Below are 56,803 nucleotides of genomic sequence, written 5' to 3' on the forward strand. Positions count from 1 at the left end.
CGAGTTGGCGCGCCGGTTCGCGCACGCACGGGTGCTCGATCGCCGACACCGCGATCACGCCCGGCTTCATGCGGGCCGCAGCGCCCTTGATAAACAGGTTGTTCGCTTCCGAACCACCGCTGGTGAATACCACCTCGGTCGGGTGCGCCTTCACGGCGGCCGCCACCTGCGCACGTGCATCGTCAATCGCTCGGCGGGCTGCGCGGCCGTACTCGTGGCGGCTCGACGCATTGCCGAAACGCACGCCGAGCCAGGGCAGCATCGCCTCGCGCACCGCATCGAGCAGCGGCGTGCTGGCGTTATGGTCGAGGTAGACCGGCGCAAACATGATCAGGCCTGCACGCTCGCCGGCTCGGTCGAACAGGTACGCGGCGCGTGGTCGTGCAGCACCACCTTGTGACTGTTGCGCTCGCGCTGCTGCACCATCAGATCGTGCAGATTGATCGAGTCGAGGTAATCGAACATGTGACGACTGAGGTTGGACCACAGGTCGTGCGTCATGCAGCGGTGTTCGTCCAGACAGTTTTCCTTGCCGCCGCACTGGGTCGCGTCGAGCGGCTCGTCCACCGCGATGATGATTTGCGCCACCGAGATCGTGCGCGCGTCGCGCGCCAGACAGTAGCCACCGCCCGGGCCACGCACGCTGGCCACCAGTTCCTGGCGGCGCAGCTTGCCGAAAAGCTGTTCGAGGTAGGACAGGCTGATGCGCTGGCGCTCGGCCACGCCGGACAGCGTGACCGGACCGTTTTCCTGCCGCAGGGCGAGGTCGAGCATCGCAGTGACTGCGAAGCGTCCTTTGGTGGTCAGTCTCATCGCGTGGGCTCCTGAAATCAGCCGGGACATCGGCGAACCGGAAAAGGCCGGTTCAATTCCCGATCATTTCAGTCGACTTTATAATTCCCGACAAGTTCAGTCAACAATTCGTACGGATCTTGTCCAGATCGACGTGCGAGTGGTCGGCCATTTCCTCCTTGGCCTCGTCGTCGAGCTGTATGCCGGCGCGTTCGAGTTTCTGCAGCAGGCACTCGATGCGGCGGTCGCTTTCCAGCGCGTGATCGACCAGCGCGGTGAGCGCCTTGGCCATAGGATCTTCCATGTCGCGGGTGACGCCGTAGGCGGTGAAACCGGCCTGTTCGGCACGCCGCTTCTTCTCGTCCTCGACACCGGGTGCGGTCGCCTCGATGATCCGCGCCGGGTTGCCGACGGCCGTCGCGCCGGCTGGCACCGGTTTCACGACCACCGCACAGGAGCCGATCTTGGCGCCGTCACCGACATCGAAACCACCCAGCACCTGCGCACCGGCCCCGATGACGACACCACGACCCAAGGTCGGATGGCGCTTCGCACCGCGGTACAGCGAAGTTCCGCCCAGCGTAACCCCTTGATAGATCGTGCATTCGTCGCCCACCACGGCCGTCTCGCCGATCACCACACCCATGCCGTGATCGATGAACACGCGTCGCCCCATGGTCGCCCCCGGGTGGATTTCGATGCCGGTCAGCACACGGCCGATGTGCGACAGGAAGCGGCCGAGCCACAGGAAACCACGGCGCCAGCAGGCGTTGGCCATGCGATGGATGAACAGCGCGTGAATGCCCGGATAGCAGGTCAGCACTTCGAAGGCGGAGCGGGCGGCCGGGTCACGGTCGAGCACGCTGGCAACGTCTTCGCGCAGGCGTTGGAACATCGTCTTTCCTTGTGGGAAGCGCCGGCAGCGCTGCCGGACGGTTGAAACCCGAGAATTTTAGTCGGTTTTTGTGCACCTGCGAAGTTCGCTACCGCTCCGGGGCGCGTGGCTTCTTGCCTCCGATGGCCTTGAGCGCGCCCATCAGCAGGTGCAACTCCTCCGCCTCGACCTGGGCCCGGCCGAACAGACGACGCAGACGCGGCAGTGCGCGGCCCGGATTCACCCGGTCGAGGAAACCGGATTCCAGCATCAGCTGCTCGAACAGCGCGTACAGGCTTTCCAGGCCCTCGTGCGGCGCAAGCTCGGGGGGCGCTTCGGCCGGCAGCACGGCGCCACCGACCGCCATGCGCAGCTCGTGGCACATGATCTGGGCGGCGGCCGCGACATTCAGCGAGCGGTAGGTTTCACTGGTCGAAATGGTGACCGGCAGCGAACACATTGCCACCTCCTCGTTGGTGAGGCCCGAGCTTTCGGTACCGAACACCAGCGCCACCTCCGCATCGCTGCCCGCCAGCAGCGTGGCCAGTTCGGTGGCAGCCGAGCGCACGTCGCGCACCGGCAGCGCCATTTCGCGCCGTCGCGCGGTCAGCGCCGCCTGTGCAACGGTGCCGGCGAGCGCGGCCTCGATGCTGTCCACAACCACCGCGTTGTCGAGCACGTCGGTCGCGCCGGAACTCATCGCCACCGCGTCCTCGTGCGGGAAGTGCTTAGGATTGACCAGATAGAGGCGCGACAGCCCCATCACCTTCATCGCTCGCGCACAGGCGCCGATATTGCCCGGATGGGTGGTGTGCGACATGACCACGCGCACGCGGTCGAGAGAAGCGAACGGGTTCATATTAGAATGCAGGGTTTTCCTGCCGAGATGCGGGCCACAAGGTCCGCGTACAGAGACATTCATGCATCCGACGCTCACCACCGCCGTCAAGGCCGCCCGCCGTGCGGGTCAGATCATTACCCGGGCCAGCCAGGATGTGGACCTGTTGAAGGTCAGCAGCAAACGCCAGAACGATTTCGTGACCGAGGTCGACCGTGCCGCTGAAGACGCCATCGTTGGCATCCTGCGCGAGGCCTATCCGGACCACGCCATTCTAGCCGAGGAGAGCGGCGAGTCCGGCCCCGAGTCGGAGTACCGCTGGATCATCGATCCGCTGGATGGCACCACCAACTTCATCCACGGCATGCCGCAGTACGCCGTATCGATCGCGCTCGAACACCGCGGCCAGATGCAGTCGGCCGTCGTGTTCGATCCGGTTCGCAACGAGATGTTCACCGCCAGCCGTGGCCGCGGTGCCTTCCTGAACGACCGCCGCATCCGCGTGTCGCGTCGCGCCAAGCTGGGTGAGGCACTGCTTGGCACCGGCTTCCCATACCGCGTGTGGGACCACGTCGATGCCTATCTGGGCATGTTCAAGTCGCTGATGGAAAAGACTTCCGGCCTGCGCCGCCCCGGGGCTGCGGCGCTCGATCTGGCCTACGTCGCCTGCGGCCGCTTCGACGGCTTCTTCGAGATCGGCCTGTCGCCGTGGGACATCGCCGGCGGCAGCTTGCTGGTGAGCGAAGCCGGCGGGCTGGTCGGCAATCTGCAGGGTGAAACCGGCTATATGGAAAGCGGCAATCTGGTCGCCGCCACGCCGCGCATCTACCCGGCCATCCTGCAGGCCATCGAACCGCACCTGACCGACGCCCTGCGCGGCTGAACGACGGCCGGCCCGGCGGGCCGGCCGGACAGGTCCGTCAGCAGCGGAAGCGGGACACGACGCTAGTGAGGTCGCCCGCCACCCGGGTCAGCTCTTCCGTCGCCGTGGCGGTGGCGTGCATGCCCTGGCTGGTCGCCTCGACCATCTGCGCCACCTGCTCTATCTGACCCGCCAGGCTGTTGCTGGCGATGCCCTGTTCGCGTGTCGAGTTGGCCACCTCTGCCACCAGTTCGCGGGCGCGGGTCGCGCCCTCGGCGATCCGGCGCAGCATGTCGGCCGACTGTTCGGCGGAGTTCACGCTGTTGCGCGCCCGCTCGGAAGCCGCATCCATCGCACTGACCGCTGCTTCGCTTTCCCCGCGTATCGCACTGACCGTCTGACCGATCTGCAGCGTCGCCTGCGTCGTGCGTTCGGCCAGCTTGCGCACTTCGTCGGCCACCACCGCGAAGCCCCTGCCCTGCTCGCCGGCACGCGCCGCCTCGATAGCGGCATTCAGTGCCAGCAGATTAGTCTGCGCGGCAATGTCGTTGATCGCCGTCGCGATGCCGCCCACCTCGTTGGCGCGAGCGCTCAGCGAGGCGATACGCTCGCTCGCCTGCACCACCGCGTCGGCCAGCGAACGCATTTCCTCCGCCGCTTCGTGCACCTGCCGTTCACCCGCCACGGCCATTTCCGACGACTCGATCGACTGCCTTTCGGTCTCGCCGGCATTTTCGGAGATGTGGGTGATGCTCACAGTCAGCTCTTCCATCGCGGCCGCCATGGTCTGGGTGGAGTCGGTCTGCTGCTGCGCCGATCCTGCAACCTGGCGCGAGGTAGCACTGATGTCGGCGGTGGCAGCGCCCACCTTCTGCGCGCCGGCGCTGATCTCGGACACCGTATTGCGCAGCCGGGAGATCAGCGTGTCCAGCTCCGCCAGCATGCTGCCGGCCGGCGCATTACCAATCCCCGCGCGCAGATCGCCCTCGACCACCTTCTTCATCGCCTGGACAGCCACCGCCGGCTCGCCGCCGACCTGTCTCATGACCGAGCGGCCGATCGCGATCACCAGCGCCAGCACGACGCCGGCAAGCACGATGACGATGCCCAAATTGATCGCCAGATCCTCGCGGAAGGCCGCTTCCACGTCATCGACGTAGAGCCCGGTGCCGACCACCCATTGCCAGTCCGGCACCGGGGCGACGTAGGCTACCTTGCGCACGGCCTCGGTCTCGTTGGGGCGCGGGAAGTGGTAATCGACGAATCCCCCGCCGGCCTGTCCCGCCTTCACGATGTCGGCCACGAAAAGCTTGCCGACCTTGTCCTGCTCGTTGATGAAAGGCTTGCCCTCGCGGTGCGGCTGCGTCGGATGCAGCACGTTCACGCCGTCCATGGTGTAGATGTAAAAGTATTCGCGCTGCTGGAAGCGCACGTTGCGCAGGGCCTCCCGCGCCTGGGCCTGCGCCTGTTCGCGCGTCAGCTTGCCGTCCTTCTGCAACTGCTCGTAGTAACCGATCTGCGCCCGGGTGGACTCGACCAGCGCCTGCAGCAGCTGCATGCGCTGCTCGTGCGCGGCGCTGCGCATCTCGAAGGCGCCGATGACGCCGATCATGAGCATACCGGCCAATGCGGCCGCGCCCACCGCCAGCATCTTGCTTCGCAAAGTCCAGTTGGCGAACATGACGACTCCGTAAGTAATTGAAATCAGTCATCTATATCGGCGGGAAATATTCCCAACTTTAATACCGCGCCGCAACATTCCTATCGTCATCGCGCCGGATCGCAGTGAGCCGATACAATCGCCGGTCCGTTCCGCCTGCCACTCGACACGCGGACCCCGCCCGCACCTTCGTTTCACATGGACAACAAAGACCTTTCGGGCCACACGCCGATGATGCAGCAGTATCTCGGCTTCAAAAGGCAGCACCCCGATCTGCTGGTGTTCTACCGCATGGGGGATTTTTACGAGCTGTTCTTCGAGGACGCGATCCGCGTCGCGCGGCTGCTCGACATCACGCAGACCCACCGCGGCCAGTCGGCCGGGCAACCGATTCCGATGGCGGGCGTGCCCTTCCACGCCGTCGAGCAATACCTCGCGCGGCTGGTGAAGATGGGCGAGTCGGTGGTCATCGTCGAACAGATCGGCGATCCGGCCACCTCGAAGGGCCCGGTCGAGCGCGCCATTTCGCGCATCGTCACGCCGGGCACGCTGACCGACGCCAGCCTGCTCGACGAGCGTGCCGACTCGCTGCTGATGGCGCTGCACGTCGAGCGGGCCCGTGCCGGAGTCGCCTGGCTCAACCTTGCAAGCGGCGAACTGAAGCTGACCGAAGTGGCGGCCAACGTGCTGCCGTCGCTGCTCGACCGCCTGCGCCCGGCCGAACTGCTGGTCGCCGACGTGGCGAATGCGCCCGAGGGCGGCTGGGCGGTCACACCGCGCAGTGCCTGGCAGTTCGACGTGACCGAGGCGACCCGTCTGCTGTGCGAGCACTTCGGCAGCCGCGACCTCGCCGCCTTCGACGTTGCCGAGGTGCCGATCGCGTTGGCCGCCTGCGGCGCGCTTTTCAGCTACGCGCAGGCGACGCAGCAGCGGGCGCTGGCGCACGTCACGACGCTTGCGGTCGAGCACGATTCGAACTGGCTGCGCATGGACGCGGCCACCCGACGCAACCTGGAACTGACCGAAACCCTGCGCGGCGAGGCGTCACCGACGCTGCTGTCGCTGCTCGATACCTGCGCCACCTCTATGGGTTCGCGCTGGCTGCGCCGCGCGCTGCACCACCCGCTGCGCGAACGCGCACGCGCCGACGCGCGGCAGGAGGCCGTCGCCGCGCTGCGCGACACCGACCGCGCCGACCGCGTGCACGACGCGCTGCGCGGCATCGCCGACATCGAGCGCATCGCCGCGCGGGTCGCACTGCGCACTGCGCGGCCGCGCGACCTGTCCAGCCTGCGCGATTCGCTGGCGAAGCTGCCTTCCATTGCCGAAGCGGTTCCGCTCGATCGCGGTCTGCTCGACCAGGCGCGCGCCACACTGGCGCAGCCGCTGGCCGCCAGCGACCTGCTCGCCCGCGCCATCATGGACGAGCCAGCGGCGCAGCTGCGCGACGGTCGCGTCATGCGCGCCGGTTTCGACGCCGAGCTGGACGAACTGCGCGGCCTGCAGGACAACTGCGGCGAGTTCCTGCTGGCGCTGGAAGCGCGCGAGCGCAGCCGCACCGGCATCGCCAACCTGAAGGTCGAATACAACCGCGTGCATGGCTTCTACATCGAGGTCACGCACGCCCACGTCGAGCGCATCCCGGACGATTACCGCCGCCGGCAGACGCTGAAGAATGCCGAGCGCTACATCACGCCCGAACTGAAGGCCTTCGAGGACCGCGCACTGTCGGCCGCCGATCGCGCCACCTCGCGCGAGAAATTCCTGTACGAACAGCTGCTCGACGCGCTGGCGCACGAATTGCAGCTGCTCGGCGACATCGCCCGTGCGCTGGCTGAACTGGATGGCCTGATCGCTTTCGCCCGCGCCGCCCAGCGCCACGACTACTGCCGCCCGCAGTTCGTCGACGAGCCCGAGATCACGATAGAGCGCGGCCGTCACCCGGTGGTCGAACAGCAGGTCGAAAACTTCATCGCCAACGACACGGCGATGCATGACGCGCGCCGCATGCTGCTGATCACCGGCCCGAACATGGGCGGCAAGTCGACGTATATGCGACAGGTGGCGCTGATCGCGCTGCTGGCGCACTGCGGCTGCCCGGTGCCGGCGCGCGCGGTACGGCTGGGGCCGCTCGACGCCATACACACCCGCATCGGCGCCTCCGACGACCTCGCCTCCGGCCGCTCGACCTTCATGGTCGAAATGACGGAAGCGGCCGGCATCCTGCACGGCGCAACCGAGCGCAGCCTGGTGCTGATGGACGAGATCGGCCGCGGCACCTCGACCTTCGACGGCGTGGCGCTCGCGCAGTCGATCGCCCGCCACCTGCTGACGCGCAACCGCAGCTGGACCCTGTTCGCCACCCACTACTTCGAACTGACCCAGCTCGCGCAGACCCACCCGAGCTGCGCCAACATGCACCTCGACGCGGTCGAGCACGGAAGCCGCATCGTGTTTCTGCACGCAATTGAGGAAGGCCCGGCCTCGCAGTCCTACGGTATCGAGGTGGCCGCGCTGGCCGGCGTTCCGGGTACGGTGATCCGCGACGCCCGACGTGCGCTGCAACAGCTCGAAGCCAGCCGCATCAACGCCGGTCCGCAGGCCGACCTGTTCGCGCCCGCGCCACCACCGCCCGAACCGCCGTCGCACGCGGCGGTCGATGCACTGGCCGCACTCGACCCGGACAGCCTCAGCCCGCGCGAGGCACTGGACGCGCTGTACGCACTGAAAAAACTGCTCTGAGGACACCACAATGGCTCACGCCGTGATCTGGATCTTCGTCGCGCTGGTCGTCGGCATCTGGACGCTGATGGCCTGGACCGCCGACTCCGTGCTGAACTGGCCCGGCTGGAGCGCCAACGCGCTGGCCGAATGGCCGCTGTGGCTGGACAGCCTGCGACCGCCGGTCTGGCTCGCTCCCTGGCTGCCGCAGGACTGGCTGGACGAAAGCCGCGCCTGGCTGCTCGATGCCGGCCCGGAAATCCAGGCCTGGCTGCAGCAGACGCCGGACCTGCGCGGCCTGCTTGGCTTCATCGTATGGACGGTGTGGCTGATCGGCGCCGGCATGATGCTGCTGATGGGCATCGCTGGCAGCGCGCTGGTGAAGCTGTTCCAGCCGAAAAAGATCGCTGACGCGCCGCCGCCTCGACCCTGAGCCCCCGTCCGGGGAGCGGCTCCACCAGCGTGCCGCGCCCCGAGCATCTGTCACGCCGGCATCAGCTTCCGGTTTGCCGCGCCCGGCAGCACCTTCAGCGCCGGCCCCTGCTGCAGCACGTAGCTGTGGCTCTTCACCGTGCTGACGTAACGCCACTCACAGCGGCAGGCGTCCTGCGTCGCGGTGACAATCATGAAGCCGCGGCGCGCGGTGTCGGCATACTGCAGCGGACCGATGATCTGCGTCAGGCCGGCAGCGACGGCCAGCGGGTTCTCGCTCGGAAAGTACTCCTCGAAACCGGGCGAGGTCACGCCGGGTGTCGCGAACTCGACGCCAACCGCGCGGCCGGCGTAGTCCGCCAGGTCGCTGGCCCAGGCGTTGTGCGTGTCGCCTGACAGCACGACCAGATTCTTGTCCAGCGCCCGCGCGGTGCCGAGCACCGTTTCGCGTGCGACCGCATAACCGTCCCAGGCGTCGAGGTTGTACGGAATCGCCGGCTGCGCGAGCACCGCCTGCTCCTGCGGCGTCAGCGTGGCCGGTGCCGTCTGCGCCCTCACCACCAGTGCGCTGTAGGCCGAAAAACTGATCTGGCCGAGCACCAGCGGTGCCGGAATGTTCATGCGGCCCATCAGCACCTGCTGGCCGAGCAGGTCCCAGGTGGTGTCGGACTGCGCCAGTTGCAGGCCCAGCCAGTCGTTCTGTTCGGCGCCCAGCAGCGTGCGGTTCGGGTCGGCCAGATCGGCAGCGAAGCGCGCGCCGTCGAAACCGGTGGCGCCGAAGTAGTCGGCATAGTCCATCTGCCGGTCGCGGCCGATGACGCGGGTATCCAGCATGTGCAGCGACAGCAGGTTGCCGAAGCGGAAGCTGCGGTAGATGCGCTCGGGCTGCGCCGGATCGGCGACGCGCGTCGGCATCCACTCGTGATAGGCCTTGATCGCGGCCGCGCGCCGCTCGGTGAACAGGCCTTCGAGGCCTTCGCTGTGATTCTCTGCACCGTCGCGCCAGGTGTCGTTGGCGATTTCGTGGTCGTCCCACACGGCAATCACCGGCAGCGCGGCGTGCAGCGCCTGCAGGTCGGGGTCGGTGCGGTACTGCGCGTGACGGATGCGGTAGTCGTCCAGCGTCAGTATTTCGCCGGCCGGCTCGGACACGCGGCCCAGCGCCGCTGCGTCACCCGAGGCGTAGCCGCCGCGCGGGTACTCGTAGATGTAGTCGCCCAGATGGATCGCCGCGTGCAGGTCGTCCAGCCTGGCCGCCTCGGCATAGACGTGGAAATAGCCGGCCGGGTAGTTGGAACAGGAAAACACCGCCAGCTTGACCTGCTCGACGGCTCCGGCCGGCAGCGTGCGCGTGCGGCCGACCGGCGACAGCTGGCCGTCGGCGCGGAAGCGGTAGTAGAGCCGCGCAGCAGCCGGCAGGCCAAGCACGTCGGCCTTCACCGTGTAGTCGATGTCCTCGCCGGTGAGCACGCGGCCGCGCCGGATGATGCGGCTGAAGCGCGCGTCCAGCGCCACCTCCCACAGCACGGCAACGGTACCCGGCCGGGTCGGCGACACGCGGGTCCAGATGATGACGCGGTCGGACAGCGAATCGCCGCTGGCGACGCCGTGCTGGAACAGGCTGTCGGTCGCCGCCAGCGCAGTGGCCGAGCGCACGACGGCGGAACCGGCCAGCGCACCGGCGCCGATGCCACGCATGAAGTCGCGGCGGGAGAAGACGTTGCGGGACATCGCGGAAGCTCCAGGCGGAAGAAGTTGCCGCGGAGTGTGGTGAGCGCCGGTGACAGGTCGATGACGGATTGTTGAACGCGTGATCAACGCGGCGACATGCCTCTGTCACATGCACTGCCTATCTTGCGTTGCAACAACAGCACTTCCGGAGTACGCAATGAAGAACACCCTGCTCGCCCTGGCCGTTGCTACCGGCCTGTCGCTGCCCGCCCACGCCATCACACTGGACAGCGCCACGCTGAACGGCAACCTGCTCGACACCAGCTTCAGCACGCCGTCGCTGATCGCGCTCGACGTATCGCTGCTGAACAACGCCGCACTGAGCTTCAGCTTCGTGCTCGATGCCGCCGACATCGCAGCCGGCGGTGCCGACTTCAACGCCGTCCTGCGCGACGCCAGCGGCTTCGGCATCGGTTCGCTGAACGTGACGTTGAGCGGTGCACTCGTGTCATGGACTGCAGGTTCGGTGCGCGCGGCAACGATAAATGGCGATCTGCTCGACACCGGTTTCTTCGCCGGCGCGCCGGTGACCGAGTTCTACTTCGGCAACCCCTTCTACGAAGAAGGCCTCACCGACTGGCGCGTCGGTTTCGCCGGCCTGAGTGCGGGCGATCGCTTCACGCTGGACATCACGACCACGCCGGCCGTACCGGAGCCGCGCGAGTGGATGATGATGCTGGGCGGTCTGGGCATGATCGTGCTGAGCGCGGCGCGCAAGCTGGGGCGCTGACGCCTCACGATGGCCGACTGAGAAGTCTGCGGTCGATCACCGGCTGCATCGCGAGCAAGCTGGCTCCCACAGGAACCCTGGCCGCGGGTCAGGCGCAACCCCTGTGCGAGCGGCCTCGGCCGCGACAGGGCCACTGCACTCCGCGGGCTTCGATCCAAGCTGCCGTCGGGGTCAGAAGACCCCTCCCACAAGACCTTGGCACACGCCCAAGTCGCGGGTCTGGCGCATTTGCGCTGTGGGCGAGGCCTCAGCCCCGACCCAGCCACTGCTTCAGTAACTCCTTCGCCGCCGCACTGGCGCGCACGGCGGGGCCGATCTTCGCCTGATCCACCGGCGGCGCGTCCAGCCGCACGCGGAATTTCATCAGTTCGTCGCGCCGGAAGGCGTGGATCTTCACCTCGTCGCCGGCATTGCGACGCTTGAGCAGCGTGTCGAGCGAGCTGGCCGTGATGCGCAGATTGTCCAGCGCGACCAGCACGTCGCCGGCCGACAGCCCGGCGCGCTGGGCGGCGCCGTGGTCCAGCACCTGCGTGAGCTTCACGTTGTCGCCGTCGTTCGCGGTCTTCACGCCGAGCACCGGCGTGCTGCCGACGGCTTCGAACGCGAGGTCGAGACCGACCGCGTGCAGCAGCCTGTCCAGCGGCAGATCATCCGTGCCCTCGGTCGCCTCGTCGAAGAAGCGCTTGAGCTTCATGCCGCTGACCACTTCGGCCGCGCGGCGTATGCCATCTTCCGGCACGCCCTGCCCACTCAGTCCGTGATCGGCCCAGAGCCTGCGCATCACGTCGTCCAGCGACACCGCGCCGCGGCTCTTGCTGCGCAGCGTGAGATCCAGCGCAAGCGCCACCAGCGCGCCCTTGGCGTAGTAGCTGACGATGGCGTTCGGCGCGTTCTCGTCCTGGCGGTAGTACTTGATCCAGGCGTCGAAGGACGAGTCGGCCACGCTCTGCTTGAGCCGACCGCTGCCGCGCATCACCTGGGTCACGGTCTTGCCGAGCAGCTTCAGGTAGTCGTCCTGCGTGATGACGCCCGAGCGCACCAGCGCCAGGTCGTCGTAATAGGAGGTGAAGCCCTCGAAGGCCCATAGCAGCCGCGTGTAGTTCTCGACCCTGAGGTCGTAGGGCACGAAGGCGGCCGGCTTGATGCGCTTGACGTTCCACGAATGGAAGTACTCGTGGCTGCACAGACCGAGGAAGCCGCGGTAGGCATCGCTCATCGCGGCGGCGCCGGGCGCCGGCAGGTCGTTGCGCGAGCACAGCAGCGCGGTGCTGGAGCGATGTTCGAGTCCGCCATAGCCGTCGCCGACCGCCATCACGAGGAAGACGTAGCGCTCGAACGGCGCCGGTTCGCCGAACAACCGGATCTGCCATTCGCAGACACGCTTCAGGTCGGCGCACAGCCGTGCGGCGTCGATGTCATGACGGCCGGTCACCACCACCTCGTGCGGCACGCCGCATGCCTTGAATTCGTACAGCGCGAACTCACCCATCTCGACCGGGTGGTCGATCAGTTCGTCGTAGCTGGCCGCCCGGTACACACCGAAGCCGTGACGCTTGGCGCCGCTGCGGCCGCCTGCCTCGGGCAGCGTCGTCGCGACGCGCCATTCCTTGTAGGCGCGACCGGCCGGCGGACGGATGTCGATCTCGCAGGGCTGCTGTTCGCAGCCATGCACCATCAGGAAAACACTGCTGCCGTTGAAGAAGCCGTGCGTGGTGTCGAGGTGAGCGGCGCGCACCGACAGGTCCCAGGCATACACCTCGTAGCGCACGCGCAGCGCGCCGTCGCACGGTGCGGCGCGCCAGGTGTGCTTGTCCAGCTTGGTCAGCGGGACGGCGCGCACGCCGTCGCGCGCGTCGATGCGCACGATGTGGCGGGCGAACTCGCGGATCATGTAGCTGCCGGGTATCCAGGCCGGCAGGGACAGCAGCTGACCGTCGGCCGCCGGCTTGTCGATGTCGAGTTCGACCTCGAACAGATGGGCTTCGGGATGGATGGGCGTGATGCGGTAGCGGACGGCGCTCATGTCGGCGTTCTGGCGTTGGGACAGCCGCGATTTGACCACAGCGCCGGCTGCCTGAGTCAGCGGGCGCGGTCCGCATCGTCCTACAGCACCCGACCACCTCACTGACAGGCCGGCGCGCGGCGAGCAACTAGAGTTTCGTCATGGCTGAACGCCATCCTCTTCATCGCAACAGGAGAACTGCCATGCAGAATACCGCCACCCGTTCCACGCTGCTGAAGCCTGCCGTCCGCCTGGCCACCGCCACCGCGCTGGCGCTGACGCTGGCCGCCTGCGGCGAATCCACCGACAACGCGACCGTCGGCCAGAAGCTCGATTCCGCCATTTCGCAGACCGAGAAGAAGGCCGACGAAATGGGCGCCAAGGCCGAAAGTTCGCTCGACAGCGCGCAGGCCCGCGCCGAAGTTGCAGCAGCCGATGCCAAGGCCTCCGTCGAGTCGGCCGCCGAGCGCATGGGGGAAAAGATCGACGACGCGACAATCACCGCCAACGTTGCCGCGCGCATCGCCGGCGACCCCGATCTGAGCGCGCTGAAGATCGACGTCGATACCACTGACGGCAAGGTGACGCTGAGCGGCCCGGCGCCGACCGAAGCGGCACGCGCCCGCGCCGCCGAACTGGCGGCTTCGGTCAAGGGCGTAACCGGCATCGACAACCGGCTGGTTGTCACCGCCGGCTGATCCCGCCGCGCAGCACAGTGATCCACCGTGATTCGTCGCGGCGGCTGATGGCGCCTCGCGAGGGCGGGAAAGATATAATCCCGCCTGATGCGAGGACACCATGACACTGAAGAAAACTGATCAACTATTCGAAGCAAACCGCCGCTGGGCCGAACGCATGCGTGCCGACGACCCGCAGTTCTTCGAGCGGCTGGCCACGCTGCAGGCGCCTGAATATCTGTGGATAGGCTGTTCCGACAGCCGGGTGCCGGCCAACCAGATCGTCGGGCTGATTCCGGGTGAGGTGTTCGTACACCGCAATGTCGCCAACGTCGTGGTGCAGACCGACCTGAACTGCCTGTCGGTCATGCAGTACGCGGTCGATGTGCTCAAGGTTAAGCACATCCTGGTGGTCGGTCACTACGGCTGCGGCGGCGTGCGCGCCGCACTGCACGACATGCGCTTCGGTCTGATCGACAACTGGCTGCGCAACGTGCAGGACGTGCGCAACAAGCACCGCGGTCTGCTCGAAGCGGTCGGCGCCGGCGAACTTCAGGAAGACCGCCTGTGCGAACTGAACGTGATCGAGCAGGCGATGAACGTCTGCGAAACCACGGTCGTCCGCGAGGCCTGGGCGCGCGGCCAGGACGTGCGCGTCCACGGCTGGATCTACGGCCTGAAGGACGGACTGGTCCGCAACCTGCGCATGGAAGCCGGCAGCGAAGCAGAACTGCAGGGCGCCTACGATCTTGCGCTGAGTTCCCTCACCTGATTTTTTCGCGCCCGGCGACCGTCGGGCGCCCCGGCTGGCGATAGTCCGATCGGACTATCGCCAGACCGACGTCATTCTTTTCCCTGTCAAACACGCATCCCAGACTTCGCGCGTCCGACCGGCGCGTGCTGCGCCGTCGTGGACTTCCCCCACGAACACGTCAGCGAGGAGTCTCCATGTCTTCCCAGTTCCACCCCGACAACACCGAGTCGATCAACCCGTCGTCGAATGAAACCATTCGCGACGTGATCGCCGAATTCAACGGCCGCCGCAACTTCATGAAGGGCTCGATCGGCACCGCCGTGCTGGCCTCGATGGGCGGCTTCAGCCTTGAAGCGCTGGCTGCCGGCTATGTGCCCAGCCCGTCCCCGACCAATGGCGGCATCGGTTTCACCGGCGTGCCGGCCAACGTGGCACCGATGACCGACGGCATCACCGTGCCGGCCGGATACACCGCAAAGGTATTCATCGCCTGGGGCGACGCGATCGGCAAGACCGGCCCGCACGCCAACACGCACTGGGATCCGAGCACCGCGATGACCGCCGAGCGTCAGCTGACGACCTGGGGCGCACACAACGACGGCATGCACTTCTTCCCCTTCCCGGCGGCCGGCGCCGGCGGCATCGCCAATGACCGCGGCCTGCTGGTATCGAACCACGAGTACGTCGATCCGGGCCTGGTCTGCAACACGCTGACCTACGCCACCGACGTCATCACCAAGCCCATGGTCGACGCGCAACTCGCCGCCCACGGCGTCAGCGTGATCGAAGCACGCAAGATCGGCGGCGAGTTCAAGGTGCAGCGCCCGAGCGCCTTCGCCCGCCGCGTCACCGGTGCCACGCCCTGTAAGCTCAGCGGTCCGGCCGCCGGCCACGCGATGGTCAAGACCGCCGCCGACCCGACCGGCACCAACGTGCTCGGCACGCTGAACAACTGCGCCCACGGCTACACGCCCTGGGGCACCTACCTGACCTGCGAAGAGAACTTCAACGGCTATTTCGGCACCACCGCTGCCAAGCTGGCCGCGCAGCCGCTGACCGCGCACGAGCGTCGCTACGGCATGAGCCAGGCCGGCTTCGGCTACCGCTGGCACGAAGCCGACGCGCGCTTCGACTTCCGCGACAACCCGAACGAAGCGAACCGTCACGGGTGGATCGTCGAGATCGACCCGTGGAACCCGAACTCGGTGCCGGTCAAGCGCACCGCACTGGGCCGCTTCAAGCACGAGTCGGCCATCGCCGCGGTTGGCAGCGACAACAGCGTCGCCTTCTACATGGGCGACGACGAAGCGAACGACTACGTCTACAAGTTCGTCTGCGCCAACAAGCTGAACACGAAGAACCGTGCCGCCAACCGCGACATGCTTGACCACGGCACGCTGTACGTGGCGAAGTTCAACGCCGACGGTACGGGTCAGTGGCTGCCGCTGGTGTTCGGCCAGAACGGCCTGACGCCGGCCAACGGCTTCAACAACCAGGGCGACGTGGTCATCATGTGCCGTCAGGCCGGCGACGTTGTCGGTGCGACCAAGATGGACCGTCCGGAATGGGTCGCCGTACATCCGACCACGCGCGAGGTCTATTTCACGCTGACCAACAACAGCGGCCGCAGCACCACCGACGCCGCCAACCCGCGCCCGCAGAACGTGTACGGCCACATCATCCGCTTCAACGAGAACGGCGGCGACGTGCGCGCCACCGGCTTCCAGTGGGAAATCTTCGTCGAGTGCGGCGACAAGCTGAGCGCCAATCCGCAGCGTCAGGGCAACATCATCGGTGACGACCTGGGCTCGCCGGACGGCCTGTGGTTCGACTCCGACGGTCGCCTGTGGATCCAGACCGACCAGGCCGGCGACGCCACCGGCAACTACGCCAACATCGGCGGCAACGCGATGTTCTGCGCCGACCCGGCCACCCGCCAGATCACCCGTTTCCTGACCAGCCCGATCCGCTGCGAAGTGACCGGTGTGGTCACCACGCCGGACAACAAGACGATGTTCGTCAACATCCAGCACCCGGGCGAAGGCTGGAGCGGCAGCTTCACCTCGCGCAGCACCTGGCCGGACAGCGGCTTCAACGGCCCGACCACGCAGAGCGCCAACGGCGTCGCCAAGCCGCGCTCGGCCACGGTCGTCATCACCAAGGACGACGGCGGCGTGATCGGTACCTGATCCGCCCGTCTTCACATCGGCGTCATGGAGGCGGCGTAGCGTCGCCTCCATCAACGAAACCTCCGCAAAGGATTCAACATGAAACTGAAACTCGCCGCTCTGGCGCTGGCCTCCGCCGCCGCACTGCCGGCCCATGCCGCGCTGACCAACAACGCTGCCGACATCGGCAATGCCATCGTTGTCGACTTCAACGACTACGACGGCTTCCTGACCACCGGTCCCGAAACGGTCGCTCCCGGCGTCATCTTTACCGGCGACGAAGGCTCGGAACTGGGTGCCTTCATCCGTGACCTCGGCAGCAACGGTACCTGGGGCGCCGACACGCCCTTCGTCGCAGGCGGTGCCATCGGCGAACTGCGCTTCACTTTCGCTGAACTGACCGCCGGGGCCGGGGCGCTGCTGAATCATTTCGCAGCCGACTTCTTCTCGTTCTCGGTCGTGGTGTCCGCCTACGGCGACAACAATCAGATCATCGAAACCTACACGCTGGCGATCGACACCGACGCGCTCGGCTACAACGAAGGTCAGTTCGTCGGCATCACCCGCGACGTGGCCGACATCCGCTCGATCTCGTTCAAGGGCAATGGCGTGGTGCTCGACAACCTGGCCGTCGCCATGCCGGTGCCGGAACCCGAAACCTACGCGATGCTGCTGGCCGGCCTCGGCCTGATCGGCATGGCCGCACGCCGTCGCGCCTGATTACTGCACGACCCTGTCACACGCATGTCCTTGATGCCCGACCGCTGGTCGGGCATTTTTTTCGTCCGGCGGATGCCCGCGGTCATGCCGCCACAAGCGCGCGTGCAAGCCAACGGGCAGCGAGCAGAGGCAGCAGCGTCGCCAGTCCGAGCGTGCAGGCGCCCAGCCACACAGACGGCGCGACCACGGCAAAGGAGAACTGTGCGGCCAGCCAGGGCACCGTGGTGACCAGCAGCAGCGCGAACAGCGTGCCGCCGATCACCCAGCGCGCGACCGCAGTGCCCTGCCCGAGCCCGCTCGGGTCGGCGGCCGACGCGCGGGCGGTGAAGATGAGCGCAATGCCGCTCGCCACCAGCGCGACGAACACCAGCGTACGGACCTCATCGGCAGCGAAGCCGGCATCGAGCGCCCATACATCGAACGCCACCAGTGCAGCCGACACGATGGCGCCGTAGAGCAGGCTGGTCGCGATGCGCGAGGGCGGCAGCAGCACTGCACCGCGCGGTCGCGGCGGCTCGCGCATCAGTTCCTCGCCGGCCTCGTCCGCCTCGAACACGATGGAACAGGTCGGGTCGATCACCAGTTCGAGGAAGGCGATGTGCACCGGCGCCAGCAGCACCGGCCAGCCGAACAGCACCGGCGCGGCCACCAGCGCGATGATGGGCACGTGCACCGCCAGCGTGTAGGTCATCGCGTGGCGCAGGTTGCGGAAGATGCGGCGGCCCAGCCGTATCGCATCGACGATGGCGGCGAAGTCGTCCTCGACCAGCACCAGGTCGGCCGCCTCGCGCGCGACGTCGGTGCCGCGCCGGCCCATGGCGATGCCGATGTGCGCGGATTTCAGCGCCGGTGCGTCATTCACGCCGTCGCCGGTCATCGCCACGATGTCGCCGCGCGTCTTCAGCGCATCGACGATGGCCAGCTTCTGCTGCGGGCTGACGCGCGCGAACACGCAGCAGCCGGCGACCGCGTCGGCGAAGGTCGCGGCGTCCATCGCTGCCAGATCCGGGCCGGTCAGCACTCGGGCGCCGTCGATGCCGGCCTGCGCCGCGATCGCGCGCGCGGTGCGCGGGTGGTCGCCGGTGATCATGAGCACACGCACGCCGGCCGCGCGGCATTCGGCGACCGCCGCCGGCACCTCGGCGCGCAGCGGGTCGGCCAGCCCGATCAGGCCGATGAAGCGGAATTCGAAATCGTGCTGGATGTCCGGCATGCCCGCATCCGGCGGGTGTGCCGCATGCGCCACCGCGAGCACGCGCAGACCGCGGTCCGCCAGTTCGCCGGCGCGCGCCATCACGTGTGCCGCCGCGTCCGGCGCCATATGGCAGAGGTCGATGATGGCCTCGGGCGCGCCCTTGGCCGCCACCTCGCTGTCGCGCCGATCCGGCGCCTGCCACAGGTGCGACATCGCCAGCAGGTCGGGCGACAGTTCGTACTCGCGCGCCAGTTGCCAGTCCGGATGCAGGTGTTCGGTATTGGCCAGATAGTCGCCGGCCAGTCGCAGAAAGGCCTGTTCCATCGGGTCGTGCGGATCGGTTTCGCTCGCCAGCACCGCGTATTCGAGCAGGCGGTGATAGGTTTCCGGCAACGCCTCCAGCCGCACGCCGCCGTCGAGCGCCAGCAGTTCGCCATCGACCGCGAGCGCAGCGACTTCCATCCGGTTGCGGGTGAGCGTGCCGGTCTTGTCGGTGCACAGCACGGTGGTCTGGCCCAGCGTTTCGATCGCCGACAGCCGGCGCGTGAGCACGCGGCGGGCGGCGATGCGGCGCGCGCCGAAGGCGAGGAACACGATCAGGATGACCGGAAATTCCTGCGGCAGGATGCTCATCGCCAGCGTGATGCCATACAGCACACCGTCGAGCCAGCCGCCACGCAGCGTCGCGTACGACACCGCGAGCAGCACGCACAGCGCGATGCCTATCCCCGCCAGCCGGCGCGCCAGCAGCCCAAGTTCGCGCTGCAGCGGCGAGGCACCGCTGGCCGTCTCGGCCAGCGACTTGCCGATGCGCCCCAGCTCGGTGCCTTCGCCGATCGCCGTCACCTCGACCGTACCGCGACCGCGCACGACCAGCGTGCCGGAAAACACGCGCAGCGTCTCGCCACCGTCGACCGGCAGCTTGGCGACCGGCACCGACTCGCCGGTCAGCATCGATTCATCGACCGCCAGATCGTTGGCGCTCAGCAGCACGCCATCGGCCGGCACGCGGTCGCCCTCGGTCAGCAGCAGCAGATCGCCGCGCACCACCTCGCGTCCGGCGATGCGCTGCACCGCGCCGTTGCGCATTACCAGCGCGCGCGGGCTGGACAGATCGCGCAGCGCAGCCAGCGCGTGTTCGGTGCGCCGCTCCTGGAAGACGGTGACGGCGATGATGAGTACGACAAAGCCGAGCAGCACCAGCGCTTCGTGCGCGTCGCCCATCAGCAGATAGATGGCGCCAGCGCCCAGCAGCAGCAGGAACATCGGCTCCCGCACTACCTCCAAGACCGTGGCAAGCAGCGTGTGCGGCTTCTCGGCGGCGATCTCGTTCCAGCCGTCCTGCGCGCGACGCGCAGCCACCTCCGCTTCGTTCAGCCCGGCCTGCTCCTGCGACCCGTTCATGCGCTGCATCCGTCGTTCAGTTCTCGCCAAAGTCTGGCACGAAAGCTGCCATGAACCTCGCGCGATCGCCGCAAGGCGGTGCAAGCGGCAATAACCGGATGTTCAAGGCAGAAGTTGCCGGCAGCGCGCGGCAAACATTAACCGACCACACGAGAGGAAGAACCATGTCACGGATGGAACCCGAAGCCCACCTCGGCACCCCGGCCGCGCCCGGCGCCAGCCTGCCGATGAGCGACGCCGACGACGAGCCCAGCCATCTTGGACAGTTCATTCCCCTGCACTACCACCACAACATGCTGCTCGACACCAACCGCATGAGCAATTTCAAGGCGGCCATCGATGCAGTCGTGTTCAAGGGCGCCCGCGTGCTCGAACTGGGCGGTGGCACCGGCGTACTGTCCTGCTTCGCCGCAGCGCACGCGAGCAAGGTGTACTGCGTCGAGTTCAACCCGGACATGGTGGCCGAATCGCGCCGGCTGCTGGCGATGAACGCGCACGGTCACAAGGTCGAGGTGGTGCACGCCGATGCTTTCGAATATCTGCCGCCGGAACCGGTGGACGTGGTCATCTGCGAAATGATCCACGTCGGCATGCTGCGCGAGAAGCAGGTCGACGTGATCGAAGCCTTCAAGGCACGTTACCGCGCCCGCTTCGGCGACCGCTTGCCGATCTTCCTGCCGACTGCCGCGCTGATGGCAGTGCAGCCGCTGCACCAGGTATTCGACTTCTACGGCTTCAACGCCCCCATCATCCAGTTCCAGCGCGTCGGCGCCGAACACCCAGGAGCGACCGAACTGGCTGCACCGGTGGTCTATGGCGTGATGGATTTCGATCAGACCTGCAGCCGCGACATCGCCTGGAAGGGCGACATCGCCATCACTGCCGACGGCACGGTCAATGCGCTGCGCTTCATCACGAAGAACATCCTGGCGCTGCTCGGTACGCAGGGGCGGACGCAGGATTGGCTGAACGATTACATGGTGCTGCCGCTGACGACGCCGGTGGACACACGGGCTGGCGACACGCTGCACGTGAGTTTCAATTACCGCGCCGGTGGATCGCTGCAGTCGCTGGCGCGCACGATGCGGGCGACGGTGCGGGAGCGGGTCTGCGCGTCAGGTGCCTGATCAGCCGCCGAGCATCCACTTGATCACACCCTTTGCGACGAAACCCATCATGCCGAGGCCGAGGCCGATCAGGATGACGAAGGTGCCAAAACGACCGGCCTTCGACTCGCGCGCGAGCTGAAGCAGGATGAACAGCATGTAGAGCATGAAGGCGGCGACGCCGAAGGTGAGCCCGAACTCGGCAAATTGCTCTTCAGTGATGCCGCCCATGTGTGAAAACTGCTCCAGCGATATTCAATAAGTTGATCGGTGCGCGCTCAGGCGGCGCGCACCAGATCGCGATAGGCGTGCCAGCTGGCGTGACCCAGCAGCGGCACCACTACCAGCATGCCGACCAGCCCGGTCGCCATGCCGAACAGCGTGAATCCGGCGATCGCCACACCCCACAGCGCCAGCGGCGCCGGGTTCTCCATCACCACGCGCCAGCTGGTGAGCACGGCGCCGAGCACGCCGATGTCGCGATCGAGCAGCAGCGGAATCGCCACCACACTGGACGCGAACACCGGTGCGGCAAGCAGGCCGCCCAGCGCCAGCCAGGCCTCGAACAGCCAGCCCTGCTCCGCCAGCACGACCAGGCGCAGGAAATCTTCCGGCGTCGCCACCGGCGCCGGCGCACAGGCCCAGATCAGCGCGGCCGACGTCATCACCCAGCCGGTACCGGCCAGTGCGAGCAGCAGTCCGAACACCACCATGCGGCTGTCGCGCGGCTTCCACGCATGCACGGCCGTCATCAGCCCGGCCGGCTGTCCATGCTCCAGCGCGCGGCTGATCGCGTACAGACCGGTCGCCACCACCGGCGCGACCAGCATGAAACCGGTGAACGCCCCGTTGAGCAGCCAGAACTGGTCGGGAATCTGCCAGCACAGCAGCGCGCCGAACAGCGCGACGGCCGCGCCATGCAGCAGACCGGGCCCCGGGCAGCGCAGGAAGTCGCGACAGCCGGCGACCAGCCAGTCCAGCGGTCGGCTCAGCGGTACGGCACGGGTGGTGTAGCGGCGGGATTCGATGATGGCGTGGCTGTCGTTCATGTCGGTCTGTCCGGATCGATCACCGACGCGCGCGGCAAGGCCACTGCAGCCCTGCCCGATGCGTCATGGAGTATGCCGGCCGCCGCACTGCTGGACCTTGACGCAGCTCATGCGCCGCCGGCCGACGCACAAGTATCGGGCAAAGCGTGTCGCAACGGCAGCAAAGCGTCGCATCCGCACCGCCGCGGGGCGTATTCCGCCCTCCGCTTGTGCAGCGCAAAAGACTCTGGCGCCGAAGACGGGCGCGGGCGGTGCGACGGATGGCGACTCGGCTAATCCGGACTCAGACCCGGCGGCCGCTGGTGCAGCGGCATGACGTGAACGAGCGCGGGGTCCAGGCGCAGTGCCAGCCGGTCGCCGTTGCCGATGCGCCGGCGCTGCGGCCCGGCCAGCGTGATGCGCAGGCTGATCTGCGGATTGCGCTCCAGCGTCAGCGACGCCAGCGTGATCTCGCCGAGGTGCCGGGCTTCGCGCACCGTCGCCTCCAGTTCCTGCCCGCTGCCGTCAGCGCCGAGCAGGATGCCGTCACCCGGTACGACCCAGTTCACCGGCTGGCCCGGCTTGATCTTTCCCTTGTCGCGCACCTCGAGCAGCATGTCGCCGCTCTCTTCGCCCGCCGCCGACACCCATTTCAGCAGGCCCCAGCCCTCCCTGTCCGACGGCCCCACCCAGACCCCCTGGAAACGGTTGTGCATGCCCACGAGGTCGGCCACGCGCGCGTTGCGCGGTGCGCGGTGGATGTGTTCGGGCGGCCCTTCCTGCAGCACGGTACCGGCGTCCATCACCACCAGACGGTCGGCCAGCAGACGCGCTTCGTTGAGGTCGTGCGTCACCAGCAGGATGGGGATGTCGAGATCGCTGCGCAGATCGGCCAGCAAGCGGTAGAGCCCCTGCCGGCTCATCTGGTCGACTGCGGAGAACGGCTCGTCGAGCAGCAGCAGCTTCGGTTCGCGGGCGAGCGCGCGCGCCACCGCGACGCGCTGCTGCTGGCCGCCGGACAAGACGGCGGGTCGCCGTTGCTGCTGTTCGTGCGACAGATGGACGTGGTCGAGCCAGCGCCGCGCCTGCGCCGCGCGCTCGCCTGGCGACAGGTGCAGCATGGCCAGCGCGACGTTGTCGAGCGCACTGAGGTGCGGCATCAGTGCGTAGTTCTGGAACACCAACCCGACGTGGCGACGCTGCGGAGGCAGAAAGACGCCCTGCTCACTGTCGCACCACAGCTGCGTGCCGACCTCGATACGGCCGCGCTGCGGCCGCATCAGTCCGGCCAGCACGCGCAGCATCGACGTCTTGCCGGCACCCGACGGGCCGACCAGCGCCAGCAGCTCGCCTGCCGCGCAGTCGAAGCGGCCGTGCAGCGGCATCGGCTCGGTCTGGGCGATATCGACCCGCAGCGCACGGGCAGCGCGTTGTTCGCCGTTCATCGCCGGGCCGCCAGTCTGGCCGACGCGAAAAAGGACGCTGCGACCGCGCCGAGCGACAGCGCCAGCAGCAACAGCGCCATGCGGTCGGCACCGGCAAGATCGAAGGACTGCACGCGGTCGTAGATCGCGATCGCCACCGTCTTGGTTTCGCCGGGAATGCTGCCGCCCATCATCAGCACCACGCCGAATTCGCCCAGCGTGTGCACGAAGGTGAGCACCATGGCGGACAGGATGCCCGGCCAGGCCAGCGGCAGTTCGACCCGCCAGAAGGTCTGCCAGCCACTCAGCCCGCAGACCGCCGCGGCTTCGGCAAGGTTTTCCGGTATCGCTTCGAAGGCACGCTACACCGGCTGCACGATGAATGGAATGTTGAACACCAGCGAGGCGATCAGCAGGCCGGCGAAATTGAAGGTCATCCGGATGTCGAAGGTTTCGAGCATCCAGGCGCCGAGTGGCGAACCGGCACCCAGCGACACCAGCAGGTAGTAGCCCAGCACCGTCGGCGGCAGCACCAGCGGCAGCACGACGAAAGCCTCGATCCAGGCCTTGCCGGAAAAGCGCGTGCGCGCCAGCCAGCGCGCGCCGAGCACGCCGGGCGGCAGCAGCACGAGCAGCGTCACCACCGCCAGTTCGATCGACAGCGAGAATGCCTGCCAGTCCATGACCTGTCCTTCTTTCCGTACGTCGGCGCCGAAGCGTCGCTCACTCGTCGGGCATCGCGAAGCCGTGGCGACGCATGATGTCCTGCGCCGACGGCGTGGCGAGATAGTCGTAGAAGGCTCGCGCGGCAGGCGGCGCGCCACGCAGCAACACCATGCGTTGCGCCAGCCGGCGGTGCCAGCTTTCGGGGATCAGCGCGAACTCGCCGAGCGCGCTCACCTGCGGCGCCTTCGCCAGCGACAGCGCGATGATGCCGCCTTGGGTCGCGCCCGAGGTCGCGAACTGCGCCGCCTGCGAAATGTTCTCGCCCAGCACCAGCCGCGGTTCGATGTCGGCCCACACGCCGGCGTGCTGCAGCGCCTCCTTTGCCCGGGCGCCGTAGGGCGCGTGTTCCGGGTTGGCGATGGCGAACTTCTTCAGCCGCCCGTCGCGCAGGGCCTGCGCCAGATCCCGCAGTTCGCCGTCGGCTTTCAGCGGCGAGCCGCGCGGCACCATCAGACCGATGCGGCCGTAGGCATAGAGCCGGCCGCGGTCCTGCGTCAGCCCCTGGTCGGCCAGCCGGAACACGAAATCCTCGTCGGCCGACATGAACAGATGGAAGGGCGCGCCCTGCCGGATCTGCGAGAAGAAATTGCCGGACGAACCGAAAACCAGCCGCATACGCTGGCCGGTTTCGCGTTCGAAGCGGGCCGCCACCTCCTCCAGCGCGAACTTCAGGTCGGACGCCGCGGCAACCGTCGGCGGCTCGGCGCCCCGCACCGGAAGCGTCAGCGAAAACGCGAGTGCACACAGCAGCAGGATGCGTTGGATCAGGCAGACAGCTCTCATGATGGGCACGCCTCAGGGCGATTCGATATATATCCGTATGGATATCGCCCAATGAGTATAACGAGTATCGTGCTCAGTGCATTTCCTTTCGTCTTCGATCCGCGATGAACACCAAGACAGCCCCCGCCAGCCTCGAACACAGCACCCGGTTTCGCGTGCAGATCAAGCATGCGGTGGCGATCGGTCCGGGCAAGGCCGACGTACTCGAAGGCATCGCGGCGACCGGATCGCTCGCCGAAACCGGTCGCCGGCTGGGCATGAGCTATCAGCGCATCTGGTCGCTGGTCGACGCGATGAACAAGGACTTCGTCGAACCGCTGGTGACCAAGCAGCGCGGCGGCTCGGCCGGCGGCGGCGCCCGGCTGACCGCCACCGGAGAGCAGGTGCTGGCGCTCTACCGGGCGATCGAGGAGGACGCGCGCGTCGCCGCCTCGCGCCGCCTGCCCGAACTGCTGGCACTGATCCGGCCCGAGCCTGAGTCGGGCTCCGTTTGAGAGCTCTTCCGGCCTGCATCGAAGCCTGCGAACTGCAGCGGCCCCATCGCGGCCAGGGCCGCTCCCACGGGAATCGCGCCTGATTCGAGGCCGGAGCCCGAGCGGGGATTCTGTGGGAGGGGTCTCGACCCCGACAGCAGCCTGAAGCGAAGCCTGCGGACTGCAGCGGCCCCATCGCGGCCAGGCCGCTCCCACGGGAATCGCGCCTGATTCGAGGCCGGAGCCCGAGCTGGGGTTCTGTTGGAGGGGTCTCGACCCCGACAGCAGCCTGAAGCGAAGCCTGCGAACTGCAGCGGCCCTGTCGCGGCCAGGGCCGCACGGTCGAATGAGGACCCGTCGCCGGGACTACCGGGCGGTATCCGCGAGGCCGTCGAGTATCGGGCAGTCCGGTCGGCCGTCGCCGTGGCAGCAGCTGGCGAGTTGCGCCAGCGTGCGCTTCATCGCCGTCATCTCGTCGATGCGCCGGTCGAGGTCGGCGATATGCGCCTCGGCGATGCGCTTCACGTCGCCGCTGGCGCGGTCCGGCTTCTGCCACAGGGCCAGCAGATCGGCGATTTCCGCCATCGAGAAACCGAGGTCGCGCGCGCGGCGAATGAAGCGCAGCGTATGCACCTCGCGCTCGCCGTACTGCCGGTAGCCGGCGTCGGTCCGCGCCACCGCCGGCAGCAGGCCCAGCGACTCGTAATGCCGCACCATCTTGGCCGACACGCCGGAGCGTGCCGCCGCCTCACCGATGTTCATCGCGCATCTCCCTCGGGTTTCCAGCGCCGCAGCAGCAGCGCGTTGCTGACCACGCTGAAGCTGGAGAAAGCCATCGCCGCGCCGGCGATCACCGGGTTCAGCATGCCGGCGGCGGCCAGCGGTATGCCCACCACGTTGTAGGCGAAGGCCCAGAACAGGTTCTGCCGGATCTTCGTCCAAGTGCGCCGCGAAATATCGAGCGCGTCGGCCACGCGCGCCGGGTCGCCCTGCATCAGCGTGAGGCCGGCGGCGTGCATCGCCACGTCGGTGCCGGTGGACATGGCGATGCCGACATCGGCCGCGGCCAGTGCCGGCGCGTCGTTGATGCCGTCGCCCACCATGGCCACCACCGCCCCGCGCTGCTTCAGTTCGGCCACGACTTCGGCCTTGTGCTCCGGCAGCACTTCGGCGCGCACGTCGGACATGCCCAGTTGCGCAGCCACCGCGGCGGCGGCCCCGCGATTGTCACCGCTGACCAGCACGGTACGCACGCCGCCTGCCTGGAGGCGGCCCACCGCTCGCGCCGCCGACGCCTTCAGCGTGTCGCCGAAGGCGAGCAGTCCGACCAGGCGCGGGGCCTCCGTCAGATCGGCCAGCCAGGACACGGTGCGCCCCTCGCCCTGCAACTGCGCAGCACGGGCGGCGAGCGCCGACAGATCGACGCCCAGTTCTTCCATGTAGCGGCTGCTGCCCAGCCGCAGCACGCGGCCGGCGACGGCTGCCGACACGCCGCGTCCGGCGACCGCGCTCAGCTCGGAGGCGGCCGGCACGACCACGCCCTCGCGTTCAGCGGCTGCCGTGACGGCGCGCGCCAGCGGGTGCTCGCTGCCCGCCTGCAGCGCAGCGGCCAGTGCAAGCAACTCGCCCGGTGCACCGCTCGCCGGCTCGAACGCCACCAGTTCCGGCCGGCCTTCGGTCAGCGTGCCGGTCTTGTCGAAGGCGACCACCGACACGCGGTGCGCAATCTCCAGCGCCTCGGCGTCCTTGATCAGGATGCCATGCCGCGCCGCGGCACCGGTACCCACCATGATGGCGGTCGGCGTGGCCAGGCCGAGCGCGCACGGGCAGGCGATCACCATCACCGCGACGGCATTCAGCAGCGCGGTTTCGACGCCGGCGCCGGCGATCATCCAGCCGCCGAAGGTGAGCACGGCGAGCGCGATCACCACCGGCACGAACACCGCGCTGACCTGGTCGACCAGGCGCTGTATCGGTGCCTTCTTCGCCTGAGCGCTCTCGACCAGCCGCACGATGCGCGCCAGCACGGTTTCGGCGCCGATGGCGCGGGTGCGCACCACCAGCCGCCCCTCGCCATTGACTGCGCCACCGGTCACACGGTCGCCCGCCTGTTTGGCGACCGGCAGGCTTTCGCCGGTGATCAGTGATTCGTCGACCTGGCTGGCGCCGTCGACGATGTCGCCGTCGACCGGCACCCGCTCGCCCGGACGGATGACCACCTCGTCGCCGAGCGCGACCTGCGCCAGCGGCAGTTCGACCTCGACGCCGCCGCGGCGCACGCGCGCGGTGTCCGGCCGCAGTGCGTTGAGCGCGCGGATGGCATCGGTGGTCTGCCGTTTTGCACGCGTCTCCAGCCATTTGCCGAGCAGCACCAGCGTGATGACGACCGCGGACGCCTCGAAGTATAGATGCGGCATCGCACCCGGCGTCGCGGTCAGCCACAGCCAGACGCTGAGGCCCCAGGCGGCGGAGGTACCGAGTGCGACCAGCAGGTCCATGTTTCCGCTGCCGGCACGCAGCGCCTTCCAGCCGGCGACATAGAAGCGGGCGCCGAGCCAGAACTGCACCGGTGTTGCGAGCAGGAACTGCAGCCCGCCGGGCAGCATCCAGTGCGCACCCCACAGCATGCCCACCATGGGCAGCGCGAGCGGCAGCGACAGCACGACCGCCAGCGCCACCGGCCACCAATCGGGCAGCGTGTTCACCGGCGCGCTGACCGGCAACGCCGACGGCAGCGAAGCGGTGTAGCCGGCACGCGCCACTGCCGCCTGAAGCGCGCCGAGGTTGTCCGCCGCGCTGACGATGTCCGCGGTTTCGGTGGCCAGATTGACGCTGACCGACAGCACGCCCGGCACCTTGTTCAGCGCCTTCTCGACCCGTGCTACACAGGACGCGCAGGTCATGCCTTCGATGTGAAGGCGCAGCGCCTGCGGCTTCAGTACGTAGCCGGCCTTGTCGACCGCCGCGTGCAACGCGGCCGCGTCGACCGTGGCGTCGGCCTCGACCGTCGCGCGTTCGGTGGCCAGATTGACACTGGCGGACGCCACACCGGGCGTCCGAGCCAAGGCCTTTTCGACGCGTGTCGAGCAGGAGGCGCAGGTCATGCCTTCGACGCCGAATTCCCAGCGGGTGAGCGGGCCGTCGGGAGCTGTGGGCAGATCGGGGGAGTTCATGTTCGAGGTCCGTGCTGGATGACGGAGGTCAGTATCGACCTTCCCATGATGGTAAGGTCAAGCCGGATTTTCATGCGGAACAGCGCTTGACCTTGCCATCGTGGGAAGGTCCATCATGCAGTCATCCGAACCTCCAGGAGTCACCACCATGAGCACGACCATCGAATTCACCGTTCCCGACATGACCTGCGGTCATTGCGCCGGCCGCATCAAGGCGCTGATCGCCGGCATCGACGCCGACGCCAAGGTCGACATCGACCTGCCTACCCACCGCGTGCGCATCGACTCGACCGTCGACGCGGACACTTACCGCAGCGCACTCGCCGAGGCGGACTACCCGCCGGCGTGAGCCGGTCTTCGCTGCAGGCTGCAATCGCGAGCAAGCTCGCTCACACGAAAACCCGGCTCCGACGACGAATCGGGAGCGCTCGTTGCGGGAGCGACCTCTGGTCGCGATGCGGCGTTTGCAGGCCTCAGACTCCGTTACCGGTCCTCATCGCGAGCACGCTCGCTCCCACCGAAGCCCGGCCGGGCGGCGTCAGCGATAGCTGCGGTAGACGCTCGCGTTGCCGTCCGCCTGCACCAGCAGCACGTCGTACGGGTCCTTGCGGCCCTTGTACTCGGGGCCGTCCATGCCGGGCGAGCCGACCGGCATCGCCGGTACCGCCAGGCCAAGCGCCTTCGGTTTTTCCTTCAGCATCCTGTGCACCTCGCTCGCCGGCACGTGGCCTTCGAGCAGATAGCCGTCGACCCTCGCCGTGTGGCAGGAGGCGAACTTCGCCGGCATGCCCAGCCGGGCGCGCGCTTCGTTGTTGCCGGTCTCATACACCTTGACCGCGAAGCCGTTCGCTTCGAGGTGGGCCACCCAGTCCTTGCAACAGCCGCAGGTCGGGCTTTTCCACACCTCGACCAGCGGTTTCGGCGCCGCCATCAGTGTGGCGGCGCGCGGCAGCAGGGCCGCGGTGGCAAGCGCGCCGATCAGCGCGCGACGTGTCGTGTTCATGTCCAGTCCTTTCAATGGTGATCGTGCGCGCCGGCGGCCGGCTTGCGCACCTGTACTTCGATGTCCTGCGGCTGCACGAGCGGCATGCTGGAGGTGCCGTGGTCATGCCCCGCTGGCGGCGGTGCGGCCGCGGGCGCCTCGCCCACTTCGTGCGCCACCGTACCCGGCGGATGGCGGAACCAGCCGGGGTCGGTGTAGTCGCCCGGCTTCTGTTCCCGCCTGACCTTGAACACCGAAAACATGCCGCCCATCTCGACCGAGCCGAAAGGACCGTCGCCGGTCATCATCGGCGCGGTGTTCTCGGGCAGCGGCATCTTCATGTCGGCCATGTCGCCCATGCCGCGTTCGCCCATCGCCATATAGCCCGGCACGAGCTTCGATATGCGCTCGGCCAGCCCGCTGTGATCGACGCCGATCAGATTGGGCACGTCATGGCCCATCGCGTTCATCGTGTGGTGGCTCTTGTGGCAGTGGAAGGCCCAGTCGCCTTCCTCGTCGGCGATGAATTCGATCTGCCGCATCTGGCCGACCGCGATGTCGGTGGTCACCTCCGGCCAGCGCGCCGACTTCGGCACCGGGCCGCCGTCGGTGCCGGTGACCTCGAATTCGTGGCCGTGGATGTGCATCGGGTGGTTGGTCATCGTCAGGTTGCCGATGCGGATGCGCACGCGGTCGTTCTTCCTCGCCACCAGCGGTGCGATGCCGGGGAAGATGCGGCTGTTCCACGTCCACAGATTGAAGTCCAGCATGGTCATCGTCTTCGGCGTATAGCTGCCGGGGTCGATGTCGTAGGCGCTGAGCAGGAACACGTAGTCGCGGTCCACCGGTGCGATCAGCGGGTGGCGGCCCTTGGGGTGGGTGACCCAGAAGCCCATCATGCCCATCGCCATCTGCGTCATTTCGTCGGCGTGCGGGTGGTACATGAAGGTGCCGGGCCGGCGCGCGACGAATTCATAGACGAAGGTCTTGCCCGGCGGTATCGCCGGCTGGGTCAGGCCGCTCACGCCGTCCATGCCGTTGGGCAGGCGCTGGCCGTGCCAGTGCACGCTGGTGCGCTCGGGCAGCTTGTTGGTCACAAAGATGCGCACGCGGTCGCCCTCGACCACCTCTATGGTGGGTCCCGGCGACTGGCCGTTGTAGCCCCACAGGTGGGCCTTGAAGCCGGGCGCCATTTCGCGCACCACCGGCTCGGCCACCAGGTGGAATTCCTTGACGCCATCTTTCATGCGCCAGGGCAGCGTCCAGCCATTCAGCGTCACCACGGGGTTGTAGGGGCGGCCGGTCGGTGGAACCAGCGGGCCGCGCGTATCGGCGGTCGTCTCGACCACCGGCTCCGGAATCGCGGCCAGCGCGACCCGGCTCACCGTGGTGGCCGCGACGGCGGCGCCGGCGATGCCGGCGTGGCGGAAGAAATCTCTGCGGGAAGTCATGTGCGGAATCCTGTTCAGTGCGCCGCGTCGGCTGCCGTGGCAATGGCAGCGCCGGGCGGCGGCGCGAGATCGGGGCGACCGACCAGCGCCATGTCGAGATCGGCCTGGGCGATCCAGAAATCGCGCAGCGCCTCGATGTAGCCATTGACGCCAGCCACCTGGGCGCGCGCGTCGGCCAGCAGTTCGAACACGCCGATCAGCATGCCGTTGTAGCGCAGCAGGTTTTCGTCGGAAATGCGCTTGCGCAGCGGCACCACCTCGTCGCGGTAATGACGGGCGATGTCGAAGGCCGTGCGATAGCCGGCGTACGCTTCGCGCACCTCGGAGCGGGCGTTCACCGCCGCTTCCGCTGCGCGCTCGACCGACTGCATGTAGATGGCCTCGGCCCGCGCAACGCGTGAGCCGCCCCAGTCGAACAGCGGCAGTTCGAAACTGATTTCGTAGCCCTTCTTGTAGGACTCGCTGCGCCGACCTTCGAGCACGCGCGCCGGGCCGATCTCGAGCACGTCGATGAAGCGCGTGGTCTTGGTCAGCCCGAGGTTGCGCGCGGTCGCTTCGGCGTCGAGCTTCGCGATCTGCAGGTCGATGCGCGAACCCATCGCCTGGCGTTCGATGTCCGGTGCGTCGAGCGCCGCCGCGGGCAGCTCGGGCAGGCGGTCGGGCAGACGGAAAGCGGTCTGCTCGCCCCACAGACCCATGAGCCGGGTCAGCCGCTCGCGCGCCGCGGTGTGCGCCTGCTGCGCGCGCGCCAGATTCAGCGCCGCGTCGGCGTGAAAGCCCTGCTCGCGCGCCTGGGCCAGCGCGCTGTAGTTGCCGGCGGCACGCATGCGCCGGGCCAGTTCGGCACCGGCGTCGGCTGCCTCCATCACCTGTTCCATATAGCGCAGCGTTTCGCCGGCAGCCACCGCCTGCACCCAGGCGCGGCGCACGTCGGCCGCCAGCCGCAGCACCTGCAGCGATACGGCACGCTGCGACTGTTCGAAGACGCGCCGGTTCACCTCGACCGACTGCGGCATCGTCAGCAGCGAAAAGATGTTGAAGGTGAGCGCCTGCTCGATCTTGTAGTCGCGCACGCCGTTCTCGCGCTTGCTGGCGTGGAACATCGAGAAGGTCGGATTGGGCAGACGGCCGGCGCGCACCACCTCGGCCTCGCGGATGCCCAGTTCGTGGAAGCCCTCCTGCAGGCCACGATTGTTCAGCAGCGCGATCTGCACCGCGTCATCGGCCGACAGCGGTTGCGCCAGCAGTTCGGCGACACGGTCGGCAATTGCCGTGCGGTCCTCGTCGCTGCGCGCCCATCTGACGTCCTTGCCCAGCTTTTCGCGCGCGGTCTGCTCGACCGGGCCGAACCCGCCGTCCGGGCTGAAGCTCGCGCAGCCAGCCAGCAGCGCGACCGCCGCCGCCAGCGGCACGAGCTTGAGCCGGCTCTGATCAGTGCTTGTGCGCATCGCCGCCCTCCTTGCTGTGGTGGTGGCAACGATGTCCGTGGTCCGACTTCATCGCCCCGGAATCGCCGCCGTGCTGCTGTCCCGACGGATGCGCGTCGTACATCCGGCTGTGCATCGGCCCATGCATCGACGCGTGGTGAGCGGCGTGGTGCGGACAGTGATGCGGCTTCGCTTCGCTGCTGGCTGCGCCGTGATCGTGCTTTGCGGCTCCACCTGCAGGCGTGCCGGCACCGTGGTTGGCATGCGCGTCGGCGGCAGCCGGTGCGCCATGATCGTGGCCGGCATGCGGGTCCGGCGGTGCGGCCGCCGTGCTGCCGTGATCGTGCGCGTGGCCGCCGGGCTGACGACCGACCGCGTCGTTGGCTTCACGCCAGTCGCCGACAGCGCCCGTGCTACCGGCGCGGTAGGTATCGAACACCGAGCGGTGATCGAGCGGTCGCGTGGGGGCGGCCGGATCCGCCGGATCGGCCGCCCAGGCAGACGTGGTGACGGACGCTGCTGCCAGCAGCATCCGGATGGAAAGATGGAACATGAAGACCTCGCGAAAGACAGGTGTATCGATTTCCGCCCACCGTGGACGGATTTCGGGTGTCAGGCGAGGTCGTGTCTGGGCGGGCGTTCGGTGCCTTCGGTGATGAAGGCGGGAGGTGTCACGCGCGCCGGCAGCGGGCGCAGGTGCGTCGAAAAATCGTCCGGCAGCCGCAGCGCGGACGGCATTAAGGCGCCGCCGATGCAGCAGGCGGCGCATGCGCTGCAGGCGTGCTTGCCGTGGGCAGGGCTTGCCGCGGGGTCGTGATCACCGCCGTCGTGATGTGTGTGCGCGGCTGCGTCATCGTGCATGGTCGCCGTCGTCGGCAGTCCGTGGTGCGACGGCGCGCAGCTGATCATCGCCGCCGCGGCAAAGCCCTGCAGGGGCAGTGCCAGCAGCAGCATGAAGGTCAGCAGGAGGCGGGTCGCGGAACGCATGAGCACTAGGATATCAGCGCAGTGACGAAGTTCGCATGACAGCGGTCAAGTCGTGCTCGGGTCCACCGTCCACCGCCTTGCGACCGAGCCCTGTCCATTCACGCTTTCCAGATGCACCGGGAAACCCCACAGCCGGGCGACGTGCTTCAGCACTTCGTAGGCGCCGTCGTGCAGCGGCCGGTTGTTGTGCTGCGTGTGCCGCAGCATCAGCGAACGGTCGCCGCGCAGATTCACGCTCCACACCTGGATGTTCGGTTCGCGCGAGCCGAGATCGTACTGGCGCGACATCGCTTCGCGCAGATTGCGGTAGCCGGACTCGTCGTGAATGGCCGATACCTCCAGCGTCGGCTCGGTGTCGTCGTCGGTGATGGCGAACAGGCGGAAGGCCCGCATCACGCGCGGCGACAGGTACTGGCCGATGAAGCTTTCGTCCTTGAAGTTGCGCATCGCGTGGTCCAGCGTTTCCAGCCAGCTGCTGCCGGCCATGTCCGGGAACCATGCGCGGTCCTCGTCGGTGGGCGCCTCGCAGATGCGCTTGATGTCGGTGTACATCGCGAAACCCAGCGCGTACGGGTTCATGCCGCTGTAGGCGGGGTGACCGACCGGCGGCTGGTAGACGACGTTGGTGTGCGACTTCAGGCACTCGATCATGATGCCGTCGTCGAGGAAGCCGTCGTCGTACATCGTGTTCAGCAGGTGGTGGTGCCAGAAGGTGGCCCAGCCCTCGTTCATGACCTGGGTCTGGCGCTGCGGGTAGAAGTACTGCGCCACCTTGCGCACGATGCGCACGATCTCGCGCTGCCACGGTTCGAGCAGCGGCGCGTTCTTCTCGATGAAGTAGAGCAGATTCTCCTGCGGCTCGGCCGGGAAGCGCGGCGCTTCCTTCTCCGCCTCGTCGCGGCCCAGCTTCGGCGGCAGCGTGCGCCAGATCTCGTTCACCTGCTGCTGCGCGTAGGCCTCGCGGTCCTTCGCGCGCGCCAGTTCCTGCGTGAGGCTGAGCTTGCTCGGCCGACGGTAGCGGTCGACGCCGTAGTTCATCAGCGCGTGGCAGCTGTCGAGCAGCAGTTCGACCGCGTCGATGCCATGCCGCTCCTCGCAGGCGGCGACGTAGTTCTTCGCATAGACCAGGTAGTCGATGATGGACGACGCGTCGGTCCACATCCGGAACAGGTAGTTGCCCTTGAAGAAGCTGTTGTGGCCGTAGGCGGCGTGCGCGATCACCAGCGCCTGCATCGCCATCGTGTTCTCCTCCATCAGGTAACTGATGCAGGGATTGCTGTTGATCACGATTTCGTAGGCCAGACCCATCTGGCCGCGCCGGTAGTTCTTCTCGGTGCTGATGAATTCCTTGCCGTAGCTCCAGTGCCGGTAGTTCACCGGCATGCCGACGCTGGCGTAGGCGTCCATCATCTGTTCGGCGGTGATGATCTCGAGCTGGTTCGGATAGGTGTCCAGCCCGAAGCGCTGCGCGGTCGCGCGGATCACGTCGTGGTATTGCTCGATCAGTTCGAAGGTCCAGTCGCTGGGCGCCGGCAACCGGGAGGCCGGGCGCTCCTTCAGCGGCAGCGGTGCGCTCAGCGGCGGCGGGTGACGACGCCCGCCGTATTCGCCCGGCGAGGCCGCGCGACCGTTGTTGCGGCGGTCGTAGGTATCGCTCATTTCGCGGCTCCTTCCTTCTTGAACAGGTCGCGGAACACCGGATAGATCTGGTCGACCTCGGCCGCCTTGCGGATGGCGAAGTTCTCGCTCTCCATCGCGAGATCCGAGTACTCGTGCCACAGGTTCTGTTCCTGCTCGACCACCTGGATGTAGGCGAAGTAGCGCACCAGCGGCAGGATCTTCTGTTCGAGGATTTCGCGGCAGCGCGGGCTGTCGTCGTGCCAGTTGTCGCCGTCGCTGGCCTGCGCGCCGTAGATGTTCCACTCGCCGCGCGGGTAGCGCGCCTGGATGATGTCTTCCATCAGCACCAGCGCGCTCGACACCACGGTGCCGCCGGTCTCGGTGGCATGGAAGAAATCGTGCTCGCTCACTTCCTGCGCCTGCGTGTGGTGGCGGATGAACACGATTTCGATCTTTTCGTAGTGCCGGGTCAGGAACAGGTAGAGCAGGATGAAGAAGCGCTTGGCCAGATCCTTGCGCGCCTCGTCCATCGAGCCCGACACGTCCATCAGGCAGAACATGACCGCTTTCGCAGTCGGCACCGGCGTGCGCACACGGCTGCGGTAGCGCAGGTCTATCGGGTCGAGGTAGGGGATACGGTCGATGCGCGAACGCAGCGCGGCGATGTCGGCCTCGATCTGTTCGATCTCGTGCAGCCGCGCCGGCGTGCCCGGCTGTGCGCGCAGGTCCTCGAGCAGCGCTTCGAGCCGGTGCAGTTCGCGCCGCGACTCGCTGCCCAGCGCGATGCGCCGGCCGATCGCACCGCGCATCGAGCGCACGACGTGCAGATTGTTCGGCGTGCCGTCGCTGGAGAAACCGGCACGGTGCGTCTTGTACTCCGGCGTCTCGGCCAGCGTGGTGCGGATCAGGTTGGGCAGGGCCAGGTCGTCGAAGAAGACCTGCATGAACTCTTCCTTGGTGAGGTGGAAGACGAAATCGTCCTCGCCCTCGCCGGAATCGCTGGCGTTGCCCGAACCGGCCCCGCCGCCGCCACCGCCCTTGGGCCGCTCGATGCGGTCGCCGCGGACGAAGTCCTTGTTGCCCGGGTGCACCATTTCGCGCGAGCCGCCCTGACCGTGGCCGAACACCGGTTCGCTGATGTCGCGCTTCGGGATGTGGATGTCCTCACCCTGCGCGATGTCGCGGATGCCGCGCCCCTCGACCGCCCGCCGCACCGCCTCGCGGATCTGCTCCTTGTGGCGGCGCAGGAAGCGCTCGCGATTGCCGATGGACTTGTTCTTGCCGGCCAGTCTGCGATCGATGATCTGCTGCAAGATGTGTCCCCTTCCCGCCGGGGCAGCGTCGCCCCGGTCTTGTCTATCGATGCCCCACCACCGTCACGAACTCTTGCGCACGCGCAGGTACCACTCGCACAGCAGGCGCACCTGCTTGGGCGTGTAGCCCTTGCCGACCATGCGATTGACGAAGTCCTCGTGCTTCTTGGCATCGTCGGCGCTGGCCTTGGCGTTGAAGCTGATCACCGGCAGCAGTTCTTCGGTGTTGGAGAACATCTTCTTCTCGATCACCGTGCGCAGCTTTTCGTAACTGGTCCACACCGGGTTCTTGCCGGCGTTGTTGGCGCGCGCTCGCAGCACGAAGTTCACGATCTCGTTGCGGAAATCCTTCGGGTTCGAAATGCCGGCCGGCTTCTCGATCTTTTCCAGTTCGGCATTCAGCGAGGCGCGGTCGAACACTTCGCCGGTGTCGGTATCGCGGTACTCCTGGTCCTGTATCCAGTAGTCGGCGTAGGTGACGTAGCGGTCGAAAATGTTCTGGCCGTATTCGCTGTAGCTTTCGAGATAGGCCGTCTGGATTTCCTTGCCGATGAATTCGGCGTAGCGCGGCGACAGGTGTTCCTTGATGCAGGCGATGTACTTCTGCTCGACGTCCTGCGGGAACTGTTCGCGCTCGATCTGCTGTTCGAGCACGTACATCAGGTGCACCGGGTTGGCCGCCACCTCGGTCGAATCGAAGTTGAACACCTTGGACAGGATCTTGAACGCGAAGCGGGTGGAGATGCCGCTCATGCCTTCGTCGACGCCGGCGTAGTCGCGGTATTCCTGGTAGCTCTTGGCGCGCGGATCAGTGTCCTTCAGGTTCTCGCCGTCATACACCTGCATCTTCGAATAGAGGCTGGAGTTCTCCGGCTCCTTCAGCCGGGTCAGCACGGCGAACTGCGCCATCATCTTCAGCGTGCCCGGGGCGCACACGGCCTCGGCCAGCGACGAGCCGCGCAGCAGCTTCTCGTAGATCTTCACTTCCTCGGACACGCGCAGGCAATACGGCACCTTGACGATGTAGATACGGTCGAGGAAAGCTTCGTTGTTCTTGTTGTTGCGGAAGGCTTTCCACTCGCTCTCGTTCGAGTGCGCCAGCACCACGCCGTCGAACGGAATCGCGCCGAAACCTTCGGTCCCCTTGAAGTTGCCTTCCTGGGTTGCGGTCAGCAGCGGGTGCAGCACCTTGATCGGCGCCTTGAACATTTCGACGAATTCGAGCAGGCCCTGGTTGGCCAGGCACAGACCGCCGGAGAAGCTGTAGGCATCCGGATCGTCCTGCGCATAGGTTTCGAGCTTGCGGATGTCGACCTTGCCGACCAGCGATGAAATGTCCTGGTTGTTCTCGTCGCCCGGTTCGGTCTTGGCGATGCCCACCTGCTTCAGCACGCTGGGGTAGCGCTTGACCACGCGGAACTTGCGGATGTCGCCGCCGAATTCCTCCAGCCGCTTGACCGCCCACGGGCTCAGGATGCGGTTGAGGTAACGGCTCGGGATGCCGTATTCCTTCTCCAGGATGGCGCCGTCCTCGGTCGGGTCGAACAGGCCCAGCGGCGATTCATTCACCGGCGAACCCTTGATCGCGTAGAAGGGCACTTCCTGCATCAGCGCCTTCAGCCGCTCGGCGATCGACGACTTGCCGCCACCGACCGGACCCAGCAGGTAGAGGATCTGCTTCTTCTCTTCCAGGCCCTGTGCGGCGTGACGGAAGTAGCTCACCACCTGCTCGATCGCATCCTCCATGCCGTAGAACTCGGCAAAGGCCGGATAGATCTTGATCACCTTGTTGGCGAAGATGCGCGACAGCCGCGGGTCGTTGCGGGTGTCCACCGTCTGCGGTTCACCGATCGCCTTCAACATGCGTTCGGCCGCGCTCGCGTAGGCCATCGGATCGCGCTTGCACTCCGCGAGGTACTCCTCCAGCGAAAGTTCCTCTTCGCGGGTGCGCTCGAAACGCGCGGCGAAATGACTGACGATGTCCATGCTGATCTCCAAGTCTCCGTTGACCTTCAAAACAGGCAATCCGGAAGCCCGCGGCCTGCGCGTACCTTCCGCACCACCACATGTTCAGCTTGGTTCACTCTCGGCCTCGATGAAAGCTCGATAAGCACCGCGTTCACCATCCTGCTCCGAAGCATGGACGCTGTGTCGAGTCGTGCGACACAAGATGCGTACATGCAACACTTGTTGTCGAGTCGATACCCCCTGCAACGCGAAGTTCCCGCCTGCTCACGCTTGTTCACGTGCGTGCCCGGCAGTCCGTTGACCGGTCCTCAGCAAGTTGTGGTCCAGGCTCGCCGTGCGCAGACCGCACGGTATCCATCGTCATCGCAATGTTCCGCTCAAGGGCACGGCTGGCGCGGGCGCCGCGAACGCGGTGGACGGAAGGCCTCGCAGTCGCGCGCACCACGCCGGTGCACGATCACCCTGTCGCACCGCTGGCGCGCCCGGTGCCGATCCCGCTTCGGGGCGACAACCGGTCATCGTCGACGCCGACCTGCGCCGCGCCCGACGCGGGAGATCGACAGCCGACACATACTGTATGAAAATACAGTACACATCATGTCGACGCCCTACGCCGAACTTCACTGCCTGAGCCACTTCAGTTTCCAGCGCGGCGCCTCGTCGCCGGAGGAACTGGCCGAGCGCGCCGCCGCGCTCGGCTATGCGGCACTGGCCATCACCGACGAATGCTCGCTGGCCGGCGTCGTGCGCGCACACGTGGCGCTGCGCGCCCTGCCCGACCCTAAACCGGCGCTGATCATCGGCAGCGAAATCCGCCTGGCCGACGGACCCAAGCTGGTGCTGCTGGCCTGCAACCGCAACGGTTACGGCAATCTGGCCGAACTGATCACGCGCGGCCGCATGGCGGCTGACAAGGGCCGCTATCACCTGACACTGGCCGACCTCGACGCCGGCCTGGCCGACTGCATCGCGCTGCTGGCGCCGAGCGACGACGACATCGCCGACGCCGCCACGCTTATTGCGCACGGCTGCTGGCTCAGATCGCGTTTCGGCGAACGCGCCTGGCTGGCGGTGGAACTGCATCTCGGGAGCGACGACTGCGCCAAGCTGGCGGCCCTGCAGGCGGCGGCCGACGCCAGCGGCCTGCCGCTGTGTGCCGCTGGCGACGTGCACATGCATGTGCGCCAGCGGCGTCGGCTGCAGGACACGCTGACCGCCATCCGTCTGCACTGCACGCTGCCCGAATGCGGCGAACGGCTGTTTCCGAACGGCGAGCGCCACCTGCGCCTGCCGCACCGGCTGGCGCAGATCCATCCGGCCGAACAGCTGGCCGCGAGCGTGCACATCGCCGCGCAGTGCAGCTTCTCGCTCGACGAACTGCGCTACGAGTACCCGGAAGAGATCGTGCCGGCCGGCCATACGCCGGCGTCCTGGCTGCGGCATCTGGCCGAACGCGGCTACGTCGATCGCTGCGCGCAGATCCGGCGCGTGGTCAGGCTGGACGACGCCACCTTCCAGCTGAAGGCAGACAAGCTGCGCCGGCAGATCGAGGACGAACTGGCACTGATCGCCGAGCTTGAGTACGAACCCTACTTCCTGACCGTGCACGACATCGTGGCCTGGGCACGCAGCCGCGGCATCCTCTGCCAGGGCCGCGGCTCGGCCGCCAATTCGGCCGTGTGCTACTGCATCGGCGTAACCGAAGTCGATCCGTGGCGCGCCAACATGCTGTTCGGCCGCTTCATTTCGCGCGAGCGCAACGAGGCGCCGGACATCGACGTCGATTTCGAGCACGAGCGGCGCGAGGAAGTGATCCAGTACATCTACGGCAAGTACGGCCGCGACCGCGCCGCACTGGCCGCCAGCCTGACCTGCTACCGGCCACGCTCGGCGCTGCGCGACGTCGGCCGCGCACTCGGCTTCAGCGACGACGCGCTCGACCGCCTGACGCGCGGCCACATGTGGTGGGACGGCAAGCAGGTGCGCGAGGACCGCATGGCCGAAGCCGGTTTCAGCCCCGCCTCGCCGCACGTACGCCGGCTGATGGAACTGGCGAACGAACTGATAGGCGCGCCGCGTCACCTGTCGCAGCACGTCGGCGGCTTCGTCATCGCGCGCGGCCGGCTGTCGCGCCTGGTGCCGATAGAGAACGCCCGGATGCCCGATCGCTGCGTCATCCAGTGGGACAAGGACGACCTCGAAGCGGTCGGTCTGATGAAAGTCGATGTGCTGGCGCTCGGCATGCTGACCGCGATACGCAAGACCCTGCAGTCGCTGGCGGCCTACGCCGACACTCACCCCGCGTCACCGGCGACAGGACCGGGACCGATACCCCGCAGCGTCGCCGACATTCCGCCCGAAGACCCGGCGACCTACGACATGCTGTGCCGCGGCGAATCGACCGGCGTGTTCCAGGTCGAATCGCGGGCACAGATGAACATGCTGCCGCGGCTGCGGCCGCGCCGTTACTACGACCTGGTCATCCAGGTCGCCATCGTGCGCCCGGGGCCGATACAGGGCGGCATGGTCCATCCCTACCTCGCCCGCCGCCACCTGCCGCCGGAACGGATCGACTACCCGTCGGACGAACTGCGCCCGGTACTCGAACGCACGCTGGGCGTGCCCATCTTCCAGGAACAGGTGATGCAGCTGGCCGTCGTCGCGGCCGGTTTCACGCCGGGCGAAGCCGACCAGATGCGCCGCTCGATGGCCGCCTGGCGACAGCGCGGCACGATGGAAAAATTCCAGCACAAGCTGACCGCCGGCCTGCTGAACAAGGGCTACACGCCGGAATTCGCCGAACAGATCTACCGCCAGATCGAAGGCTTTTCCGGCTACGGCTTTCCGGAGTCGCACGCCGCCAGCTTCGCGCTGCTCGTCTACACCTCGTCCTGGCTCAAGTGTCATCACCCGGCCGCCTTCCTGTGCGGCCTGCTGAACAGCCAGCCCATGGGCTTCTACGCGCCGGCCCAGCTGATCGCCGACGCACGCGCGCACGGCGTCGACGTACATCCGGCCGACGTGACGGTGAGTGGCTGGGACTGCGTGCTCGAACGCCCGTCGTCGCCTGCATCCGGGCCTGCCGTGCGACTGGGCCTGCGCATGATCAAGGGCGTGTCGCAGGACGCCATGCAAAGCCTGATCGCCGCCCGCGCAAAGGCGCCGTTCACGCATGTCGACGACCTCGCCCGCCGCGCCCGGCTGGACCGGCAGCAGTTGCGCTGTCTCGCTGCCGGCGGCGCGCTGCAGCAGCTCGCCGGCAACCGCCACCAGGCGCACTGGCAGGCGGCGGTGCGGCGCCCGGACGCACTGCTGGGCGACGCGCCGGTAAACGAAACGCCGCTCGCGCTGGCAGCACCGCACGAAGGCGAGGACATCGTCGCCGACTACGCCAGCCTCGGTTTCACGCTGGGTCGTCATCCGCTGGCGCTGCTGCGCGGCGAACTGACTGCGCAGCGCTTCATCACCGCCGCCGAACTGCGCCGCCTGCCCGACCGCGCACTCGCCCGCGCCGCCGGCATCGTCACCTGTCGCCAGCGCCCCGGCACGGCCAGCGGCGTCATGTTCGTCACGGTGGAAGACGAAACCGGGCTGGCCAACGTGATCGTGCACAAGGACGTGCAGGAGAAGCAGCGGCACGAAGTGCTGGGCGCCACGCTGCTCGGCATCTACGGCCAGGTGTCGCGCGAGGGCGAGGTGATCCATCTGATCGCCCGCCGTCTGGTCGACCGCTCGGCGCTGCTCGGAGCGCTGACGCCGCGCAGTCGGGATTTCCACTAGAAAGCGACTACAGTCCCGCCTTTGACCACCGTTCCCGCACGCCATGACGCCCGGCCAGCCCGCCCCCGATTTCGATGCCATCGACCAGCACGGCCAGCGACATCGTCTGGCTGACTACCACGGCCGCTGGCTGGCGCTGTACTTCTATCCGCGCGACGACACGCCGGGCTGCACGAAACAGGCCTGCTCCATCCGCGACGGTCGCGCCGCCCTCGCCGCCCGCGGGCTCACCGTGCTCGGCGTGTCGGCACAGGGCAGCGCGGCGCACCGCGCCTTCACCGACAAGTTCGCTCTCGATTTCCCGCTGCTGGTCGATGAGGGCCAGCACATCGCCCGCAGCTACGGCGCACTCGGCAGCGGTCCGGCCGGACTGCTGCGCCGCTGGCTGGGTGCCTACCGGCGCATCAGCGTGCTGATCGACCCCGAAGGTCACATCGCGCACGTGATCGAGCGACCGGACGTGAGCCGTCACGCCGACGAACTGCTGGCGCTGCTGCCGTCACGCTGAGCGCCCGCGTCACGGACGATAGTCATACGCCGTCCGGCATGTGGACGCCCCGCCGGCCAGACGCCATCGCACAAGGCACTGATATTTCAGACTTTCCTGTCTCAGCCCTCATGGCACGTCATCTGCTCTCCGCAGCACGGCGCGTCGTGCGCCGAACCGACGGGGAGGATGCATGCTGGCCTGGCTGCTCAGACGACATTTCTGGTTCGAACTGCAACGCATCGCCGACTGCGAATCGCGCGACGAGGACTACTGCCCGTCGCCACGCGGCAGCGCCAATGAGCGACAGCTGCTGGGCACGCTTTCACGCGTGTTCTCCGGCCTGCGCAACCGGGCACGCAACGCCGAAACGCGCGCGCACGAACTGGAGCAGATGCTGGACGTGGCCGCCGACAACGCGCAGTCGCTGCGCCAGGAACTGGGCGAGGCGAGCGCGCGCAGCAGTCTGATCGCCGCCGTGGTCGACGCCGGACTTTGGGAAGTCCGGCTGAGCGACGCCCGCACGCCGGATCTGAAACATCCGGTCTGGTGGTCGGAGCGTCTGCGCAGCATGCTGGGCTACGACCACGACGACTTTCCGGACCGCCTCGACAGCTGGGCCTCGCGTCTGCATCCGGAGGACCGCAAACAGGCGCTCGAAATGCTGGCGCGGCAATGGACCGACCGGCGCGACGGCGACTGGCCGGATACGCGCTACCGGATGGCACACAAGGACGGCAGCTACCGCTGGCTGCTGTCGCGCACCCGCACCGTGCGCGACGAACAGGGCGTCGTGCGGATCGCCGGCTCGCTGACCGACATCAGCCGCAGTCGCGAGGACGAGGCGAAGCTCGACGCTGCGCTGACCCGTTTCGAACTGGCGAGCGACATGCTGTCGGACGGCATCTGGGACCTCGACGTGGTGGCCGGCGACCCGGTCAATCCATCCAACACCTTCTGGTGGTCGACACAGTTCCGTCGCCTGCTCGGCTTCGAGACCGAAGAGGAATTTCCGAACGTGCTCGACAGCTGGGCGTCGCGCCTGCACCCGGACGACAAGCCGGGCGTACTCGAAGCCTTCACCCGTCACCTGATGGACCGCAGTGGCAATACGCCCTACTCGATCGACTACCGGCTGCGCTGCAAGGACGGTGTCTATCGCTGGTTCCGCGCCCGCGGCCGCACCCGGCGCGATGATCGCGGCACGCCGCTGCGCGTGGTCGGCGCGCTCACCTGCATCGAGGCCGAGCACAACGAGCACCACCTGCAGGAAGTCGAGGCGCGGCAGCGCCAGCAGCTCGGCGACAACGTGCAGAAGATACGCGCCATCGTCACCGCCATCCGTGCCATCGCCGACCAGACCAACCGGCTGGCGCTGAATGCGGCGATCGAGGCCGCGCGCGCCGGCGACGCCGGACGCGGCTTTTCAGTGGTGGCCGACGAGGTGCGCACGCTGTCGGAGCGCACGCGCGAGGCGACCGAACAGATCGCCCGCATCATCCCCGACGGCGGCTGACGGCGCCCGCCGTCCTCTTACTTGATCGAGAAGTCGGCGCGGTTCAGCGCCGTCTTTGCGTCCTTGCCGTCAGCCGGCTTGCCACCCTCGGCGGCCGGCTCGCCCGCCTTGGGCGCCAGCACGAACAGGCGCGCGTCCTCGACCTTGGCGTTACGCGTCAGGTAGTCCTTCACCGTCTGCGCGCGCGCCAGGCCGAGCAGGCGCAGGTCTTCGTCGCTGACTTCGGTATTGGTCAGGATGAGCTTTTCCATCTCCGGCACCGGCAGGTCCTTGGCCAGGCCGACCAGATTGCGCGGCTTCGGGAAATCCGCTGCCTTGTAAACCGCCTTCAGCAGATCCGGATATTCCTCCGGCGACACCGTCGTGGTTTCGGCCGAGGCCTTGGTCTTCGCCGCCTTGGCTGCACGCACCTTCTGCTCGAGCAGCGCGCGGCGATAGCCTTCGATGTCGGTCGCGCGGTCGGTGCGGCCGGTCACCTCCAGCTTCAGCGCCGGACGATCGGTCAGCGCCTTGCCCAGCGTGTCGAGCTTGCTGCGCGCAGCGTCGTTCAGCGTCGCCCGACCCGGCTCAAAGGCGACGTGGTCGAGATCGGCGTCGGAGCCGAACAGCGAACCGAGCAGCGCGAACGGCGAAGTGACCGCCTTGACGATCAGGTTCACGATCACCTTGACGACGATGCCGCCGATCGAGAACTGCGGATCGGACAGCGAGCCGCTGATCGGCAGGTTGATGTCGATCACGCCGTTACGGTCCTGCAGCAGCGACACCGCCAGCAGCACCGGCGCCTTGATCGCGTCCGGGCTGTCGACCTTGTTGCCGAAGGTGAGCTGATCGAGGATGACGTTGTTCTGGGCGGTCAGCTGGTCGTTCTCGATCTTGTAGGCGATGTTGACGCTGAGTTTGCCCTTCTCGATGCCGTAGCCGACGTACTTGCCCGAGTAGGGCGACAGCGGCGCCAGCTCGATGCCGCGCGCACTGGCCTTGATGTCGAGGAAGAGCGCTTCGGCCAGCGGATTGATGCGACCGGTGATGTCGATCGGCGCCGAACCTTCGACCAGGCCGCGCAGTTCGACCTCGCCCGCGGTGCCGGAGACCGAGCTGAGGCCGGACACGCGACCGCCCAGTTCGGACAGCTGGGCGCGGTAGTTCGGCTTGATGAAGAAGTCGCTGAAATCGACGCGACCGCCCTGCATCACGATGGTCTTCACGTCGATCGGCGGCCGCGCGGCGGCGATCATCTGTGCCAGCGCGGCACTCTGACTGCCGGCAGCCGGCGGCGTCGCCGGGCGGGCAGCCGGGGTCGGGGCCGCAGCGGGCTTGGCGGCCGGAGCGGCGGCCACCGGTGCGGTCGCTGCCGCCGCGTCCTTGCGCACCACGTCCTGCAGGTTCAGCCGACCCTGCGGCGACACGATGATGCGGGCGAAGTAATCGGACAGCGCGACTTCGTTGATCGACAGGCCGGCCAGCAGATCGGGCTTGCGACTGTCCAGCTTCAGCGCAATGCCGCCGGCGAACAGCGAGCGCCACTTCAGCAGGTCGGAAGCGTTCACCTTTTCGGTCAGGTGCACGTTCTCGACGTTGGTTTCACCCTTCCACGCCAGCGTCCAGTCTCCGGCCGGCAGCGTCTGCAGCGCGAGGTCGCCGCGCAGGCTCAGAACGCCGGCGAGCAGCTCGGCATTCAGCTTCTGCGCCATCCAGGGCTGGCCGACCAGCAGGTCGAGCCGGCGCGCATCGATCTTCAGATCGGCCTGCGCCGGCGACAGCGAAAAGCCGCCCCGTGCGCCGAAGAGGCCGCCCTTGGCGTCGCGGAAGCCGAGGTCCAGCTTCGATTTCTGCTTCAGGTCGGTGCCGACGTTCTCCAGCTTGAGCGACAGCCGGTCGAGCTCGACCACGGCCGGTGTCGTCAGCGTGCGGTCCTCGAAACGGACCGTGCCGTCCTTCAGGTTCAGCGCCGACAGCTGCGCGCTCCATGCCGGAGCGGACGCCGCCGGCGCGGCGGGCCCCGCCGCCGCTGACGAGGGACGCACCAGACCGGCGAGATCGATGTCGCCGTCGGCCTGACGCGCTGCGCGCAGACGCGGCTTGAGCAGATCCAGCGCGCCGACCGCGACCTTGCGCGTCGACAGGTCGATGCGCGCCTGGCTCAGCACGATGTCGTCGGCCTGGGCGAAAGCGTTCTTCTCGCCGCGACGCGTCAGCTTGAGCCGGGCCACGCCCGCCTCGGTCACCAGCACCTCGCCCTGCGGTGCGCCGTCGGCCAGTCGCAGGCCGAAGCGCGTGCCGATGCGCACGTCCGCCTGATCAACCGAGAAGTTGATCAGGTCGGCAAAGTAGGGGCTGAAGCGCGGCACCTCGACACCGCTCACCGTCAGTTCCCCCTCGATATCGGGCGCGCTCGCGCGCAGCTTCGCATCGACCGCCAGCCGCGTATTGCCCTCGGCCTGCGCAGCGATCACCAGCGTCGCCGGGGTGTCGCCCTGCAGCGAGAAATCGCGCAGCACGATGTCCATCGGCTCGATCACGTAACTGAATGGCGTGGCCGGCATTTCGTCACTGAAGGCGATGCGCGCCTGCAGCACTTCGAGCAGGCCGACCTTTACCTCAGGTGCCTTGGCCGGCGCGGCCGCCGTCCCCTCCGGTGCAGCCGCCGCTGGACGCGGGCGCGGCACCAGGGCAAGCAGGTTCAGCTTGCCGTCCTTGGTGCGGGCGACCTCGAAATCCGGCTGGTCGATGCGGATGCTGGCGATGTCCACCTTGCCGGCCAGCGGCTGTATCTCGTTCAGCACCATGTCCAGCGCCGGCAGCTTGAACAGCGGCTTGCCGTCACGGCTGTCCAGTTCGAGATCGCGCAGTTCCAGCGTGCCCTGCAGCGAAATGCGCGGTTCGCCCTCCTTGGGCTGGCGGAAGCCCAGTTCGATGTCGGTGTCGAGCAGGCCGGAACTGATGCGGAAGCCCAGCGGCACCGGCGAGTACTCGTCGAAGCGCGCCAGGTTGAGCGCGTTGAACTCGATCTTCATCGTCGCTTCGCGCTCGTCGATGAAGGGGCGCACCCGGCCCTTCATCGAGAACGGCGCGTCGTTGATGCGGGCGGCGATCGACGGCTCGACGAACAGTTCGACGTCGGACGGCAGGTTGGACACGAAGGGCAGGCCGATCTGGATGTCGCTGATCGCGTGCTTGCGCGCGAAGGGCTGATCGTCGATATCGACGCGGCCGTCGCGCAGCACGATGTTGTTGATCGAGAAGCGCGCCGGTTCCTCGCTCGGCGGCTGGTCGAGAATCTTCTGCAGCACGTCGCTGAAATTGAAGCGGCCTTCCTCGTCGAGCCGCACAATGCGCAGCCAGGGACGCTCCACCTGCACCGCCCGCACCACCGGTGCGCCCTTGAACAGCGACGCCCACTCGACATCGACGGTGACGCTGTCCAGCGTCACCGCCTCGTCCTTGCCGTTGGCCTCCAGCATCTTCAGTCCCGACACCGTCAGCTCCAGCGTGTAGGGGTTGATCGACACTTCCTGCAGCGTCAGCGCACGGCCGAGGAATTCGGAGCCGTGTTTCTCGGCCAGCGAGCGCACCAGATGCGGCGCCGCGAACGCGCCGAGCAGGCCGAACAGCACCGTTGCGATGACGATGCCGATGAAGGTCTTGCGCACGGCGGGACGGGAAATGATGGCGTTGAGCGACATGGGCAAGCGGATCCAGGCGGATGAATGAGGCGATTATGACGCGGTGCCGGCTGCAAGATGTCGAGCAGCCGCATCCAGCGCTTCGTCGAGCACGACGACGTATGCACGCAACGCGACGGGCAGCTGTTCCGGCGACAGGCTGGCGTCGCGCAGCGCGCGCTCGAGCCGCGCCGCCTCGGCGCCGGCGCGGGCAAAGCCGAGGTTCAGACTGACGCCCTTCAGCGCATGGATCTGGCGGACGATGTCGGCACCCGGCTCGCCCACGCGTGCGGCCAGGGCGTCGCGCAGCGCCCTGACCTCGTCCAGCGTGGTGGCGAGAATCTCGCCGTAGAGCGCGAGGTCGCCGTCGAACTGCTGGCGTACGGCAGCGAGGTCGAGCGCCGGCCAGGTCTCATCGGCGACCGGCTCGGCGACGGACTCGACGGTCGCCGGCGCCATGCTATGCAGCACGTCGCCGCGACCGGCGGCGATAGTCGCCAGCACGCCGAGCAAGGCGTGCGCGTCGACCGGTTTGGTCAGGTAGGCACGCATGCCCAGCGCCAGGCACTCGTCGCGCTCCTCGGCCACCGCGTGCGCGGTCAGCCCGACGATGGGCGGCGCGACAGCGCCCAGGCGGGCGACGATCTCACGCGTCGCGGTCTTGCCGTCCATCACCGGCATCTGGATGTCCATCAGCACGAGGTCGATGCCGCCGGCGCAGACGCGTTGCAGCGCCTGCCGGCCATCCGCGGCCTGCTCGGTGCGCGCGCCGGCACGTTCGACCAGATGAACCGCTACCGTCCGGTTGACCGCGATGTCATCGACGACCAGCACGCACAGGTCGGCCAGCGACACCGCGGACACCTGGTCGGCAGCCGTCGGCAGCCGGTCGTCCCCGACCTGTTCCAGCCAGACCTCGGCCCAGAAGGTGGCGCCCTCACCGGGCACGCCGCTGCCGCCAACGCTGCCGCCCATCGCCTCAGCCAGCCGCTTGCAGATGGTCAGACCGAGGCCGGTACCGCCATGGCTGCGCACCACCGACGCATCGGATTGCACGAAAGGCTCGAACAGCGCATCGATCTCGTCCGGCGACACGCCGCGACCGGTGTCGCGCACCGTCATGCGCAGACGCACCCGCTGCCCCGCCCGTTCGCACAGAGCGACCTCGACGTCGACCCGCCCGCGTGCGGTGAACTTCAGCGCATTAGACACGTAGTTGTTGAGGATCTGCGCCAGCCGCGTCGGATCGCCGCGCAGCGCCGGCGGCACGTCCGGCGCCAGCTTGAATGCGAGTACGAGCGCCTTGTCCTGCGCCTGCGATGAAAACGAGGCGTTGCAGGCTTCCAGCAGGTCGCCGATGGCGAAGGGTATGCATTCCAGATCGAGCTTGCCGGCTTCGATCTTCGAGAAATCGAGAATGTCGTTCACGATCATGCGCAGCTGATTGGCCGCGATACGCAACTGCCGGCCATGCTCGCGCGCCATGTCCGGGCTGTCGTTCTCGGCCAGGATGTCCGCCAGCCCGACCACGCCATTCAGCGGCGTGCGGATTTCGTGGCTCATCGCCGCGAGAAAGGCGCTCTTGGCGCGGCTCGCTTCACGCGCATCGGCGACCGCCTGTTCGGCACGCTGCAGCAGCGCCTCACGCTCGTCCTCGCGCTGCTGCAGCGACGCGGCCATGCCGTTGAAGGACTGCGCCAGCACCTGCAGTTCCTGCTCGCCGCTTTCGTCCACCCGCGCGTCGAGCTGGCCTGAAGCGATGCGCTGCGCGCCGTCGGACAGTCGCCGGATGCCGTGCGCAAGCCAGCCGCTGAGCAGCCAGGAGAACAGCGCGGCGAGCCCCATGCCGACGACCGCGACGACAGCCGCGAGGCGCTTCGCCTGCGTCAGTTCGCTGCGCGCCTGGCGGTTGTCGATGCCCAGCTGGACTTCGCCGATGCGCGCGCTGCCGGCCAGGATGGGGGCGCTGACGGCAAAGCTGTCGGAGCCTTCGGCCAGCGGGTCGCTGTCGGCGCTGAAGGTACGCGCCAGTGCTGCAGCGTCGCCCTTCGCCGCCACTTCGCGGCCGTCCTGATCGAACACCCGAACGAACACTGCCTCACGCCGCGACACCAGATCCGACGACACCGCTTCGACCTTGGCCAGGTCGCTTGCAATCAGCGCATCGGACACGGCGGCCGAAAACAGCGACATCGCCATCTGCGCGCTGCGCTGGATCAGATCGGCCTGCGAACTGGCCATCTGGCCCAGCGCGCCGAATATCGTCACCGAAAGCGTCAGCGCCTCGATCAGGGCGATGCCGAGAATGGCCTTCCAGCGGAAGGACATGCGGCTGAAGGCGCGCATCGTCATGAACAGGAATCAGCGGGCCGGTTCGGCCAGCAATGCGTCGAGCACGCGAATGTCGAGCGCACGTATCGGCTCCCAGTCCCGGTCCTGCGCGCTCACGACACCCTTGAAGCCGATCTGCTTCAGCAGCTCGGCACCCGGCGCCGAACTGGCGACCTTCTGCATCGCATCGATGAAATCCCTGCTGACCGACTCAGGCACGCCCGGCAAACGGGCGAAGGCGTGCGGCGGGTACTCGGCCGAACGCCAGATGACGCGCATGCGATCACGCACGCTGGCGTCGATCGCCTCGAGCGTGCGCTCGATGCCGCCGCCGGCAACAACCAGCCCGCGCACAACATTCAGGTAAACGGAATCGTGCGAGGCAACGAAGCGCGGTTTCACCGAAATGCCGCCGCGCTTCAGTTCAGCCAGCGGAATGACGGTGGCCGCGAAAGCCGCCGGCGACGGAAAGGCGACCTCCTTGCCGTCGAGTTCCTGCACCGACGAGACGGCACTGTCGTTGCGGACGACGATCAGCCCGCGCAGCTTGCGGTCCTTCTCGCGAGCAAACGCCAGGTAGCCGGCTACCTGATGGAATACCACGTAGTGATACGGGTTCATGTAGGCGATCGCGTATTCGCCGCGGGCCAGTCGCTTCTCGAACTCGGTGATGGTCGGCGCCGTCGCGAAACGGAATTCGCAGCCGCTGACGGCCGACACCTCGCGCAACAGCGGAATCCAGCCCTGCGCCAGATCGCTCGCAGCCTGCTGCGGAACGACACCGACGGTGATGACGCCGTCGAGCGCACAGGCCGCGTGCAGCGCCGGCGCGCCCGACAGGCAAAGCAGCATCGTCAGTGCCGAGGCGGCGCGACGGATCGAGAGGACGGTCATCAACGGGCCCTGTGCTTACCGCTCGGCGGTGAATCCGCGAGCATGCGCCTGCGCACGCCCTCGGCGGGTGGTGGCCGATTCTAGCGCTCAAGTCGCCCCGTCGCGCTGCCGATACTCCACACGAATCCCGCAAAAAGACCCGCCCGCACACCGCCATGTCTGACCTCATAGGATCGGTCGCCAACCTGACCGGTTACCGCGATCGTGACCTCATCGACAGCACCTTCGTCTCGGTGCTGGGCGACTGGCTCGACCCGATCGAACTGAATCTGTATCGCTGCGTCGGCGACGCATCCGATCTGCGGCTGCTGCTGCAGGCAGGCATGATCAAAGGGAGCGGCATGCGTGCCGGCGATCCAAGCTGGACGCCGCTCGATGCGCTGCCCGCCCTGTCCGCCCGCCCCCAGTTCGATCAGGCCTTCGGTTGCGACGAGCCGCTGCTCGACCTGCCGATGAACGGCCACGACGGCCCCTGGCTCAACCTCTTTCCGGTGTGGGCCGGCGCGCGGCGCTTCGGCATCATCGAACTGATCAGCGAACAGCCGCTGCTGCCGGTGCAACTGCGTCTGGTCGATGGCCTGTTGAAGATCTATCGCAACCAGATCAGCCTGCTCGACTACAGCGAACGTGACAGCCTGACCGGCCTGCTGAACCGCAAGACCTTCGACGAACAGTTCCTGAAGTGTCTGGACACGATGGCGGGCAACGGGCACGCCGCTGAGGGCTCGCCGACCTGGTGGCTGGGCGTCATCGACGTCGATCACTTCAAGCGCGTGAACGATACCTTCGGTCACCTGATCGGCGACGAGGTGCTGCTGCTGGTCGCACGCATCCTGCGCACCGCCTTCCACCACAGCGAATACCTTTACCGCTTCGGCGGCGAGGAATTCATCGTGCTGCTGCGCGCAGAGCACGACGACGAAGCTCACCTTGCCTTCGATTTCTTCCGCCAGCAGTTGTCCGCCTTCGCCTTTCCGCAGGTCGGCCATGTCACCGCCAGCGTCGGCTTTACCCGTCTGCGCTTGATGGACAATGCCAGCGGCTCGGTGGATCGCGCCGATCGCGCGGTCTATCACGCGAAGCACAGCGGGCGTAACCAGGTGCATTCGTACGAAGCACTGGTCAAGGCGGGCGTTCTGGAGGAGGTCAACAACAGCGGCGAGATCGAGCTGTTCTGAACTGAGGCGGTGCAGCCTCAGGGCGATCCCGTTGCGGAATCGCAGAAAACAAAAAAGGCCGCTTTCGCGGCCTTTTTCGTCGGCGCCCTGCAGAAACTGCAGCACGCTGTGTGTTGGCGGAGTGGACGGGACTCGAACCCGCGACCCCCGGCGTGACAGGCCGGTATTCTAACCAACTGAACTACCACTCCAGTGTTGGTGCCGGCACTTCTTCTTCCGGACTTGCACTGCCAGCAAAAGAGCTGGCGTCCCCACGGGGATTCGAACCCCGGTACCTACCGTGAAAGGGTAGTGTCCTAGGCCTCTAGACGATGGGGACCTAGTTTTACCGCTATTTGCTGCCTTGTACTGCCTTCTCTCTCGCTTGGTGGAGGTAAGCGGGATCGAACCGCTGACCTCTTGCATGCCATGCAAGCGCTCTCCCAGCTGAGCTATACCCCCGTCGAAAGAGGAGCGCATTATAAACACTGTTCCGGGTTTGTAAAGCATCTCGCGCAATTATTTTTGTCGGACATCGATCGACATTTCCCGTCCGTGACATACGCATATCACATCAGCATCCACCCATCACACCGAGGTGCGTTGACCTTCGCTTACTGAGCGGCGTCGGGCAGCACCTTCCCCGGATTCATCAACCCGTAAGGATCGAATGCGCGCTTCACCGCCCTCATCATGTCCAGCTCGACCGCGCTCTTGCACGTCGCCAGCAGATCGCGCTTGAGCTGGCCGATGCCGTGCTCGGCCGAGATCGATCCCCCGAGTGCGATCACCGTTTCATGTACCTGTTCGCTCGCCACCTTCGCGTCGGTGATCAGCCGCGCGTTGTCGGAGGCATCGATAAAGGACAGGTTGTAGTGCAGGTTGCCGTCGCCGGCGTGACCGAACACCACCACGCGCACGCCGGGCAGCGTGGCCTCCAGCTTCTCTCCAGCCGCTTCGATGAAGTGCGGAATGCTGCCGACAGGCACGCTGATGTCGTGCTTCACGCTGAAGCCCTCGATGCGCTGCGCCTCCGAAATGTTCTCGCGCAGTGCCCACAGCGCCTTCGCCTGTGCGCCGTCCTGCGCGATCACCGCGTCGCGCACCATGCCGCGCTCGAGCAGCGCTGCCAGCATGTCGCCCAGCTTCGTTTCGAGTGCCTGGTCGTTGCCGGCGAGTTCGACCAGCGCATACCAGGGCGCGGCATCGGCGAACGGGTCACGCGCGCCGGGGATGTGCTTCAGCACCATGCCCAGCGCCTCGCGACCGACCAGCTCGAAAGCATTCAGCTGGTCGCCTGCCTGCGCCTGCAGCGCATGCAGCAGATCGATGCCGCGCTGCGGGCCGTCGATTGCCACCCAGGCGACCGCGGTGTTCGCCGGCAACGGCGCGAGCTTCAGCACGGCTGCGGTGATGAAGCCCAGCGTGCCTTCGGCGCCGATGAACAGGTGCTTGAGGTCGTAACCGGTATTGTCCTTGCGCAGCGCACGCAGGCCGTTCCACAGCCGACCGTCGGGCAGCACGACTTCGAGACCGAGCACCTGGTCGCGCGCGTTGCCGTGACGCAGCACGTGCACGCCACCGGCATTGGTCGACAGATTGCCGCCGATCTCGCACGAGCCTTCTGACGCCAGACTGAGCGGGAACAGCAGGCCGGCGTCACGCGCAGCGGCCTGTACCGCAGCCAGCGTGCAGCCTGCTTCGACGGTGATCGACGCATTGTCGCGATCAAGCACGCGGACGCGATTCAGCCGGGACAGGCTGACCAGCACCTCGTTGCGGCCTGCATGTGGCGTGGCGCCCCCGCACAGGCCGGTATTGCCGCCCTGCGGCACCATGGGCAGCTGCGCCTCGTGACAGACGTGCACCACCTGCATCAGTTCATCAACCGTTGCCGGGCGCACGACGCACAGCGCTTCGCCGCGATAGCGGCCGCGCCAGTCGGTGCAGAACGGCGCGAGGTCAGCGGCAGCGGTCAGCAGCTGGCTGTCGCCGACCACTGTCCGCAGCCGTGCCAGTGCCGACACGATGCGACCGTCCTCCATATCAGCTCCGGATCCCGTTCACGCTGCGCCGACGCACGGGCGGCTCATCGTCACTCTTCGGTGACGACTTCGGCGTACAGGTCGTGCACATCGCAGTCGGTGATGCGCACGCGCACGAAGTCGCCGACTTCGAGGTCCTGCCCGTCGAGGATGTGCACCAGGCCGTCGATGTCGGGTGCGTCGCCCTCGGAACGCGCGACCGCGCCGTCCTCGTCGACCTCATCGACCAGCACGATCATTTCGCGGTCGATCTTCTCTTCCAGCCGCTGGGTCGAAATGTCTTCCTGGAATTCCATCAGGCGCTGACGGCGCTCCTCGCGCACCTCTTCCGGCAGCGCGCCCGGCAGGTCGTTGGCGCTGGCGCCATCGACCGGCGAATAGGCGAAACAGCCGACCCGGTCGAGGCGCGCCTCGCCGAGGAAGTCGAGCAGTTCCTCGAACTCCTGCTCCGTCTCGCCCGGAAAGCCGGCGATGAAGGTGCTGCGTATCGTGATGTCGGGGCAGATCGAACGCCAGGCGCGGATGCGTTCGAGGTTGTTCTCGGCATTGGCCGGCCGCTTCATCGCCTTCAGCACGCGCGGGCTGGCGTGCTGGAAGGGCACGTCGAGGTAAGGCAGGATCTTGCCCTCGGCCATCAGCGGAATGATGTCGTCGACATGCGGATACGGATACACGTAATGCATGCGTACCCACATATCCAGCTCGCCCAAAGCGCTCGCCAGGTCGTACAGCTTCGTACGCAGCGGCTTGCCGCCCCAGAAGCCGGTGCGGTACTTCACGTCCACGCCGTAGGCGCTGGTGTCCTGCGACACGATTAGCAGTTCGCGCACGCCGGCGTCGCGCAGCGCCTCGGCTTCGCGCATCACGTCGCCGATCGGCCGGCTTACCAGATCGCCGCGCATCGACGGGATGATGCAGAAGCTGCAGCGGTGATTGCAGCCCTCGGAAATCTTCAGGTAGGCGTAGTGCGACGGCGTGAGCCGTATGCCCTGCGGCGGCACCAGGTCGGAGAAGGGATCGTGCGGCTTGGGCAGGTGGCGATGGACCGCGTCCATCACCTCTTCGGTCGCGTGCGGACCGGTCACCGCCAGCACCTGCGGATGGGCGGACAGCACCTGCTGGCGCTTGGGCCCTTCCGCCCCCATACAGCCGGTCACGATCACCTTGCCGTTCTCGGCCAGCGCCTCGCCGATCGCGTCGAGCGATTCCTCGACCGCGGCATCGATGAAGCCACAGGTGTTGACGACCACGACATCAGCATCGTCGTAGGTCGGCACGATGTCGTAGCCTTCGGAGCGCAGGCGGGTCAGGATGGACTCGGAGTCCGAAGTCGCCTTCGGACAGCCGAGAGAAACGAAGCCGACCTTGGGGGTCGGCTTCGTGGTGTTGCCAGATTCAGAAGTACGGGTCACGCCGCGTCTCCGCCGCAAAACCCGGCAGTTTACTTGTTTTGCGGGCCTTTATCGCCCCCCGGCCCGAAGCCCGGGAACTTGAAACCGGACATCATCGAACGGGTCTGCTGCTCGATCTGCTCCTGCATCTGCACGAACATGCGCTTGCTCTGCTCCATATAGGCACCCATCATGCTCTGCATGGCCGGGCCCTGGAAGTTCAGGAACTGCGCCCACAGGTCCTTGCTCATCGCGTTGTTGTCGCCGTAAATGGCGCGCGCCTGGTCCTGGAGCTTGCTCTGCACGTCGGTGAAGGCCTTGATGTTGCCTTCGAGATACTTGCCCATCATGCCCTGCATCGCATTGCCGTAGAAGCGGATCATCTGCGACAGCAGGTCGGACGTGAACATCGGCACGCCTTCGCTTTCTTCTTCGATGATGATCTGCAGCAGGATGCTGCGGGTGAGGTCTTCGCCCGTCTTGGCATCGACGACCTGGAACTCGGCATTCTCGAGAACCAGTTCCTTCACGTCGGACAGCGTGATGTAGGAACTCGTGCGGGTGTCGTAAAGCCGGCGGTTGGGATATTTCTTGATCAGCCTGTTGGTGGAACCGGTCCCCTCGCGGCTTTCGGAAGCGCTCATTGTGTGGTGTCCTCGCTCGTTTGAACTACCCCGGGGCGGTGTTTCCGCCCACTCTGTTTTGATCATACAGCAAGCAAAGGCCTTATGCGGCAGTGCCGCATAAGGCCTTGCGATACGTCACAAACCGGCGTTACGGCAATTACTGGTAGTACAGACCGCCATTGATGTTCAGCGTTGCACCGGTCACGTAACCCGCCATGTCGGAGGCGAGGTAGGACACGGCAGCACCGATCTCTTCCGGCTTGCCCAGGCGCTTCATCGGCACCGAATCGATGATGCCCTGACGGATGTCCTCGCGAATGGCCATCACCATGTCGGTACCGATATAGCCCGGGGCGATCGCGTTGACGGTCACGCCCTTGGCGGCCATTTCGGCGGCCAGCGCCTTGGTGAAACCGACCACGCCGGCCTTGGCAGCCGAGTAGTTGGTCTGGCCGGCCTGGCCCTTGACGCCATTGACCGACGAAATGTTGATGATGCGACCCCAGCCGCGTTCGGCCATCTTGCCGGCGACGTGGTGCGTCACGTTGAACAGGCTGTCGAGGTTGGTGGTCAGCACCGCATCCCACTGGGCCTTGTCCATCTTGGAGAAGAACTTGTCACGGGTGATGCCCGCGTTGTTCACGACCACATCGACCGGGCCGATGTCCTGCTCGACCTTGTCGATCATCGCCTTGCAGGAATCGTAGTCGGACACGTCGCCCTCGGCGGCTTTCATTTCAAAGCCTTCGGCCTGCATCTTGGCCAGCCATTCGTCCTTTTGGGGGAACGCGGGCAGACAGTTCGCCACGACGGTGTAGCCGTCCTTGGCCAGTGCCTTGCAGATTGCGGTACCCAGACCGCCCATACCCCCGGTAACCAGGGCAACTCGT

46 protein-coding genes and 3 tRNA genes (2 of these 49 running past the window's edge) are annotated in these 56,803 nt (G+C 67.1%); 15 read left to right on the plus strand and 34 right to left on the minus strand.

Annotated elements, in window-relative coordinates:
* The 4 genes from METRZ18153_RS0112955 to METRZ18153_RS0112970 all read right to left on the minus strand — a co-directional run.
* Window positions 1-328: the 5' end (the start) of a cysteine desulfurase family protein gene (locus METRZ18153_RS0112955; protein ID WP_020165123.1), read on the minus strand. It extends 812 nt beyond the left edge of the window; the window shows 328 of its 1,140 coding nt (coding positions 1-328); its start codon is at window positions 326-328; its stop codon lies beyond the left edge, outside the window.
* A gap of 2 nt (window positions 329-330) precedes the next feature.
* Window positions 331-813: a Fe-S cluster assembly transcriptional regulator IscR gene (iscR, locus tag METRZ18153_RS0112960; RefSeq protein ID WP_019917719.1), complete on the minus strand. Its 483-nt coding sequence runs from the start codon at window positions 811-813 to the stop codon at window positions 331-333.
* Window positions 814-913: 100 nt separating this feature from the next.
* The gene (cysE, locus tag METRZ18153_RS0112965) at window positions 914-1,687 is read right to left on the minus strand and encodes a serine O-acetyltransferase (RefSeq protein ID WP_019917718.1); all 774 of its coding nucleotides are present in this window, start codon (window positions 1,685-1,687) and stop codon (window positions 914-916) included.
* 88 nt (window positions 1,688-1,775) lie between these two features.
* Window positions 1,776-2,525, minus strand: a complete 750-nt coding sequence (locus METRZ18153_RS0112970) for an RNA methyltransferase (protein ID WP_020165124.1) — start codon at window positions 2,523-2,525, stop codon at window positions 1,776-1,778.
* 61 nt (window positions 2,526-2,586) lie between these two features.
* Between METRZ18153_RS0112970 and METRZ18153_RS0112975 the strand changes: the two genes are divergently transcribed.
* Window positions 2,587-3,387 (plus strand): inositol monophosphatase family protein, encoded by an 801-nt coding sequence (locus METRZ18153_RS0112975; protein ID WP_020165125.1) that lies wholly within the window; start codon window positions 2,587-2,589, stop codon window positions 3,385-3,387.
* 37 nt (window positions 3,388-3,424) lie between these two features.
* Here the strand turns inward: METRZ18153_RS0112975 and METRZ18153_RS0112980 are convergent, their stop codons facing one another.
* On the minus strand, window positions 3,425-5,047 hold the full coding sequence (locus METRZ18153_RS0112980) for a methyl-accepting chemotaxis protein (RefSeq protein WP_020165126.1): 1,623 nt from the start codon (window positions 5,045-5,047) through the stop codon (window positions 3,425-3,427).
* A 177-nt stretch (window positions 5,048-5,224) separates the two neighbouring features.
* Here METRZ18153_RS0112980 and mutS point away from each other — a divergent pair, with 177 nt between their 5' ends.
* Together mutS and METRZ18153_RS0112990 are read left to right on the plus strand one after the other, a co-directional pair.
* Complete coding sequence (gene mutS, locus METRZ18153_RS0112985; RefSeq protein WP_020165127.1) at window positions 5,225-7,768, plus strand: DNA mismatch repair protein MutS; 2,544 nt, start codon at window positions 5,225-5,227, stop codon at window positions 7,766-7,768.
* Window positions 7,769-7,778: 10 nt separating this feature from the next.
* Entirely contained in the window at window positions 7,779-8,180 is a 402-nt protein-coding gene (locus METRZ18153_RS0112990) for a hypothetical protein (RefSeq protein WP_020165128.1), read from the plus strand.
* Window positions 8,181-8,230: 50 nt separating this feature from the next.
* Here METRZ18153_RS0112990 and METRZ18153_RS0112995 read toward each other — a convergent pair whose 3' ends face one another.
* On the minus strand, window positions 8,231-9,910 hold the full coding sequence (locus tag METRZ18153_RS0112995) for an alkaline phosphatase D family protein (RefSeq protein WP_020165129.1): 1,680 nt from the start codon (window positions 9,908-9,910) through the stop codon (window positions 8,231-8,233).
* A gap of 157 nt (window positions 9,911-10,067) precedes the next feature.
* On the opposite strand from METRZ18153_RS0112995, the gene METRZ18153_RS0113000 reads away from it, so the two are divergent.
* Window positions 10,068-10,640: a hypothetical protein gene (locus tag METRZ18153_RS0113000; protein WP_020165130.1), complete on the plus strand. Its 573-nt coding sequence runs from the start codon at window positions 10,068-10,070 to the stop codon at window positions 10,638-10,640.
* A gap of 247 nt (window positions 10,641-10,887) precedes the next feature.
* On the opposite strand, the gene METRZ18153_RS0113005 is transcribed toward METRZ18153_RS0113000, so the two are convergent.
* Complete coding sequence (locus METRZ18153_RS0113005; RefSeq protein WP_029143753.1) at window positions 10,888-12,663, minus strand: M61 family metallopeptidase; 1,776 nt, start codon at window positions 12,661-12,663, stop codon at window positions 10,888-10,890.
* Window positions 12,664-12,845: 182 nt separating this feature from the next.
* On the opposite strand from METRZ18153_RS0113005, the gene METRZ18153_RS0113010 reads away from it, so the two are divergent.
* From METRZ18153_RS0113010 to METRZ18153_RS0113025, 4 genes are all read left to right on the plus strand, one after another.
* Complete coding sequence (locus METRZ18153_RS0113010) at window positions 12,846-13,340, plus strand: BON domain-containing protein (protein ID WP_020165132.1); 495 nt, start codon at window positions 12,846-12,848, stop codon at window positions 13,338-13,340.
* Between the two features lie 100 nt (window positions 13,341-13,440).
* The gene (gene can / locus METRZ18153_RS0113015) at window positions 13,441-14,091 is read left to right on the plus strand and encodes a carbonate dehydratase (RefSeq protein ID WP_020165133.1); all 651 of its coding nucleotides are present in this window, start codon (window positions 13,441-13,443) and stop codon (window positions 14,089-14,091) included.
* Window positions 14,092-14,267: 176 nt separating this feature from the next.
* Window positions 14,268-16,262, plus strand: a complete 1,995-nt coding sequence (locus tag METRZ18153_RS0113020) for a PhoX family protein (protein ID WP_020165134.1) — start codon at window positions 14,268-14,270, stop codon at window positions 16,260-16,262.
* Window positions 16,263-16,340: 78 nt separating this feature from the next.
* Window positions 16,341-16,961 carry a PEP-CTERM sorting domain-containing protein gene (locus tag METRZ18153_RS0113025; protein WP_020165135.1) on the plus strand — a complete coding sequence of 207 codons (621 nt, stop codon included), beginning with the start codon at window positions 16,341-16,343 and terminating at the stop codon, window positions 16,959-16,961.
* A gap of 82 nt (window positions 16,962-17,043) precedes the next feature.
* Here the strand turns inward: METRZ18153_RS0113025 and METRZ18153_RS0113030 are convergent, their stop codons facing one another.
* Window positions 17,044-19,569 (minus strand): cation-translocating P-type ATPase, encoded by a 2,526-nt coding sequence (locus tag METRZ18153_RS0113030; RefSeq protein ID WP_020165136.1) that lies wholly within the window; start codon window positions 19,567-19,569, stop codon window positions 17,044-17,046.
* A 155-nt stretch (window positions 19,570-19,724) separates the two neighbouring features.
* Between METRZ18153_RS0113030 and METRZ18153_RS0113035 the strand changes: the two genes are divergently transcribed.
* The gene (locus tag METRZ18153_RS0113035) at window positions 19,725-20,687 is read left to right on the plus strand and encodes a methyltransferase domain-containing protein (RefSeq protein WP_029143755.1); all 963 of its coding nucleotides are present in this window, start codon (window positions 19,725-19,727) and stop codon (window positions 20,685-20,687) included.
* On the opposite strand, the gene METRZ18153_RS0113040 is transcribed toward METRZ18153_RS0113035, so the two are convergent.
* From METRZ18153_RS0113040 to modA, 6 genes are all read right to left on the minus strand, one after another.
* Entirely contained in the window at window positions 20,688-20,897 is a 210-nt protein-coding gene (locus METRZ18153_RS0113040) for a DUF2788 domain-containing protein (RefSeq protein WP_008058471.1), read from the minus strand. It lies immediately after the preceding gene.
* 47 nt (window positions 20,898-20,944) lie between these two features.
* Complete coding sequence (locus METRZ18153_RS0113045; protein WP_020165138.1) at window positions 20,945-21,715, minus strand: DUF2189 domain-containing protein; 771 nt, start codon at window positions 21,713-21,715, stop codon at window positions 20,945-20,947.
* A 272-nt stretch (window positions 21,716-21,987) separates the two neighbouring features.
* On the minus strand, window positions 21,988-23,139 hold the full coding sequence (locus METRZ18153_RS0113050; protein ID WP_020165139.1) for an ABC transporter ATP-binding protein: 1,152 nt from the start codon (window positions 23,137-23,139) through the stop codon (window positions 21,988-21,990).
* On the minus strand, window positions 23,136-23,465 hold the full coding sequence (locus tag METRZ18153_RS21130; protein WP_269744948.1) for a molybdate ABC transporter permease subunit: 330 nt from the start codon (window positions 23,463-23,465) through the stop codon (window positions 23,136-23,138). Before METRZ18153_RS21130 ends, METRZ18153_RS0113050 begins: the two co-directional genes overlap by 4 nt.
* A gap of 15 nt (window positions 23,466-23,480) precedes the next feature.
* Complete coding sequence (locus METRZ18153_RS21135; RefSeq protein WP_020165141.1) at window positions 23,481-23,801, minus strand: hypothetical protein; 321 nt, start codon at window positions 23,799-23,801, stop codon at window positions 23,481-23,483.
* Between the two features lie 40 nt (window positions 23,802-23,841).
* Window positions 23,842-24,627 carry a molybdate ABC transporter substrate-binding protein gene (modA, locus tag METRZ18153_RS0113060; RefSeq protein ID WP_020165142.1) on the minus strand — a complete coding sequence of 262 codons (786 nt, stop codon included), beginning with the start codon at window positions 24,625-24,627 and terminating at the stop codon, window positions 23,842-23,844.
* A gap of 104 nt (window positions 24,628-24,731) precedes the next feature.
* Here modA and METRZ18153_RS0113065 point away from each other — a divergent pair, with 104 nt between their 5' ends.
* A complete protein-coding gene (locus METRZ18153_RS0113065) occupies window positions 24,732-25,121 on the plus strand; it encodes a winged helix-turn-helix domain-containing protein (RefSeq protein WP_020165143.1) in 390 nt (129 codons plus the stop codon).
* Window positions 25,122-25,466: 345 nt separating this feature from the next.
* Here METRZ18153_RS0113065 and cueR read toward each other — a convergent pair whose 3' ends face one another.
* Both cueR and METRZ18153_RS0113075 read right to left on the minus strand, forming a co-directional pair.
* The gene (gene cueR / locus METRZ18153_RS0113070; protein ID WP_020165144.1) at window positions 25,467-25,862 is read right to left on the minus strand and encodes a Cu(I)-responsive transcriptional regulator; all 396 of its coding nucleotides are present in this window, start codon (window positions 25,860-25,862) and stop codon (window positions 25,467-25,469) included.
* Window positions 25,859-28,273: a heavy metal translocating P-type ATPase gene (locus tag METRZ18153_RS0113075; protein WP_020165145.1), complete on the minus strand. Its 2,415-nt coding sequence runs from the start codon at window positions 28,271-28,273 to the stop codon at window positions 25,859-25,861. The genes cueR and METRZ18153_RS0113075 overlap by 4 nt, the downstream gene beginning before the upstream one ends.
* A 148-nt stretch (window positions 28,274-28,421) precedes the next feature.
* On the opposite strand from METRZ18153_RS0113075, the gene METRZ18153_RS0113080 reads away from it, so the two are divergent.
* A complete protein-coding gene (locus METRZ18153_RS0113080; RefSeq protein ID WP_020165146.1) occupies window positions 28,422-28,622 on the plus strand; it encodes a heavy-metal-associated domain-containing protein in 201 nt (66 codons plus the stop codon).
* A gap of 189 nt (window positions 28,623-28,811) precedes the next feature.
* On the opposite strand, the gene METRZ18153_RS0113085 is transcribed toward METRZ18153_RS0113080, so the two are convergent.
* From METRZ18153_RS0113085 to METRZ18153_RS0113120, 8 genes are all read right to left on the minus strand, one after another.
* Entirely contained in the window at window positions 28,812-29,276 is a 465-nt protein-coding gene (locus METRZ18153_RS0113085; protein WP_020165147.1) for a DUF411 domain-containing protein, read from the minus strand.
* A gap of 11 nt (window positions 29,277-29,287) precedes the next feature.
* Window positions 29,288-30,706, minus strand: a complete 1,419-nt coding sequence (locus METRZ18153_RS0113090; protein ID WP_020165148.1) for a multicopper oxidase family protein — start codon at window positions 30,704-30,706, stop codon at window positions 29,288-29,290.
* A 14-nt stretch (window positions 30,707-30,720) separates the two neighbouring features.
* Window positions 30,721-32,154 carry a TolC family protein gene (locus METRZ18153_RS0113095; RefSeq protein WP_020165149.1) on the minus strand — a complete coding sequence of 478 codons (1,434 nt, stop codon included), beginning with the start codon at window positions 32,152-32,154 and terminating at the stop codon, window positions 30,721-30,723.
* Window positions 32,138-32,686, minus strand: coding sequence for a hypothetical protein (locus METRZ18153_RS0113100; protein ID WP_020165150.1), 549 nt, complete (start codon window positions 32,684-32,686; stop codon window positions 32,138-32,140). The genes METRZ18153_RS0113095 and METRZ18153_RS0113100 overlap by 17 nt, the downstream gene beginning before the upstream one ends.
* A gap of 59 nt (window positions 32,687-32,745) precedes the next feature.
* Window positions 32,746-33,120, minus strand: a complete 375-nt coding sequence (locus METRZ18153_RS0113105) for a hypothetical protein (RefSeq protein WP_020165151.1) — start codon at window positions 33,118-33,120, stop codon at window positions 32,746-32,748.
* Window positions 33,121-33,165: 45 nt separating this feature from the next.
* Window positions 33,166-34,779, minus strand: coding sequence for a SpoVR family protein (locus METRZ18153_RS0113110; protein ID WP_020165152.1), 1,614 nt, complete (start codon window positions 34,777-34,779; stop codon window positions 33,166-33,168).
* The gene (locus tag METRZ18153_RS0113115) at window positions 34,776-36,053 is read right to left on the minus strand and encodes a YeaH/YhbH family protein (RefSeq protein WP_019917687.1); all 1,278 of its coding nucleotides are present in this window, start codon (window positions 36,051-36,053) and stop codon (window positions 34,776-34,778) included. The genes METRZ18153_RS0113110 and METRZ18153_RS0113115 overlap by 4 nt, the downstream gene beginning before the upstream one ends.
* Before the next feature lie 63 nt (window positions 36,054-36,116).
* Window positions 36,117-38,039: a PrkA family serine protein kinase gene (locus METRZ18153_RS0113120; protein ID WP_020165153.1), complete on the minus strand. Its 1,923-nt coding sequence runs from the start codon at window positions 38,037-38,039 to the stop codon at window positions 36,117-36,119.
* A 579-nt stretch (window positions 38,040-38,618) separates the two neighbouring features.
* Here METRZ18153_RS0113120 and METRZ18153_RS0113125 point away from each other — a divergent pair.
* The 3 genes from METRZ18153_RS0113125 (at window position 38,619) to METRZ18153_RS21220 (ending at window position 43,804) form a co-directional block, all read left to right on the plus strand.
* Window positions 38,619-41,801 carry an error-prone DNA polymerase gene (locus METRZ18153_RS0113125; protein ID WP_020165154.1) on the plus strand — a complete coding sequence of 1,061 codons (3,183 nt, stop codon included), beginning with the start codon at window positions 38,619-38,621 and terminating at the stop codon, window positions 41,799-41,801.
* A 43-nt stretch (window positions 41,802-41,844) separates the two neighbouring features.
* Complete coding sequence (locus METRZ18153_RS0113130; protein ID WP_020165155.1) at window positions 41,845-42,309, plus strand: peroxiredoxin; 465 nt, start codon at window positions 41,845-41,847, stop codon at window positions 42,307-42,309.
* Between the two features lie 172 nt (window positions 42,310-42,481).
* Window positions 42,482-43,804, plus strand: coding sequence for a methyl-accepting chemotaxis protein (locus METRZ18153_RS21220; RefSeq protein ID WP_020165156.1), 1,323 nt, complete (start codon window positions 42,482-42,484; stop codon window positions 43,802-43,804).
* Between the two features lie 17 nt (window positions 43,805-43,821).
* Here the strand turns inward: METRZ18153_RS21220 and METRZ18153_RS0113140 are convergent, their stop codons facing one another.
* Genes METRZ18153_RS0113140 through METRZ18153_RS0113150 form a run of 3 tightly spaced genes read right to left on the minus strand, consistent with a single transcriptional unit; the run spans window position 43,822 to window position 50,694 of the window.
* Window positions 43,822-47,490, minus strand: coding sequence for a DUF748 domain-containing protein (locus METRZ18153_RS0113140; RefSeq protein ID WP_020165157.1), 3,669 nt, complete (start codon window positions 47,488-47,490; stop codon window positions 43,822-43,824).
* 33 nt (window positions 47,491-47,523) lie between these two features.
* Window positions 47,524-49,821, minus strand: coding sequence for an ATP-binding protein (locus METRZ18153_RS0113145; RefSeq protein WP_020165158.1), 2,298 nt, complete (start codon window positions 49,819-49,821; stop codon window positions 47,524-47,526).
* A 9-nt stretch (window positions 49,822-49,830) separates the two neighbouring features.
* Window positions 49,831-50,694: a PhnD/SsuA/transferrin family substrate-binding protein gene (locus METRZ18153_RS0113150; RefSeq protein ID WP_020165159.1), complete on the minus strand. Its 864-nt coding sequence runs from the start codon at window positions 50,692-50,694 to the stop codon at window positions 49,831-49,833.
* 155 nt (window positions 50,695-50,849) lie between these two features.
* Between METRZ18153_RS0113150 and METRZ18153_RS0113155 the strand changes: the two genes are divergently transcribed.
* Window positions 50,850-51,872, plus strand: coding sequence for a GGDEF domain-containing protein (locus METRZ18153_RS0113155; protein WP_020165160.1), 1,023 nt, complete (start codon window positions 50,850-50,852; stop codon window positions 51,870-51,872).
* Between the two features lie 114 nt (window positions 51,873-51,986).
* Here the strand turns inward: METRZ18153_RS0113155 and METRZ18153_RS0113160 are convergent.
* The 7 genes from METRZ18153_RS0113160 to phbB all read right to left on the minus strand — a co-directional run.
* Window positions 51,987-52,063: transfer RNA gene (locus tag METRZ18153_RS0113160), tRNA-Asp, on the minus strand.
* A 52-nt stretch (window positions 52,064-52,115) separates the two neighbouring features.
* Window positions 52,116-52,191 (minus strand) — tRNA-Glu (locus tag METRZ18153_RS0113165).
* Window positions 52,192-52,237: 46 nt separating this feature from the next.
* Window positions 52,238-52,313: transfer RNA gene (locus tag METRZ18153_RS0113170), tRNA-Ala, on the minus strand.
* A 152-nt stretch (window positions 52,314-52,465) separates the two neighbouring features.
* A complete protein-coding gene (locus METRZ18153_RS0113175; protein ID WP_020165161.1) occupies window positions 52,466-53,896 on the minus strand; it encodes an FAD-binding oxidoreductase in 1,431 nt (476 codons plus the stop codon).
* 50 nt (window positions 53,897-53,946) lie between these two features.
* Window positions 53,947-55,308: a 30S ribosomal protein S12 methylthiotransferase RimO gene (gene rimO / locus METRZ18153_RS0113180; protein WP_020165162.1), complete on the minus strand. Its 1,362-nt coding sequence runs from the start codon at window positions 55,306-55,308 to the stop codon at window positions 53,947-53,949.
* A gap of 29 nt (window positions 55,309-55,337) precedes the next feature.
* Complete coding sequence (gene phaR / locus METRZ18153_RS0113185) at window positions 55,338-55,931, minus strand: polyhydroxyalkanoate synthesis repressor PhaR (RefSeq protein ID WP_019917676.1); 594 nt, start codon at window positions 55,929-55,931, stop codon at window positions 55,338-55,340.
* 139 nt (window positions 55,932-56,070) lie between these two features.
* Window positions 56,071-56,803, minus strand: partial view of a beta-ketoacyl-ACP reductase gene (gene phbB / locus METRZ18153_RS0113190; protein WP_029143757.1) — the 3' portion only. The gene runs 8 nt beyond the window's last position; 733 of the gene's 741 nt are visible here — the last part of the coding sequence; its start codon lies beyond the right edge, outside the window; the stop codon is at window positions 56,071-56,073.

The sequence above is a fragment of the Methyloversatilis discipulorum genome (genome assembly GCF_000385375.1).
Taxonomy (GTDB): Bacteria; Pseudomonadota; Gammaproteobacteria; order Burkholderiales; family Rhodocyclaceae; genus Methyloversatilis; species Methyloversatilis discipulorum_A.

What these genes read in the sequence shown, in the direction of transcription:
- METRZ18153_RS0113080 (WP_020165146.1), top strand. Translation starts at nt 28,422, where the DNA reads ATGAGCACGACCATCGAATTCACCGTTCCCGACATGACCTGCGGTCAT.
- METRZ18153_RS0113010 (WP_020165132.1), top strand. Translation starts at nt 12,846, where the DNA reads ATGCAGAATACCGCCACCCGTTCCACGCTGCTGAAGCCTGCCGTCCGC.
- METRZ18153_RS0113025 (WP_020165135.1), top strand. Translation starts at nt 16,341, where the DNA reads ATGAAACTGAAACTCGCCGCTCTGGCGCTGGCCTCCGCCGCCGCACTG.
- cysE (WP_019917718.1), bottom strand. Translation starts at nt 1,687, where the DNA reads ATGTTCCAACGCCTGCGCGAAGACGTTGCCAGCGTGCTCGACCGTGAC.
- METRZ18153_RS0113000 (WP_020165130.1), top strand. Translation starts at nt 10,068, where the DNA reads ATGAAGAACACCCTGCTCGCCCTGGCCGTTGCTACCGGCCTGTCGCTG.
- METRZ18153_RS0113120 (WP_020165153.1), bottom strand. Translation starts at nt 38,039, where the DNA reads ATGGACATCGTCAGTCATTTCGCCGCGCGTTTCGAGCGCACCCGCGAA.
- iscR (WP_019917719.1), bottom strand. Translation starts at nt 813, where the DNA reads ATGAGACTGACCACCAAAGGACGCTTCGCAGTCACTGCGATGCTCGAC.
- METRZ18153_RS0112975 (WP_020165125.1), top strand. Translation starts at nt 2,587, where the DNA reads ATGCATCCGACGCTCACCACCGCCGTCAAGGCCGCCCGCCGTGCGGGT.
- METRZ18153_RS0113145 (WP_020165158.1), bottom strand. Translation starts at nt 49,821, where the DNA reads ATGACGATGCGCGCCTTCAGCCGCATGTCCTTCCGCTGGAAGGCCATT.
- METRZ18153_RS0112990 (WP_020165128.1), top strand. Translation starts at nt 7,779, where the DNA reads ATGGCTCACGCCGTGATCTGGATCTTCGTCGCGCTGGTCGTCGGCATC.
- METRZ18153_RS0113100 (WP_020165150.1), bottom strand. Translation starts at nt 32,686, where the DNA reads ATGTTCCATCTTTCCATCCGGATGCTGCTGGCAGCAGCGTCCGTCACC.
- METRZ18153_RS0113125 (WP_020165154.1), top strand. Translation starts at nt 38,619, where the DNA reads ATGTCGACGCCCTACGCCGAACTTCACTGCCTGAGCCACTTCAGTTTC.
- can (WP_020165133.1), top strand. Translation starts at nt 13,441, where the DNA reads ATGACACTGAAGAAAACTGATCAACTATTCGAAGCAAACCGCCGCTGG.
- METRZ18153_RS21220 (WP_020165156.1), top strand. Translation starts at nt 42,482, where the DNA reads ATGCTGGCCTGGCTGCTCAGACGACATTTCTGGTTCGAACTGCAACGC.
- METRZ18153_RS0113105 (WP_020165151.1), bottom strand. Translation starts at nt 33,120, where the DNA reads ATGCGTTCCGCGACCCGCCTCCTGCTGACCTTCATGCTGCTGCTGGCA.
- METRZ18153_RS0113020 (WP_020165134.1), top strand. Translation starts at nt 14,268, where the DNA reads ATGTCTTCCCAGTTCCACCCCGACAACACCGAGTCGATCAACCCGTCG.
- METRZ18153_RS0113090 (WP_020165148.1), bottom strand. Translation starts at nt 30,706, where the DNA reads ATGACTTCCCGCAGAGATTTCTTCCGCCACGCCGGCATCGCCGGCGCC.
- METRZ18153_RS0113005 (WP_029143753.1), bottom strand. Translation starts at nt 12,663, where the DNA reads ATGAGCGCCGTCCGCTACCGCATCACGCCCATCCATCCCGAAGCCCAT.
- METRZ18153_RS0112980 (WP_020165126.1), bottom strand. Translation starts at nt 5,047, where the DNA reads ATGTTCGCCAACTGGACTTTGCGAAGCAAGATGCTGGCGGTGGGCGCG.
- METRZ18153_RS0113075 (WP_020165145.1), bottom strand. Translation starts at nt 28,273, where the DNA reads ATGAACTCCCCCGATCTGCCCACAGCTCCCGACGGCCCGCTCACCCGC.
- METRZ18153_RS21135 (WP_020165141.1), bottom strand. Translation starts at nt 23,801, where the DNA reads ATGGACTGGCAGGCATTCTCGCTGTCGATCGAACTGGCGGTGGTGACG.
- METRZ18153_RS0113045 (WP_020165138.1), bottom strand. Translation starts at nt 21,715, where the DNA reads ATGAACGACAGCCACGCCATCATCGAATCCCGCCGCTACACCACCCGT.
- METRZ18153_RS0113040 (WP_008058471.1), bottom strand. Translation starts at nt 20,897, where the DNA reads ATGGGCGGCATCACTGAAGAGCAATTTGCCGAGTTCGGGCTCACCTTC.
- METRZ18153_RS0113110 (WP_020165152.1), bottom strand. Translation starts at nt 34,779, where the DNA reads ATGAGCGATACCTACGACCGCCGCAACAACGGTCGCGCGGCCTCGCCG.
- METRZ18153_RS0112995 (WP_020165129.1), bottom strand. Translation starts at nt 9,910, where the DNA reads ATGTCCCGCAACGTCTTCTCCCGCCGCGACTTCATGCGTGGCATCGGC.
- mutS (WP_020165127.1), top strand. Translation starts at nt 5,225, where the DNA reads ATGGACAACAAAGACCTTTCGGGCCACACGCCGATGATGCAGCAGTAT.
- METRZ18153_RS0113150 (WP_020165159.1), bottom strand. Translation starts at nt 50,694, where the DNA reads ATGACCGTCCTCTCGATCCGTCGCGCCGCCTCGGCACTGACGATGCTG.
- METRZ18153_RS0113095 (WP_020165149.1), bottom strand. Translation starts at nt 32,154, where the DNA reads ATGCGCACAAGCACTGATCAGAGCCGGCTCAAGCTCGTGCCGCTGGCG.
- phaR (WP_019917676.1), bottom strand. Translation starts at nt 55,931, where the DNA reads ATGAGCGCTTCCGAAAGCCGCGAGGGGACCGGTTCCACCAACAGGCTG.
- METRZ18153_RS0113030 (WP_020165136.1), bottom strand. Translation starts at nt 19,569, where the DNA reads ATGCAGCGCATGAACGGGTCGCAGGAGCAGGCCGGGCTGAACGAAGCG.
- METRZ18153_RS0113175 (WP_020165161.1), bottom strand. Translation starts at nt 53,896, where the DNA reads ATGGAGGACGGTCGCATCGTGTCGGCACTGGCACGGCTGCGGACAGTG.
- METRZ18153_RS0113085 (WP_020165147.1), bottom strand. Translation starts at nt 29,276, where the DNA reads ATGAACACGACACGTCGCGCGCTGATCGGCGCGCTTGCCACCGCGGCC.
- METRZ18153_RS0113130 (WP_020165155.1), top strand. Translation starts at nt 41,845, where the DNA reads ATGACGCCCGGCCAGCCCGCCCCCGATTTCGATGCCATCGACCAGCAC.
- cueR (WP_020165144.1), bottom strand. Translation starts at nt 25,862, where the DNA reads ATGAACATCGGTGAGGCGGCGGCACGCTCCGGCGTGTCGGCCAAGATG.
- METRZ18153_RS0113035 (WP_029143755.1), top strand. Translation starts at nt 19,725, where the DNA reads ATGTCACGGATGGAACCCGAAGCCCACCTCGGCACCCCGGCCGCGCCC.
- METRZ18153_RS0113050 (WP_020165139.1), bottom strand. Translation starts at nt 23,139, where the DNA reads ATGAACGGCGAACAACGCGCTGCCCGTGCGCTGCGGGTCGATATCGCC.
- modA (WP_020165142.1), bottom strand. Translation starts at nt 24,627, where the DNA reads ATGAGAGCTGTCTGCCTGATCCAACGCATCCTGCTGCTGTGTGCACTC.
- METRZ18153_RS0112970 (WP_020165124.1), bottom strand. Translation starts at nt 2,525, where the DNA reads ATGAACCCGTTCGCTTCTCTCGACCGCGTGCGCGTGGTCATGTCGCAC.
- METRZ18153_RS0113065 (WP_020165143.1), top strand. Translation starts at nt 24,732, where the DNA reads ATGAACACCAAGACAGCCCCCGCCAGCCTCGAACACAGCACCCGGTTT.
- METRZ18153_RS0113140 (WP_020165157.1), bottom strand. Translation starts at nt 47,490, where the DNA reads ATGTCGCTCAACGCCATCATTTCCCGTCCCGCCGTGCGCAAGACCTTC.
- METRZ18153_RS0113155 (WP_020165160.1), top strand. Translation starts at nt 50,850, where the DNA reads ATGTCTGACCTCATAGGATCGGTCGCCAACCTGACCGGTTACCGCGAT.